This window comes from Sutcliffiella horikoshii, from assembly GCF_002157855.1.
GTDB classification, from domain to species: domain Bacteria; phylum Bacillota; class Bacilli; order Bacillales; family Bacillaceae_I; genus Sutcliffiella_A; species Sutcliffiella_A horikoshii_C.
Window position 1 is genome coordinate 4,143,791 of the sequence record NZ_CP020880.1, and the last position, 57,671, is coordinate 4,201,461.

Below are 57,671 nucleotides of genomic sequence, written 5' to 3' on the forward strand. Positions count from 1 at the left end.
GTAAAAGATACAACAGCAAGCACGACATTATAAGACTTGAACGAAGCTTGACTCCCCCCCCTTAAAATATAGAGAAGCGGATGGCCCTGGGTCGTCCGCTTCTTCGTTTTTTCTTTTTTTCCTTTTCATGTTACACTCTATATAAGCAATCTCTCAAAAAGGCGTACGACCAATTAGGAGGGAATTATATGACAAACAAAACAACCAGCATTCAAATCCAGCATGAGAAAAAGCACTTACACCTCACACCTGCTAACCTTTACATGTATCAAGGATTTCAAGTCATAGAAGCTTATCATCAAGAGCACGCAGAATGTTATTATTTATTTTTCTACAAAGCATCTTACCTCACCGGAAAATCCACATCTAAAATCAAACGTAAATCTCAGCTAAGTAACATTCTTCAAAAAGGTATCCGCTTCTCACCAGAACATCCGCTATTAGCCTATCTACTCAACCATAATCGAATTCACACATTTCCTAGCCTGACTCCGCTGTGGGAAAGAATACAGAAAAAATACTCGCCGCTCGAAGCTTCCAACATTCTTACCATATTCGATAACTATATGAAAAAAGAGAAAATCACTAAAGTGATGAAAGAGTTTGCTCTACAATACCGCAGGGAAGGTCAGCTCCTGCACACCTACCAACTTCTACGACTAATAACAGATATTTATCCTGCCAACAAATGGGCACAGGAAATGTCTAAAAATCTTCAATATCAGACCTATCAATCACTCTATACTTCCCATGCATCCACCTTGCTTTCCAAGGATCCGCTATATGTCGAGAAATACTGCTACGAGCATTTAGAGCATGACGATTCCAAGGACCTCCTGCTGCAACTTATGCAAAAAGAGGGCCGGAAAATGGAGCAATTCTCCTTATACACACATTTACTCATCACCAGTAAAAACGATGAACACACCTGCTATAAGCAAATGATTGCCAACTTACCGCATGATTTCACAACCGATGAGAAGGTGGATCTCCTCAGCTATATTTTAAGGAAACGAGCCACTCATCATGAAGGGTTATATCATGATTTGCTCGGTTTATTGAAAAAATCTAACCGATATGAAGACCTTTTAATTCTACTTACAAAAAATAAAGCCCTCATTACCGAAAAAGACCTTCCTTACGTGCAGGAAGCTTTACTGCAGGTAAAATGGATAGAGAATTCCGATTGGCTGAGTGAGCTTACCTTCCACTTTGATGAAGACGTAACAACTAAACAAGTTCAGATACTTTTTCAAACCTTTGTGCCAAATTTGCTACAAATAAAAGGACTGGACTATACAGAGCAGTGGATCGCGCCTTATTGCGCAAGGTATCCAGGCATCCCCATCTTGATGAAGATTAAGAAGATGGCTGCCCTGAAGGATGACCCGGATCAAATGTATGCACTCGGGGAACTTTATTATGAGTTTAAACAGTTGTCCGAAGCCGTGGAGTGCTTTAACTGGGAGCTGGAGCTAGATCCTTCCAATACTGGTTCTATAAAGTGGTTGTCGAAGCTTTATCTAGAGATGGGAATGGTGGAGGAATCTAAATCGTATCAGTATATGTTGAGGGATGGAAGCTGAATAATAATAGTGGGTCTGCCAGCTGATACTGGCAGACCCATTATTTTTTGGAAGGAGGTTCTTCCAATCCGTTAGGCAATGTTATCGTAATGGTTGTTCCTTTCCCTTTTTCGCTTTCTACAAAGACATTTCCACCGTGTGCCAAGACCAGCTGGTGGGCGATGGCCATGCCAAGTCCGGTACCGTTTGATTTATCGGTTGTGCTGCCGCCTCTGTAGTAACGGTCAAACAATTTACTCTGTGTTTCATCATCCATCCCCACTCCGTTATCCTTTATGGTGATGAAGGTGTGGTCAAGGTTTCGTGAGGCACTCAGCGTAATGTCCGTTCCTTTTGGGTTGTGCTTTTGTGCATTTGCAAGCAGGTTGGTGAGAATGCGGGTGAACCATTTGGAATCAACCGCCACACGAATTTCCTGTTCCACGTTTTCCATGAATATTGTCGAATTTGTGTTGTTCAGTGACTTGATGACGTCCTGCATGAGTGGAACAATGTCTTGTATGCTTTTTTCAATCGGTAGTGCATTGTTTTTCAAACGATAAGTAAGGTTTAAATCCTCAATCAAGTCGCTCATATAGGAGGCTTTTTCTGTCATGGTGCCACCCATTGCCTGTATCTCTTCTTCGGTCCATTTGTATGACCCTGTTTCCAGTATTTTTGCGTAGCCATAGATGGAGCTTAAGGGAGTTTTCAGGTCATGGCTTAAGCCTGTGATCCACTCTTCCCTTGTCTGATCGACTCGCTTTTGGTATTGTTCGTTCTTTTCCAGTGTGGTGGCAAGCTTACGGATGGAAAAAAGGATGTCGCGGAAAATCCGGAAGCGTTTGTGAAGCTTACCGTTCTTTTTCCTGAATGGGATGTTCCCCTTTTTATTCCTCGGTACAGATAAGTCACCCTTTGACATTCTTTTGATCCAATTCATCATGTAAAGCAAAGGCACCCCAATTGTCCTGCCGTACCAGATGGAAAGGACGATAATGATGACGAGAAGCACTACAATTACTAGTAGAAAGCTTTTGACCAAAGAAGCGCCTACCAGACCGTCCAGTACGTCATCTGGGGAATAATAGGCATTTTCCATCCCAACAACATAGATCTTGCCCCCTTCTAGTAAGGTGGATATGTCGTATTTGTAGTTCCACGGCCTTTCCTTTATGGAAAGGAAGTCCCTAGCTGTAAGTGTGAGATCTTCGGGGGCATTCCATTGCTCGGTTTTTTCCCCATTGGAATTATATACTTGTACCCATGCCGCTTGGTTCTCAAGGAACTTTCTACCTTCCTCTGTAATAGCTGATAAATCGCCTAGTTTTTGCAGCTCAGCAAGTATTCCTTCGCTCAGGTTCTTCTCCCCATATAATACGACAAGGTCACTCTCATCCTTATGTATCCTCCAGTAAGAGGTCCTGTAACCGGGAACGTCAAAATCGGCAAGCTCTTGAAAGGTGTATGCCTCCTTTAAATCTGCAGGAGCATTTACTTCTTTGACTACCACTCCATCTTTATCTATCAATTGCAGCCAGCCGTCATTTTGATGGACAGCTGTTTTCACTGTCTCACTAATATGAATATCCTCTTCCGACTTCACATCCATTTCAAGCTCGAGAAAATATGGGTCCGTCCTTGTAAAACTTGCTTTCATTTCCGACTCTGTTAAGTGGGAGGCGAAGAATAATAATGCTGCGGTCAAAGCGATAATTATGATTACCAAGAGGACAAATAATTGTTTAACAAAATGAAAAGCCAGCTTTTTGCTAACATTCATCTTTGAACACCTGCAGCAGGTACGAGTTTGTACCCTATCCCTCTAACGGTTTTAATATATTCTGGTTTGCTTGGGTTTTCTTCAATCTTTTCTCTAAGCTTGCGGATATGGACCATGACGGTGTTTTCATCCACCAGGATATTGTCTCCCCAAACGTGGTAATAGAGCTGTTCTTTCGTGAAAATTCGATTTGGATTTTTACAAAAGAACACTAGCAGGTGATAAAGCTGACCACTTAATACCACGCTCTCTCCCAGCACTGTAAGTTCTGCTGATTGGAGGTTCAGCTTAAATCTGCCAAATTCGAGGATATCTTCCTCTTTGGTTGAAGTGCTTTTCAAATATCGATTTAATTGCACCTTAACTCTTGCTACTACTTCTAACGGGTTAAATGGCTTAGTGATATAGTCGTCTCCACCGTGTGCAAAGCCCGTCAATTTATCAAGATCTGACGTTTTGGCTGATAGGAAAAAGATTGGGGCTTCTGTCGTTTTCCTGATTGCCTGGCAAATCTCATAACCTGTCATATCAGGGAGCATGATATCTAGCAATATAAGGTCATATGCGTGATGCTTCAGCTTATGTAAGGCCATTTCCCCTGTACCGCATGTATCTACGTGTTGAAAGCCCTCTTTTGTTAACACTAATTTCATCATATCTATAATGGATTGTTCATCGTCGACCATTAATATCCTTGCGTGTTCCATTTGTGAACTCCTTTTTTAAGGTAATGTTAAGGTTCCCTTAACTTTCTAATAAACTACCATTATTATACTAAACTATGAAGGGAGCGAGATGAAATGTGGGCAATTTGTTTGAATGAATTTAAAGGGCATTTTAAGAGTTTCAAGTCGATTGTTGTGATTGCGATTATTTTTGGTGTTACGTATTTAACTGCTGATTTGATGAGCAACCTGATGGCAAGCTTTCCAGAAGAAGCGGCAGAGTTGGGAACGGATGGATATGCTACAGGGATTGTTATCTTAATCTTTGTGCTTGGTTTTTTCTTTATTACCGGTCTTTCTCATGACATCGTCAACAGGGAAGTCAGCGAGAGAACGATGCGGTTTTTAGTGACAAAGACTACTAGATTGAATGTATTGATGGGCAAATACTTAGGAGTTTGGTTCTTTTGGCTTTTCTGTATGGTTGTCTGTTTTCTGTTAATCACCATTAAATCAAAGGACTTTTTGTGGCTCGGTTTAGTAGATACCATGCTGTTTCTTTCTGTAGCTTTGGCGTTAAATCTTGTGTTTTCCATTGTCATACCAAAGCCCGGCGTTACGATGTTTGTGGGGATTACTTTTGCTTTAGTGTTTCCTGCTTTAAGCTTTTGGGCAATATTTTCAGGGAAGCTGTACATTACGTGGTTTAAATTCCTCACTCCATATTACTATTCTTCTTTGGCAGACTATTACATCTTGATAAATGGACTCTATGCGTTCTTACTGCTATTACTTGCTTATTGGTTGTTTAAGAGGAGGGACTTTTGATGAGTGTGATTGAGGCTGGCGGTTTAACAAAAGCTTTTGGAGGAAAAACGGTTGTAGATAAGGTAGACCTTACCGTTGCAAAAGGAGAGATATACGGGTTTCTCGGGCGAAATGGGGCAGGAAAATCGACTTTTATCAATATGATCACTGGAATCATCCTTCCCACTTCCGGTACGTTTAAGTTGTTGGGGGAATCTGATCTTCAGAAGGTGCAGAACCGAATTGGAGTCCTTCCCGATTATTCACAGTTCTACGATAGCATGTCTGCTATGGATCATATTAAATTTTTCGGCAAAATAAATGGGTGCAAATTGTCTACCACGGAAGCAAATGCTGTCTTGGATCGGGTTGGTTTGTTAGAGCATGCCAAAAAGAAAGTGGGAAAGTTTTCGTTTGGGATGAAAAAGAAGTTAGGGATTGCGCAGGCGATCGCTCATAATCCAGAGCTGATTTTCCTTGATGAACCGACATCAGGTATTGATGCTGAATCCGGGTTGAGCATTCAGCAGCTGATTAGAGACTTGCAGTCAGAAGGTAAGACCATTTTCATGACCTCTCATAACTTGAACGAAGTGGAGAAAATTTGTACACGGATTGCGATTATGAAAGACGGTACCATCATTAACGAAGGAACACTGGAAGAATTGCGTGCACATTATTCGTCTTCCATCGAGGTGAAGATAAAACATTCTGCCCTAAAGAACCCAGATAGTGTTGGCCAGATGTTAAAGCGCTTTGCCACACAGATTTCTGCCCAAGAGCAATATACGTCGTTTACGGTAGATTCAGAAGCTAAGATTGCGGCTGTAGTTAGAGCACTTACGAAAGAAAATATCGATGTTTACCGTATCAATGTGGAAGAGCCTTCCCTTGAAGAAATTTTCTTGGAGGAATCCAGTACCAAGATGAAAGGAGCCAGCTGAGATGCTGACTCCTTTTCTCTATCCTATTCTTTTTATAAACAATACCTTCAGATAGTTCCCTTCCTTAAACTCCTTGATGGTCGCGAAGTCGCTTGGCAAGGAGAACTCCTCTACGATTTTGTATTTTACTTTGTTTTCTTTAAAAGCCTGGTCGATAAAGCCTTTGAAATTGTCCATGCCGAATGTAGCGGCGTTGGTGGAGGCGACAATCAGGCCATCCTTTTCGGTAATGGCAATGGCATCAGATACTAAGCTTGTGTAGTCTTTTTCTGCTCGGAATGTCACCTTTTTGGAACGAGCAAAGCTTGGTGGATCCATGATGACTATATCGAATTTCAGGTTTTTCTTTTTCGCGTATTTGAAATAATGGAATACCTCTTCTACGAGAATCGATTGTGTTTTTTCGTCGATATTATTTACGTTGAATTGCTCGGTTGTTTTGGGCAGGCTGCGTTTAGCCAAGTCTACGCTGGTCGTTTTGACGGCACCGCCTAATGCTGCATAAACAGAGAATGCTCCTGTATAGGAAAAAGTATTAAGGACGGTTTTCCCTTTGGCGTATTTGTCCCGGATGGTTTTTCTTACTTCCCGTTGATCAAGGAATACTCCAACCATTGCGCCATCGTTTAAATGCACGGCAAAGTTGACGCCGTTTTCTTTGATGATAACGGGGGATGGTGCGCGTTCTCCTTTTACAAAATCATCGTCCTCGACATACTGACCGTCCGTGTTGAATCGTTTCTTTTCGTAAATTCCTTTGTAGTTGATAACCCCTTCGATGGCTTCAAGGATTTCCTTACTGAAGGAGTAGATTCCTTTGCTGTACCAGTTAATCACTAGATAGCCGTCAAAGTATTCAATCGTAAAGCCGCCGATTCCGTCGCCTTCTCCGTTAAAAAGGCGGAAAGCAGTGGTGTCTTCTGCTTTCATAAGGTCGGAACGTTTGTTTACAGCTTTTTGAAGCGCACGTTTGAAGAAAGGAATGTCCATTTCTTCGTTGGAATCTTTGCTGACAATCCAGCCGTATCCTTTATTTTGGTTACCGTAGTAGCCTTTGCCGAGGAAGTTGTTCTGTTCGTCTACCAGCTTTACGAGTGTGCCCTCTTCTTTTAGGTCATTGCCGTTAATGAGGGATTGTTTAGAGATAAGTGGGTAGCCATTTTTGTATGGTTTGGAGAATTTATTTTTCACTTTAAGTGTTAGTAGCTGTCGCATGCTTTCATCCAATCTTTTTGGGTTTTTATTGTGGTTGTATTATATCGCAAATGAGGAGAAAAGCCGAATTTGGATGAAATAAAGTTGGAATAGATATTAAGGACTAGACTAGGGGATTGGGGAAGTTTTTTTGTGCAATATGTCATTTATCTAACTTCAGATCAAATTATCTCTTATTTGTTCATTTTTCTCCAAATTAATGATGCGATTAGGAGTATAATACCAACCGAAGCCCCAATAATTTGGTCTAATAGAAGTTCACCCGTTCTGAAATAACGAATAGTAAAAGTTCCGCCAAAAATAGCGATTATGGTAATTGCTAATTGAATAAGATATGAGTTAATTTTCATCACCGGATACCTCCAAATCGATTTTGTTGTATATCTTTTATACGTTTTAGAAGGAGGAAGGTTTCAATATTAGATTTGTTTCTGAGATTTCAATATCGTCGACTATGAGGACCTCTTTTCTTCTTTTTCTTCGTCACTGATGTCTTCATACGGGCGATGAAAACCCCTCTTCACTTTTTTCCTCGTCACTGATGTCTTCATTTGGGCGATGAGAACCTCTCTTCTCCTTTTTCCTCGTCACTGGGGTCTTCATACGGACGATGAGAACCTCTCTTTTCCTTTTTCTTCGTCACTGGGGTCTTCATATTGGCGTTCAAGAATTCGACAAAAAAGCAGGTCTAATTATGCGGATTAGACCTGCTTTTTAATGTTATTTATATAGTTCCGCTCACAACGGGACTTGGTTAGTTGAATCGGTTAGCGTGAATTTTGGTTAGAGCGGGTAGGGTCAGGCACCTGCATTTGTTTGCTGTGGTGCTTTGGATTTTTGCTTTAGGTGCCAGACCCTATTTTTTTTCACTTTTGTTGCTGTAACCAAGTTTTGGTTTAGTGCGTTGGCAACATTTCATTCTCTTCGCATGCTTTGACCATGAATTCGTATTGGAGCAGGCGTGCTTCGAATAGTTTCAGTGGGTCGTAGTAGCGTTCTGGGCTTGCTTTCATTTGTTCTAGTTTTTTGTTGGCGTTGTGGATGGCGTGTTCTGTGTCTTCCACGGTTTTGTTCAGTTCTGTGAATGGTGCTTCGTAGAACATGTTGATGTCGGCTTTTAGGGCCTTTTCAAACAGGTCGAATTCTAGGAAGAACTTATCCACGACGGATTGCGCCACATCTGTGAAGCGTTCGTTTTCGATATATTTTTTATACTGAGTGAAGAGCAGTTGATTGCTCTGCTGCAAGGAACCGAACAGGCGGCCTGCACCTTTTAGCAAGTATTGAGTGGTGCTCGGGCGGTTTAGGATGTTTTCCTTTTCCACTTCCACTCTGCTTAGGATTCTGTTAATGTCTCGACGCCAGTCTTCCATGACCTTAAAGTCACAGTTCAGGTGCATCTTCTCTTCTTTGTATAGATTGTTAAATGTGCCACTCATTTCCTGCAAAAATTCTTGGCTGTCAATCAGTTCACGGTTGGATGTATCGAGCCATAATTGAAGTTCCTGACGCAAACGAGGCAACAGGTCGGAATGCATATATGTGCGAATCGTTTCATTCATGCGTTCATTCAATTCAAGATGCAGTGTTTTAAAGTTGCTGTCTTCCTTCACATAGCTAGAGCATTCTCTAAGCAGACGAGGAATGGTTTTCGCTGCTTCTCTTTTCATTTCGATCGTCACAGCACGGTAATTTTCTGTGATGCTGCGAATCTTTTCGGATTCCGCATCATGCAGGTGATTGATAAAACCACTTAGCCTGCTTAGGATATCCTCATTGAACTCCACCGTGTTGGTCAGGTTATCTTCCATCGCAATTCGGCTGTCCAGCAATTCTGTTAAGGTAGAACGAATCAGTTGCAACAACTTGGTTGCGCGGCGTTCTTCCACTGCTTTTGCACGCAGTTTGAAATTGGCCTCCATGAAAGTTGCCAACCCTTGGTGTTGCTTGCTTGCCGAACGAAGGGAGGAGTAAGGGAATACTCTTGCATCCGGGAAGAATTCGTTAATACGATGCTTTGCTTCTTCCACAATTTGTGCTGCTTCTGCTTCGTGGAAGGCAGTATCCATTTTATTAATAACAAAGTGTACCGGCACTTCCGGCGCGCGCTCTTTAATTTTCACCAATACTTTCAGTTCATCTTCTGTAAAAGGTGTTTGCGCGTCTAAAATGTATAATAGTCCGTCTGATAACGGGATATATTTCATCGTTTCGTTGTTTTCAATCGCGTCTACGCTGAATTCCGGTGTGCTGATTAAAGAGTATTCCTCATCTTCTAGGAACTGAGATGGCCATTTAAGGTCAATTATGGACCCTGCTTTGTGCTCACTAATGTCCCCTAAAGCAGAAGTGCCTGTAGTGGAAATCTCATTCATCTCTGCAATATCACCGTTGGAAGAAACAAATACCGGAACCGTTTCATCCCCAAGAAGCTTTTCGCCAATAATGGAATTGATGAAGGAAGTCTTCCCATTTTGAACGGTACCTGTAACAACTAGGTTTTTTCTGTTTAAATTGCTAAGATGCGAGAATAGCCATTTCTTTTGATGCGCCACTTCAAGGTGGTTATCTTTTGCCCAATTGATCAGCGTCTTGAACAACTCGACCGTATAACTCAATTGGATGCTGTCATGCTCATAATGGAAAATTCTGTTTTCTGCATCCGCCAATACATGTGCAGGTAATGCTGTTGGGAATACTTCATTCCAAGACATTACCGCTGCAGAAGCAAACAGGGATTTAGATCTGTTGGATACTTTCAGCCAGTTTCCAAGTAGATCCGGTACAATGCCTTGCAGTTCTTTGATTAAGTATTCTCCCTCAATAAGAGATAAATAGGTATGTTGATGCAGTTCCTCTACTTTTGTCCAAGAGGCCTCCGAATCTCTGTCCAAAGCCATGAATAAATGATTTGCCGTCTTCACCCATTCTAAATACATTGGATGGTTTTCGTAACTGTTCCATAACGCTGCTGTGATTTCTTCAAATTTCCGTTGATTAATCTCAAGTAACTTTAACAGGACTTCTTGAAAATAATCAGGAGTGAATTCTCTTGTATACCCAACTTCTATATAATTTTTTAAGCAATCATACCATGCTTCCGAACCGGTTCTCATTGCCTCATTTACAGCCAACTCCACCGCATGTTGACTGTCTTCTTGCTCTTCATAAAAGGTGCGGGCAGTTTGTGTGACATGCGGATAATCTGGATCGATCGCAATTGCTTTCTTAATATTTTTATAGGCATTTTCCAGTTTTTCACGCTGAATATATAAAGTGAATAGCTGAAGGGCCACTTCTATTTTAAGTGTTTTATTATCTGTATTAATTTTGGCGTAGATATCTTCCGCTTCTACTAACATTCCTAAATCATAGTATGCATCTGCAATATTTTTCTTCGCCCAAGGTTCCAATTCATTGTGAACATTCTCCCACTTGTATATAGCACTCTCGTAATCTTTGCTATGAAAATATACTTCTCCTTGCGCATACCGAATAAACGAGAGATCTGACACCTCGTTGTTCTGCTCTGCCAGGAAGGCTTCTCCAAGCACTTGAACAGGATGCTTTGTCTCCACATCCAGCATAAAAGTTTCAAAATACGTTTTGCTAATAAATTTGTTTTCCTGTGTCATTTTACCCTCCACCAATCATTTCACATTATTTTCGTAATTAAAATGATCTAGTAACTTCGTCTCTTGATACAAAAATAGTTATTCTGCTATATAGTTCGAATGTCTTTTGGATTTTAGGACCATTCTATTCTATACCCTTTTTACCGCAGCTATAACTAATTTGCTAACAAATATTGACCTCATACTACCATATTTCCCGGGAATAGAAGAAGAGCCTAAAATGGTTAGGCCCTTCCTACTTTTACAACCTCTTTTTTGATATAAGCCCACATAATTAAGGCCGCTAATTTCATAGCGGCCTTCCATGTCATTCATTTATTCATATGTGAAAGAAAATCTCCCAATATTTTATCGACATCTTCCACATCCAACTCTTCCTCTTCTTCCGTTGACGCCTGCTCTTGGAGAGCTGTGTCCCAGTCAAAAGAGTCTAAGTCATCATCGTTTAATACGTTAGCATTCACCTTTTCATCTGTCTCTTCATCAGAATTGTATGGCTTATCCTCTTGAAGGTACAAAGCTTGGTCAATATCCGTAGAATTGCTGTTCATCGCCGCGAGAATGCTTGTTGCACGCACAGGGTCTGAAAGCAACTGATAGACGATATTGCCGAGCAATGCCTCCGAATGCTGATGCTTCAACCAATCCCTTTGTGTTTTAGATAAAGATTTAGGAAGTGGAATAGAAATTGTCTCTTTTTCGCGTGCATGTGAACTTGTCACACCTTGAAGAACAAATTCTGCTATTTTACTAGAGAAATTCCTTCTTTCTGTCTCTTTTAGACGTTGTAAATGCTTAATTAGATGGTCAGGCGTATCAGAAGGGATACGGAACGAAATAGCTTGTCCCCTCTGAATCCCCTGACTCGAACTGGAATTCTTCATCCAATCACCTTATTTACGCTTTCACAGGTTTTTGTTGTTCTTTGGACTCTTTATCCTTGCCTGTTTTCTTTACATAGTCAGCAATCAATTTGTAGTAGGCATTTGCCATCATCCAGATGCTTTCTTTTTCATCTTCAAAGAAGTCGATATTGTAGCCGTCTAGATTGTTGTTAAGTGTTTTTAGGTATTCTTTAAGGACAGTTGAACCACCGCCAACGAAATAGCAAATCTCCGTTTGGGAATTCTTCTGCCAAATATTTCTCAACAGGCGGTATTGTTTTTTCGCTAAGTCTAAAAGAATGCGGTCCGTGATATCATGCACGCTCGTTCTACTACCACGTACCATGATGTGGTTGCGGTCATTCTTTTTCGTAATGATCTCTACCACATCTCTTCTGCTATCAAGCTCGATGCCGTGTTTAGAACGAATTTCCTCACGAATTTGCTCAAGTGCTTCAGATACTCCAAGGTTAAAGCCTTGTGCTTTGTCATCATCCACATTACGGTTTTTGATGACAGCGATATCTGTGGAAAGACCGCCGATATCTTGGATAAGGATGCGCTTGTCGATCAAGTCTTTATTGATGATGTTGCCGTTGTTATCTAATACAAGGTTAATGTAAGCTGCGAAGCCCTCTGGATAAACCTTGATTTCATCAAATTTAATATTAACTTTGATGCCTTGGTATTTAGGTGTAATTAAGAATTCCACCTGATGAACAGAACCTAGAAGTTTGGAACGGTAACCCGCATCCTTGCCTTCTTTCACTTCTCTTAGTGGAAGACCTGTTCCTAATGTGTAGTTTGCATCTACTACATTTTTATTTCGAGGGAATGTTTTTTCATTTTGCGCACTTACTGCATCCAAAGCTAAAGTAGCAAATAACATTACTAAAGTTTGGTCTTCTTCAGATTTGCTGCTACCTGGATCTAATTCTGTTGCATTATTGCTCTTTGTTGCAAGATTTCCAATTCGGTAGATAGCATTATTGTCCATCAGGGCAGGGGAGTGAACGCGTACATGGATACCATCAAGTGGATCCTTGCTGTCCAACTCTTCAATTCCTATTACTGGGCGATCTTCAATATCTCTAGCAATAACATTTGGAATGTTTAATTCTGAATCCAATTTCCCAAAAATAGCTTTAATAGAATCATTACCTACGTCGACTGCTGCAATTCTTGAATAACTCATTTTCATCTTCCTTTCTTTTCCTCCATACATTATTTGTTTCCTATAGAAGAAAATAAAACTAGTAAGTATATAGTAAGCGTACAGAAAGTTTCTCTACTATTCAATCATTCTCATGAAAAGTAATGAAAGTGTAAAAAACGTTTACGTTAATGTGTACAAATGTATACACGTATACATTTACGTTTACTTGTATTCTTTTATTGTACACATCCCTTTATACCAACATGTTTACGTGTTTGTATACAAGTTTACTTATTTGTCTACGTTTGTATACATTACGTATACTTGTGTACGGAATATGTAAACTTCCACAATATCCTAATTCCATTTTTATTTATAACTGTAATCAACCTTTAAAGTTTTCGTTTTACTCCGGGATACACATGGTAAAAAACAAGCTTGGGATTCTTTTTGCTTAGTTGATAAGAAAGAATCATTATGTTCCGCCTCCCCTTCCAAGATGGAAAGTTCACAAGTTCCACAATGGCCAACTTTACAGGAATGTGGAACAGGGTATCCTGCTTCTAATAAAACATCCAATGTAGATTTTTCGGCAGGAACAGTCAAAAAACTGCCATTTGTGAGCTCTAAAATGAATGAACGAGGTTTAAACATGGTAGGAGTTGAAAAATATTCGTAATGAATGCTTGCATTAGGATATCCAATAATTGCAGCAGCACGTGAAAAAGAGGAAGTAAACCCTGCTGGACCACATAAATATACATGGGTACCAATATACTGATCTAATAGAATGGTAGTGTTTATACGATTTTCTTGTTTTGTGAAATAAAATTGTGTGTGCTGTGGGTATTCTTTTTTTAAATAGGAATGGAAAGCACAGTCATCTATAGTTTTTGTAGAATAATGAAGTTCAAATGAAGCACCCTGTTCCTTACATTCACGCATCATAGATAGGAAGGGAGTAATACCAATCCCAGCTGCAATGAAAACATGATGTCGGGCCTGAAAACTAAGAGGAAAATAGTTTTTCGGAAAACTAATTTGTAAGATATCTCCTATTTGAGCTTTATTATGTAAATAAGATGAACCTCCAGAGGATTTTTCATGGAGTTTGACTGCAATTTGGTAATTACCTCTTCTATCCGGATCGCCGACTAATGAATATCTTCGTTCCAGCTCCCCTCCCCTACCGTTCAAAAATAAAATTATGTGAGAACCTGGGCTAAAGGCCGGTAATGCGCTTTTATTTGTTTGAACGAGAGTAAAACGCTTAATCGTTGCTGTCTCTTGTACAATTTCATTTATCTCTACCTGTAACCTATTATCTAGTTTCACCTCATCTTCCCTCCATTCCTATTTAACCTCTGCAACATACCCTAAGTAAGCATCTTTTATTGAAGAATAATGATCAGATAACTCCAGCTTCAAGCTGCACGCAGGACAATTCAAAATCCCCCTTTTAATACTCTCACCGCACACACTTGAAATGACATGGCATCTACAACAAAAAATTCTCTTTTCTTCCTTTCCTACAATAATGTATTGAGCTTCCTCAGGGGAATAGCCAAGCTTTGTAGCCATTGATAGGACTTTTCTTAGCTTTTTCCTTTCTGCTGCAACATAAAGAAAAGTCCCTATCTTCTGCATCTCAAGCTTTCTGTCCACCTCAGAAGAACACTCTAAAATCAGGTGTATTTCTTCAAAAGACATCTGCTCGTTTGTTAAGATTTGCTTAATTGGATTCAGGGTATTTAAACCTTCCTCATCTCCACAAAGAACGTAGTGCTTTTTTCCTGGTTGGAAGATCGGTCCGTTCTTTATATCGTTCACAGAACACCATCCTCTTTCTTTTCGATATACGCCAAAACTTTATCCTTGTATAATGAAATCCCTTTATACTCTGCAATATGAGACGGTAATTCCACTAAAATTTGATAGAATTGTCTCTTCCATTCAGGGATTTCAATTAGTTCTTCTAGAGGTAACAGGTGTGTATGTATGGTAAACAAGATGGCATTTGTACGTGGCAAACGAAAGAGCTTTTGAACCTCTACCCGCAAATGTACAAACTCTCCTGCATTATCCACGGTTACTTTCTTTCTGTCTTTTCCCCATACATCAAAGGTTTCTAAGGAAGTATCCATTCTATTCCCAGCCATAAGGGACCAATTTTTCCTTCCCCATGGATTTCCCGCTTCCAGCCTTAATAGAAATTGCAAAATTCGCTCGTCCAACCCCTCTTCCTTAAATCCCGGAATCGGAAAGTGAATATTTTTAAAGCTCATGCCATGGTTAAAGGCCAGTGACCAATTAGCAGGAAAACAGAGCTGGCCTGCATCCAGATAAAGATCACCATCTCGCTGCAACATCAAGATTAAATCTTCCTGCACATGCCTACCGATGAAGTCCAGAGGCTCGAATGGCAAAGTGGTTTCGTCCCACATCTTAAATTCACACTCTTCTTGAAGCAGGTGATTGATGAAAACGTGATTTTGTCCTTCTTTCTTAAAGGAAAAGCTTTTTGGGAAATAGGTTGAGAGATCTGTCATCACAAGCTCCAAAACTTCCCACTGTGCCTTGTTTGTATAAGGAAATGATTGAAAACTACGAGAATGATGTTCCGTTAATAAGGCTCTTTTTAGTTGTATTTCTTTTAGATAGCCCTCTGTAATGTCGATGCTACTTGGAGGTGTCAGAAGGGTCGAGTTATTCGTATAACGGTAGGTGTCCCCTTTAAAAGGATAGGGAAACCTCTTCATTTCTTCGGTCAGCTTCATATCTTTCACCTCTTTTTTCAGAATATTTCATACTTTTATTCTAAGGAAAAAGACCTGGTTCATCAAGACGAAGGGCCTGGCCCGTTATATTAACTGTGGCCAGGCCCTTTTTAGAGTGATTTTATAAAGTTGGATACTTCGATGTTAAATCGTTCCGTCTCTTCGAGGAATGGACAATGACAGCTTTCTTCAAACAGAACCAGTTCACTGTTAGCTATGGCTTCCTTCAAGTGTTCCCCCGCTGCAACTGGGATGAGCTTTTCTACTTTTCCAAAGCAGAGTAAAGTTGGTTTAGATAAAGAGGGGAAAGTTGAACGGTAATCCACCACCGATTGGTCAAATAGAATGGCGCTTGCCACACCTGTCATAGGTTTCATGGTTTCCTCAAGCATCCACTCCATCTCTTCAGGTGCAACGTCCTCTTTAAACATAAGTGGAATAAATCCTCTCAAGAAGTCCACCCTGTTATCTTGCACCTCTCTCATAAAGTGGGTCAATGTAGGCAAATCAAAGGCACCGATGGGAAAATCTGGCCACTTGAAATCGGAAGCAAGTTCATCCACTATAACCGTGCCTTTAACGTTCGCCTCACCAACTTGCTGAAGGTATTCCCAAATTACGAACGCCCCCATCGACCAGCCAACCAGCACAACATCCTTTAGGTCCAGCTTCGTGATGAATGCTTGTAAATCTTTTGCATACGTGGAAATGGTGTGGCCTTCCGTAACTAGTGCAGAGTCACCATGTCCCCTTAAATCAATGGTGATGGCACGATGTTCCTTGCTGAAAAATGGCAGCTGATCCTTGAAGAATTTTCTGCTCATCCAAACACCATGAATAAAGATGACTGGTGTCCCCTCTCCATGGTCGTCATAATAAAGCTCAACACTAGTTTCTAATTCGATTTTAGGCAAAAAAATCCCCCCTAATAAGTGATATACATAAGTATATTTTCATAGTGGGGGAATTATCTCCATTTGATATATGTCTGTTTTCTTATTCTTGCCAGAATAACTGATCTAACGTTTTGGATAATGCTTTGCATATTGAAAGGCAAAGGCTGAGGCTTGGGTTGTATTTGCCGAGTTCGATGAGACCGATTGTTTGCCTGGACACCCCTACAATCTTGGCCAGTTCGTCCTGAGACAAGTCCTTTTCCACTCTCGCCATTTTCATTTTTAAGTTTTTCATATTGATCACCGCTCTATTTCGTCTTCATCTAATTCTTTTTCAGCCGCCTTTTTGCTACGATTCATCGCAGCAAGGAACGTGCTTCCTGATAGCAATACTAAAAACGGTATATAAATCATTAGAGAAACAAAGAACACCATGAAAAAGTAGGAGTATGCCTGTGCAGTCGTGTCCGCATAATTGAAGGCGCTATTTAAGCCGAAGAAAATTGCTATAATGACACCGAAAGCTCCACCCCATATAAGAGTCTTCCACTTCATCGGCACCTTGCTTTTCCGGTCATGCATTTCTACCTCATCTGACAAGACCCCTAAGCTTGAACCCCTTGCCGTATAGTAAACACCTTGGAGGAAAAGTATTGCTAACTCTGTGTTGATGGAGCTAACACCAAAGCCGTACTGGTAAAACTTAAATCCTATGGAAATAAGACAAACTGCCATCACTAGATAATAGATTTCACGATAAATCTTGTTCTGAGCCATTACAATCCGCTCATCTTCCACCTTTGTTGATCCGCCGAAAAAACTCATTTCCCTGCACCCCTTTGTAAAATATGGATTATACTTATTATTATACATTTTATATTACTTTATGCAATATATACGTGTCATTTAGACAAATATATTTTATTGCTTATGTAATGAGGAGTTTGTTCCAGTTGCGTTTAGAGGACCTTTTCCACTCAAAAACTTATCGGGCGATTTTACGGGTGTTTCGGGCGATAATAAGATTTTACGGGCGAATTTTAAAGTTAACGGGCGATTCTGGACTGCAATCGGGCGATAATTTCAATTTACTGGCGATTTTCACGAGTAATCGGGCGAAACCTAATATCCGACAAATTTCGCAAACAAAAAAAAGCCGAGATAAGAGCATCTCGACTTCCTACTTTAAGCACCTACAGCTTACATCTTCACAATAATCTTCCCTCTTACATGCCTTCCTTGCAGCTTCTTCAGCCCTTCCACCAACTCTTCACGCGGAAGAACCTCTGATACAAGGGATTCTAGTCGACCATCTTTCACCATACCCATAAGCTCTTCTGCCATGAAAGCCAGGTTCCCTACTGCGCGATCTTCGTCACTAGCGTGTGCAGCTCCTAGCGCCACCTCATGGATCGATGGAGACAAGGAGAATGGTTTGACCCCGGAAAGGTCTGGACCGCCTGCAATGTACGCCAGATGGCCTGAGAACGCAAGACGATCTAAATCTTCTGTTGCCACATCACGGCCGACTGTGTTTAGAATCAAATCAGCTCCTCGTCCGTTTGTTTCTTCCATAATGCGGTCTGTCACATTTTCTTCTTTGTAATCAATAGCGACATCCGCTCCGAGATTCTTTACCCAATCGTGGTTGGATTTAGATGCAGTTGTAAATACTTTCAGCCCCTGCATTTTTGCCAATTGAATCGCAAAACCTCCAACCCCACCGGCACCTGCATGAATAAGAATATTCTTCTTATGGGTAGCATTCAATTTTTGAACGACTGCTTCATATGCAGTCATTCCGGCACACAAAATGGCTGCAGCATCTTCAAAAGAAACTTCATTAGGTATATGTCCTGCTGCGCGGGCATCCACGACCGCAAGTTCTGCAAACGCACCCTTTTTGCCAAGGTTTGTGTGAACGGCTACGCGGTCGCCAGCTACAAAACCTGACACACCTTCCCCAACTGAAACCACCTCACCTGCAAGGTCCACACCGACAATATGCGGATAGCTCCATGCCGGGTTACCATTTGTAGCCACTTTATAGTCAACAGGGTTCAGTGCCACTGCTTTCACTCTTACTAGCAGCTCGCCGTTTTCTTCTTTCGGGTCTGCAATCTCTCCCCATTCCATATAATCAAGACTGCCTGCTTCTTTTAACAACCATGCTTTCATAACGCTTCCCCTCCTAAATTAATAAGCACCTTCTGAGTAAGTAAGTTCGTATGAATGCGAATAAATTTCTACCAAGTTACCGAATGGGTCTTCACAGTAGACCATGCGATATGGCTTTTCTCCAGGGTAATATTCGCGGATTGGCATGCGCTGTTTGCCGCCATGCTCCACAATCTTCTCTACAAGCCCTTCTACATCTGGGTCTTGAACGCAGTAATGGAAAATGCCTGTCTTCCAGTATTCAAAGTTGTTTTCCGGCTTTTCATTTTCCGGAAATTCAAATAGTTCGATCCCAATTTTATCTCCCGTTGCAAGATGTGCGATGCGGAATTTGCCCCACCCTTTTCCGAAAACATCAGTACACATCACACCAATTGCGGAGTCATCCTCCACTACTTCAGCGGGTTCCATGATGACATACCAGCCCATCACTTCTGTATAAAACTTAACTGCCTGTTCCAAGTTTGGAACAGATAATCCTATATGTGAAAAAGTTCTTGGATATCTCATTGTTCTTCCTCCTAAAATAAAATAATTTGCTAATAATGTAATGGTAAAATATAATGCATTAATAAAAAAGTACGCACTTTTAGGTAACTGAGCAAAAGATGAAGGGATTGTTTATGTGGAACCTACCGAATTTCCTGTCAACCGTGCGCTGAATGTTATAGGTGGTAAATGGCGACCGCAAGTATATTGTGCCCTTGAAACCGGTCCTAAACGCTTCTCTGAGCTGGAAAGAGAAATTCCGGAAATTAACCGGAAAGTATTAACTGATCAGCTTCGAGAGCTTGAGCAATTAGGCATGGTCAAAAGAACCGAATTTCCAGGGAAAGTGTTGCATGTAGAATATGAACTAACAGAAGAAGCACTCACTCTCCAGCCTACCATGAAGTCGTTGTGTAAATGGGGAACTGGGGAATGTGAGGAAGAACAGTAAAAGCAGCCCAAATTAGACAATTCGGGCTGCTTTTTTCCTGTTTAGGACTAATTTAAATTTCTTCCCTCTCCCAATGACGATGCCCCGAAACTGCATCGACAAAGCCAGACACAAACTGGTCCACTTCATCAGTGAGCACCACACCAAGAGCTCCTGAAACCTCCAGTTTCTCCAGCCACTGCTTGCCGTCATGGGTAGCGCCAATCGGTTTAAAATGATCGTAAGCTTCCTCTACAAAATAGGTGGTCTCTCGGTCAAACTTCCTGTCGACCTCTTTGCCACCAACTACGTAAAGCGCATCAAACAAGACTGAATCACATGTAAGGAACGTATGGTCCACGTCTAGCTCGACGCCGCCACTACCCTTCACTTTTCCTAGCTTGGCACTAATTAGTTCCGGCTGCATGCCTTGCCCTTTCAGGGATTCAAGAATGGATGCTACTTCTTTACCTTGGAAGTCTTTTGAAATGATAACCCCCACTTTACGTGTGGCAGGTTTCTTCACTGTATTTTCCTGGCTGAGTGCAGGGGATGATTTTGTAACAGAAGAACCTGACCCGCTAGGCTTATCAGCACCAATAGCTTCCGCTACAGCTTCCGCAAGCTCCATGTTCACATTGGCAAACATGTTGATCACCTGTTGCCTTACGTCTTCACTTTTTACTTTTCCAAGCTCAAAGCTGAATGCCTGTTTGATATGGTCTTTTTCGGGCTTGCTCATGCTGTTCCAAAATAAAGTCGCTTGGGAAAAATGATCCTTGAAGCTTTCACTTCTCGTTCTCACTTTTCTACCTTCGACCTTTTCCTGATAATGGACATAGCCGCCTTCTGCTTCACTTGCCGGTCTTGGGGTATTGGAAGCTAAAGAGTTCTTATGATAGCTTACCGGTCCCTTATTAATCGTTTGACGGCCGTAGCCATCACGCTGATTGTTATGGAACGGGCATACCGGCCTGTTGATCGGAAGCTCGTGGAAATTAGGGCCGCCTAATCGAATAAGCTGGGTATCCGTGTAAGAAAATAAGCGCCCCTGCAATAATGGATCGTTGGAAAAATCAATGCCGGGTACGACATGCCCCGGGTGGAATGCCACCTGTTCCGTTTCGGCAAACACATTGTCAACATTGCGATTCAGTGTTAATTTTCCAATAATCTTTACAGGCACATCTTCTTCCGGCCAAAGTTTCGTTGGATCAAGAATATCAAAGTCGAACTTAAACTCATCCTCTTCTGCAAGAAGCTGGACACCAAATTCGTATTCCGGGTAGTCGCCATTTTCAATTGACTCCCAAAGATCGCGACGATGAAAATCTGGATCTTTTCCGTTGATTTTTTGGGCTTCGTCCCATACAAGGGAATGCGTGCCAAGCACCGGCTTCCAGTGGAATTTAACAAAGTGGGCTTTTCCTTCTTCATTTACAAAACGGAATGTATGAACGCCAAAGCCCTCCATCATGCGCAAGCTACGAGGAATCGCGCGGTCTGACATCGCCCACATGACCATATGTGCAGACTCCTGGTTATTTGCGATAAAATCCCAAAAAGTATCATGCGCAGAAGCAGCTTGCGGCATTTCATTATGCGGTTCAGGTTTTAGTGCATGTACAAGGTCTGGGAACTTTATCGCATCCTGTATGAAAAACACCGGAATATTGTTACCAACAAGATCGTAGTTCCCCTCTTCTGTGTAAAATTTCGTTGCAAAACCGCGTGCATCACGAACAGTTTCTGCAGAACCCCTAGACCCAGCAACCGTTGAAAATCGCACAAATACTGGCGTTTTGACGGAAGTGTCCTGCAAGAATTTCGCTTTTGTATATTTTTCCATGGATTCATATAGTTCAAACTCGCCATGGGCCGCAAATCCCCTTGCATGGACAATCCTTTCCGGGATGCGCTCATGGTCAAAATGTGTCATCTTTTCTCTGAAATGGAAGTCCTCCATCAAGGTAGGTCCGCGTTCGCCCGCTTTTAAGGAGAATTCATCCTCTGAAACCTTGACTCCTTGGTTGGTTGTCAAGGTCTTCCCTTCATCCTCTACACGGTACTGATCTAATTGGTCATGTTTGCTTTGCTCGTTCACTTTTTTACTCAATTCGCCGCTCCACTCCTTAAATTAGATTATGTAAAAAAAAGGACATGCCTTTTTTACGTACCCTGTTAAAAAGAGGAACAAACCACTAATCAGTCAAGCTATTTCACAGCACCGGCTGTCAGTCCATCCATAAATTGCTTAGATGCGACAAAGAATAAGATGATCATTGGAAGGGAGGATAAGGTCAATCCAGCAAAAAGTGTCCCCCAGTCCGCGGAATATTCCCCAAACAGGGAAAGCATGCCGACTGGAAGCGTTTTTTTCATTTCATCGGTAATGAAAATTAAAGGGAAGAAGAAATCATTCCAAGAGGAGATGAAATTGATGATCATCACAGTCCCTAAAGCAGGCCTGATTAAAGGAATCAAGACACTCCAAAGGATTCTAAGATCACTCGCCCCATCCATTCTGGCTGCTTCCTCCAGCTCTACCGGCATCGTCCGGAAGAATCCGGTCAATATGAGAATGGATAATGGAATCCCTCCTGCTGTATACATAAAAATAAGAGACCAAAGCGAATTCAACAATCCAAGGTCTTTCATTAAAATAAATAATGGCACAATCCCAAGTTTGATAGGAATCATCATCCCCATCAGGAAAAAGAAGAATAAGATATTATTCCACCAAAACGTATATCTAGCAATATAGAATGCTGCCAAAGATGTGGTAACCAATATGAGAAGCACAGAAACGACACTGACAAACACACTATTGAAAAAGTATGTACCAAATGGCACTTCCTCTAACAACCTCCTATACGTATCCAAGCTGAAGCTCTTTGGAAAAGAAAGAGGGTTCATAAAAATCTCGGCACTCGGCTTAAAGGATGACAATACCATTAATACAATGGGATACAAGCTGATTGTGGCGAATGCAAAGGCAATGATATAGTAAATTGGTCTCGTCCATAATGTCTGTTTCACCTTTCCCCACCTACATTTCCACTTGTTTTTTCTGCATGTATTTAAGTAATAGAGCTGTACATGTTGCGATAAACAAAAATAGTACGACAGCCAGTGCTGAACCAAGTCCGACTGCTGTTGAGTCTCCAGCAGCTGAACCGCCAAATGCTAAACGATAAAAGAATACTGCCAATAAGTCTGTGGAGTAATAAGGCTCTCCTTGTGACCCTTGCATAGCATAGACAAGTTCAAATGCCTCAAAGGATTGAATAAATGTTAAAACGGTCATAATCATGATCGAAGGTACCATCAACGGCAGAATGATTTTGGTAATCACATTCGCTCCGTTTGCCCCGTCCAATTTGGCAGCTTCCACGAGCTCTTTAGGGATGGATTGTAGTCCTGCCAGAAATATCAACATCGCAAATCCGATACCAAACCAGCAGTTCACCAAAATGATGGCCATAAGTGCCGTTTTAGGGTCCCCAAGCCATGCTTTCTGTAGCGATTCCATGCCAAACTCCCCTAAGATAACGTTAAGGGCACCAAAGTTTGGATTTAATATGAGCTTCCAAAGGAAACCTACTACGATAACAGACAATAAGCGAGGTAGGAAATAAGCAATCTTTAAGAATTCCGACCCTTTGATCCTTTTGTAAATGATAAATGCCAATACGAAAGCTATTCCGTTTTGAACAACCATCTGCACGGCAAAATAAACTACGTTATTTTTGGCTGCATTCCAGAACATGTTACTGAATGGTTGCAGGGTGAAGAGGTCGATGAAGTTTGCCAGCCCTACAAATGCCCCTCTTGTGATGCCATTCCAGTCGTAAAAGCTGTATGATAAGGCCGCTACTAGTGGATATACGATGAAGATGCTGAAGATAAGCAGGGCGGGAATAGGGAAAAGATGGATCGCCCATCTTTTCCAGTTTCTCGTTTTCTTTTGTTTCACAATGGGTGTATTGGTTTCGATTTGCATATTCTCCCGCCACCTTACTTGTTATTGTGCTGTTTTGCTTGAACACCGCTGTTGATTTCCGCAAATGGCTTCGCTTTCCGCGGGGCGACCTTGAGCCTCCTCACTTCTTTGCGGGGTCTCAACATTGCCGCTACTCCCCCGCAGGAGTCTACGCCTTTTGCTCCAATCAACAGCTTTAAAACTATCACTACTTATTGAAACGGCTCAAACCAAGCCTCTGTGTTTTCTTGCAATGTTTTCACGACCCCGTCTACGTCTTGTTCACCGATATACATTCCTTGAAGTTCGGTTTCAATGGTTACTTTAGAAGATGGGTTCCCACCTGCAAAGTAAACAAGCATCATGTATGGTGTAGAATATTCGCTTACTGCTTTGCTAAGTTCGTTCACTAATTCATTGTCGGATTGAACGCCTGGGATAGCGCTGATCATTTTAAAGTTTGTTGTGAAAAGTTCACCAAACTCTTCTGTTGTTAAGAATTCGAGGAATTTTTTTGCTTCTTCCTTGTGCTCGGAGTTTGCGTTAATTCCGAATGAACCATCCACCCATGTTGTAAGGGTAGGCTCTCCACCAACTGCTGATGGCATTGGGAAGAAACCAAGTTCTAAGTCTGGATTCATTTCACGCAACACTTCGATTTCCCAGCTGCCTAGAGGAAACATAGCTGCTTGACCTGTGAAGAAAAGTGTACGGATATCTTCCATGCCAAGTCCTTCTGAGTTGTTAGGGAAATATTCTTTAAGATCCTCCATTACTTGAATGGATTTTACAAACTCAGGGCTTGTAAAATCCGTTTCCCCTTTCGAGATTTTTTCTACAAATTCGTTACCACCCAAGTGTGCAGGGCCAAAAATTCCGTGTGCAAGGGATAACAACCAGCCTTCTTTTGTTCCGAACGCAAGTGGTGTAACACCTTCAGATTTTAACTTTTCATTAATGGCAATAAACTCATCCCACGTTTTTGGCTCTTCAAGCCCATGTTCTTTAAAAATAGCTTTATTGTAAAATACTTGTGTTGTACTTAAGTTCAAAGGAACACCATATTGTTTGCCATCTTCTCCTCTTGATGCCTGTAATGTTTCATCAGGAAAAGTATCTAATCCGTTTAAGCCATCAATTGGTTCTACATAGCCTGCTTTTGCCAATTCAAGACCTGGTGCATATGGACGCAGATGAATGATGTCTGGACCTTCTCCTGCTTGCAGGGAAGTGTTTAGGATTGTGTTGTACTCCGTATTTTTGGACGGTTTGAATTCCACTTCGATGTCTGGGTGTTTTTCGTTGAATGCCTCAATTACTTTTTGGTAGTTTGCTGAATCCTCTGTTCTCCAACTTCCGATAGTCAGTGTAACGCTGTCTTCGTCATTGTTGTCGCTGTTTGATCCTCCAGATTCGTTGGAGCAAGCTGTAGAAACGATTAGCATTAGCGCCATCAAACTCAATAACCAAATTCTCCCTATACCTTTCACCGAAAATCCCCCTTGTTATAAAAAGAATATTTATGAATTCTCCCCTTGGATGGAGGAGTAAATCATCGAGTGCAATGTTTTCCTGATGGTTCGTATGTTGGTAGACCTGCCGTAATGAACGGCATTGGTAAGAAATGCAACAATTAGTTCATTCTGTGGGTCGACCCACACACTGGTGCCGGTAAACCCTGTATGGCCGAATGAACCTTTTGGCCAATTTTGTCCGCATGACAACGGGTCCCCTTCCCGGTTCCATACTTCAAATCCAAGTCCTCGGTTGGATTGCTTATGGAGGGTTGCCAGTCGCATCAGGTCTGGTGGGATGACATCCTGTTCCTCTGGATATAAAAAGTGCTCAGCGAACTTGGCAATATCTTTGGCAGTGGAAAATAACCCGGCACTGCCGCTCACCCCTCCCAGGTGTAAAGCTTTTTCATCATGAACTTCTCCTTGTATGTAGCGAGTTCCAAATTTTTCCGTCGAAGCAGAAAACGCTTTCATATTTGAGGTGGGGTTATAGCCAGTATTTTGTAATCCCCAGGGTGTAAAAATATGTTCCTTCGTAAAGGTATCCAGTGGCTGACCAGTAATTTTTTCAATGATTTTCCCTAATAGAATCATCCCCAAATCACTATAAGCAACGGATATCCCCGGATCCTGCCGAAGCTCCGTCTGATAAATTCCCTCCATCACATCCCTTTGCCCATCCCTTGCCACATACGGAAGATCTGGCGGCAATCCGGAGCGGTGAGTGAGCAGGTCCTCCACCTTCACTTTTTTATGTCTGAAATCAGGCAAATAATGCTGCACTTGCTTTTCAAGGTGCAAATCTCCTTTGCTCACCAACAAAAGACTTGCAGGAAGAGTCGCCACCACTTTGGTCAAGGAGGCAACATCAAATAAAGTATTTTCCTTTACTGGATAGTTCTTCTCATCCGCCCCTATAAAGCTACCAACGGCTTTGCAACACTGTATTTGCTTTTTCTTGGTTACATAAAGGACCGCTCCCGGCAGCTCCTTGTTTTCTATTAAGCTATTAATATAATTTTCATACATGACGCTTGGACGCCTCCACTGCTTTACGCGTTTTATCCAATGCTTTGATATTCCGTTCTTGATCTAGTTTCATTACACCGAAAAACAATATATCGATGACATTCAACTGTGCAATCCTGGAGCTCGTTGCACCACTTCTTACATTCCGCTCTAAGCTTGTGGTGTTCAATTTCACATCTGCAATTGCAGATGTAGGATTCTCTCCTGACCTAGTCAGTGTAATGACTGAAGCCCCGTTTTCTTTTGCTACTTTGAGCGATTCAATGATATCCTTCGTATGACCGCTATAGGAAATGCCAAATGCAACATCTGTTTCCGATAAATTGGCAGCAATGGTTACCTGGGTGTCTTTATCATAAGCAGCTTCACACCATCGGTTTATCCTGGTTAGCTTCTGTTTAAAGTCCATGGCAATAAGGCCGGATGCTCCAATCCCATATACTGCAACAATTCTTGCTTTTGAAATTAGCTCAATGGCTTTCTCTAACTCCGCTTCATCCAACACTCCCACCGTGTTATGGATTGCCTGAATATTGTTTTGAGAAACAGAGTGAATCATCGAAGACACCGAGTCATCTATTGGAATATCCTCATAACCTTCTAGATTCTTTTCCGCTTTCGCCTTTGCCAAGTCATAGGCAATTTTTAATTTTAGTTCCTTAAACCCCTTGCATCTAAGCGATCGGGATAGTCGGATGATGGTCGCTTCGCTGACCTGAGTATTTTCTGCAAGCTTTTGAATGGATATGTTTATTACGTCTGCAGGTTTTTCCAAAATGAATTCTGCTACTTTTCGCTCTGATGGCTTGAAAGTATGTAAACTTTCCTGGATAAAAATTAATTCTTTATTCATATTGGTTCCCTCTATTTTCAGATATTTCTTACTTTTCATTTTATTAAATAAAGTTTCATAAATCAATTACTATTTTGTAGTTTTGTTTCACAGGACTTTGGGTCTATGAATGCTTATTGCAAGTGAAAGGTCGGCAACACAAAATAAAAAAGCACTACACCGGAAATGAATCCGCCATAGTGCTTATTTAACCTTACATTCCATTTATGACACCATGCACCATACCTAGCAATGCAAAAATGATGAGATGGTCTCCTACAGCAATATAGAATGCTTTTTTTGTTACTAGACCAAACAATGTATTTTTTAAATAGACTAGAGTAATGATTATTCCTATTAATGAACCTACTATCAGACCGCTCAGAATGCCTTCTGCTCCTGCTGCCTGCACGAAAGATGCTACTATAGAAGAGCTGACAAATGCAATCATTATAGAGACAACATATTTAAGCGGGCCTTCCGTCTGTTTAAATGGCGTGTCTTTCTTTTTTCCGAGCATGATCGTGTAATAGATTCCTCCATAAACTGCATACAGAATAGCACCTATTAGTATTGCAACAACATTCAATTCAGACCAATCCATCATTTTATCTATTCTCCTCTTTTTGGCTTTTACTTTTATTTCGGCTCAATGGCTAATGCAATAGCCTTCACGCTAACGTCTACTCCTAAGCTACCTTTTTTAGGTTTTATGGTTATAAGCTCCATTGGGTTATCCAAGTATTTATATCCGCTTTTAGGAAGCCAAAAACTGTATAGCTCCGAGTAGCACTCTATTAGCTTATTCCTTTCAACATAATCCACAGGCTCATCAAACTCATAGACTACATGCTTTCCCCCTTTGAACTGATAGGTCTCTAGAGTATCGCCCATCAACCCTTCCACAGCTAGGTGACAATCATATCGGCTCATTTGTGCCGGAGTTATAAATGGATTACTTTTAGGCACCCCAAATATGAACGTGTTGTCCGTAATAATATCTCGAGCCTTTGCCCAATGGTACACAGTCTCCCAAACATCCGGTATCCCTTGTGTGTATGGACCGACATTTTGCTTCTTCACAGTTGTGCACACTGGAAATTCCATGACCTTCACTTTTTCAAGATCGAGCCACTGGTATTTATTATATCCGTTGTTGTTTTGCTGTTCTTGCTCCATATTGCGATGCTGTTTAGATTTCTTGCTATTATCAGCATATTCTCGTGGAAATCTCTCTAGATAGGCACCTTCTCTCCAATTAGTGGGACTGCTTTGGAAATATGTATGAAAGGAAGTGGTGAAGTAAGAAAGAGAAGTAAAGCCACACATGAACGCAATTTGCGTAATGGGTATGCTATGTTCATATATTAATAGATGAGCAGCTTTTTCCATTCTAAGGCGTTTCACATAATTAGCTGGAGTTTCACCTACCTGGGCTTTAAAAATGCGTTGAAAATGAAAGGGAGAGTAAGTAGAAATGGAGGCTAGCTTTTCAAGGCTAAGTGGGCTCTCTAGGTTATTTTCTATATATTCCTCGACTTTATTTATCAGTTTTTCTTGTTCGGAAGTATGCATTGTTTTTCTCCTCATTTGGATGTTCTTTCTTTTATTATAACTAATAAATAAAAGAACCGGATGTATATCCGATTCCTTCTCCAATCTTTTTATATGGACATATCTCCTACAGCGAAAGAGCATCTTAATACTTCAGAGAGTTTATGTAAGGTAGATACCTGCACATCCAAGGTCCCAGCTTCTATTGCAGCAATGGTGTCTGCCGGCAGTCCTGTTAGCATGGCAAGTTGATCAATTTCTATTTCTTGTCTTGTTCTTGCATTCTTTAGTTGATTTCCGATATGTTTCACCATAATCCCCCTCCTGTTAACACGATTGAAAACGCTTACAACATATTATATAAAAATATTTAGAATTTTTCAATATTAAAATAACAGGACACCGATGAACTTGCATCGAAAGCATCCTGTTATCCAATCTAGTCTTAATATCCAGTCCCTTTTCCGCCTGTAACAATCGCAATTCCGGAGCTAGCACCGATTCTTGTAGCACCTGCCTGCACAAGCTTTCTTGCCGTATCCAGGTCACGTACACATGCAGACGCCTTAACACCAATGTCAGGGCCGACTGCTTCGCGCATAAGCTTAATGTCCTCTGCTGTTGCACAGCCTGGTCCGAAGCCTGTAGAAGTTTTGACGAAATCCGCTCCGGCCATTTTTGCTAGAATGCATGCTTTTTTCTTTTCTTCTGTTTCCAAAAGACCTGTTTCGATGATGACTTTAACTGGTGCATGACCTTTAGCAGCAAGCACGACCGCTTCGATGTCTTTTTTGACGGTTTCAAAGTCGCCGGATTTAAGGGCACCGATGTTCATGACCATGTCAATCTCCGTTGCTCCACTTGCAATCGCATCACGTGTTTCAGAAACTTTTACAAAACTGTTGGTAGCACCAAGCGGGAAGCCGACTACCGTTGTAATACCCACATTGGAACCCTTCAGTTCTTGAGCAGCCGTGGACACCCAGAAAGGATTCACACATACTGTTGCAAAGTTATATTCTTTCGCCTCTTCACAAAGCTTGACGACCTGCTCTTTTGTGCTTTCCGGCTTTAGTAGCGTATGGTCGATCATTCTTGCAATAGAAGGTCCTGTGATCAGGTTGGATGAGGCATTTGTAAAAGAATTCCCGTTTGTTGAAGTAGTATTGGAAGCTGCAGGTTTTCCTTCTGCAAGCTGTTGTTTATTTGTCAGTTGTTCCATGATTTGATTCGTAATTTGTTCCACCAATGCTTCCATTTGCATTGTGTTCACCTCGCATTAATTTAATCGGTCGACAATTCCGGCAATGACGGCATCAAAAGAACCTTTTGGATCTCCTAATATATCTCTTGCCGCTCCACCCTCTTCTAGTATGAGCACATAGTCGCCGGCTCCTGCGTGAAAGCGGTCGAAGGCTATCATGGCATCGCCGCACTCCTTGCCGCTCGCGTCCACTGGAATAACGACCATGAGCTTTTTGTTTTGATGACTTGGTGTTTTAATCGTCGAAACGACATTTCCAACGACTTTTGCTAGTTTCATAGAGTGGTAGGAAGGATTTTTTCGATATCGGAATGTGGTCTTGGGATCACATGCACGGATAGGAATTCGCCAACACGTTGCGCTGCATCTGCCCCTGCTTCTGTTGCCGCTTTTACAGCTCCTACATCACCGCGTACCATGACAGTGATTAATCCGCCGCCCACTTGAACTTTTCCTACTAACGATACGTTTGCTGCCTTCATCATAGCGTCTGCTGCTTCGATTGCCCCTACTAAACCTTTTGTTTCAATCATCCCTAATGCGTTGCTCATTTATATTTCCTCCATTCGTTTTACGTTGTAATAGTCAATGATTCCAAGTATTCCCGCGTCTGATGCGACAAGGTCTTTGTTCAATGGCAGAGAGGATTCCCTGCTTTTTGCAAGATAAACAAGGTCCCCTTCTCCTGATTGACCGATTGTGTCAATAGCAACAAGTGGTTTTCCTTTATCCTGCAACTGATCATCTACTGGTTGGACGATTAATAGCTTCAACCCCTTCAAGCTCTCGTCTTTATGGGTACAGATCATGTTTCCAATCACTTTTGCTACGAACATAGACTTAAACCTGCTTTCAGCGTTTAATAAAACGACTTTCGATTTCCATTACTTTGGTGACACGACGGTCATGGCGGCCGCCAGCGAAATCAGTTTCCAGCCATTTTTTCACCAATTGCTTGGCAAGGCCTTCCCCGATGAATTGGCCACCGATGGATAAAACGTTCGCGTTATTGTGCTCGCGGCTGTTAATGACAGAGGACAAGTCCCAACATACAGCTCCTCGGACACCCGGTATCTTATTCAATACCATTCCGCTCCCAACGCCTACTCCATCAATCATGATGCCAACGTAATCTGGATTAGTCGCGACGCATTCCCCAACAAGGAATGCAATATCCGGGTAATCCACTGATTCTTTCGCTTTGCAGCCAAAATCAAGGTATTCGTATCCTAGCTCCGTCAAGTAGCCTTTCAAAGCCTCTTTTAGCTCGTATCCACCATGGTCGCTACCGATTGCAACTTTTTTCATTTTCTACGCTCCTTTGGCAAATACAGCGATTATTTTCTGAAAAGAATCCACCTGCAAACTCGCACCGCCGACAAGTACTCCATCGATGTCCGTCATAGAAGCGAATTCTTGTGCATTGTTTTCATTTACAGATCCGCCATATAAAATGCTGACCTTCTCTGCGTTCTGTACGTCCAAGTATTCAAGCACAGAGCGGATATATCCGTGAATACGCTGAGCTTCCGCCGCTGTTGCTGATTCCCCGGTTCCGATTGCCCAAACCGGCTCGTATGCGAATACGACCTGCGACACATCCATTCCATCCATGGCGCCGAGTATTTGCTTGGTCAGCACCTTTTCTGTTTGGTCCTGTTGCTTTTGTTCCAATGTTTCCCCAATGCAGATGACAGGGGTCAGGCCCCTTTTTAAGGCTTGTTTTGCTTTTTGATTCACGGTTGCATCATCTTCTTGTGCATATTGCCTTCTTTCAGAGTGTCCGATGATGCAGTGGGAGCAACCGATCTCCTTTAACAGGCTTGCTGCCGTTTCCCCTGTGTAGGCGCCTTTATCTTCTTGGTGAACATTTTGGGCACCAATTTGTATCTCTTTCTTTTGTCCTTGTACGTAAAGCTTGGCGGGATACAGGAGTGGGGCTGGCGGACAAACCACCACTTCAACTCCGTTTCCTTCTTTAAGCTGTTGTAAAAATTCCAGTGTTTCCTGGATGTTCTTGTTCATTTTCCAATTGGCGATGACGTATTGTTTCCTGCCGGTACCTGGTGGCAAGTTGTTCAAGGAACTCGCGGATTGCTCTATTGCCTCTTGTACAAGTTGTTTGATATAGGCTTTTATGGATTGATCCATCCTACTCTACCTTATTTCGCTGCCGGTAGAATTCCGTTTACTTCGGAGTTTGGACGTGGGATGACGTGTACAGATACTAAGTTTCCAACTCTTCCTGCTGCATCCGCGCCAGCTTCTGTTGCCGCTTTTACAGCTCCTACATCACCGCGTACCATTACTGCTACAAGTCCGCCACCTACGAATTCTTTTCCTACAAGTGTTACGTTCGCTGCTTTAACCATTGCGTCTGCCGCTTCAATTGCCCCGATTAGACCTTTTGTTTCAATCATTCCTAATGCTTCTTGACTCATTTGAATTCCTCCTAATGGTTGTTTAATAGTTTTGGATTTTGTTTGCTTTTTTGCTTTTTTAGGTGGTTCTACAGGCTGTCCCTCTTGAGGTAGTTCATTCAGTTCTGCCATTTTTCATCCCCCTCCTAAATAATTCTGAAGCCGTCTACCAGCACACAACGTCTTTGGCGGGTGAAGGTTTTGGCTGAAGTCAGCCCTTCTCCCGTCGGACCTGCGATGGTAAGGGTGGTAAACCCTTCGCTCTGATAGCCAAGACCTGCAACAGACGGACCGTTTTTCACAAAAATGGTCGCTTGGATTTCTTTTGCCATCTTTGTCAGGTTGGTGACATTCTGAGAATGCATGATGGCAGTGTGGCGGTTGCCTTTTTCAGCTTTGACTGCCAGGCTGATTGCTTTATCCACATCTGACACTCTAACTATTGGCAGGATTGGCATCAGCATTTCTGTGTGCACCAGTGGGTGATCTTCCTTTGTTTCAGCAATGATGAGTTTGGCGTTTGCATCAGCTCTGATGCCTGCCGCTTCGAGCAGGACCGATGCGTCCTTTCCGATAAAATCGCGGTTCGGATAGTATTTCTCGCCTTTTTTAACTAAAATCTTCCCCAGAAGCTTTTCCAGCTGGTAACCTTTCAACTCGACGGCTCCATTTTTGGCCATCTCGCTTTTTAAGCTGTTTGCTACTTTTTCGACCACGAACACTTCTTTTTCCGCGGTACAAAGTACATTGTTATCAAAGCTTGCGCCGGTTACGATGTCTTTGGCAGCCTTGGAGATAATGGCTGTTTCATCCACGACCACCGGTGGGTTTCCAGGGCCAGCGGCGATTACTTTTTTTCCGGCACTCATTGCCGCCTGTACCACGATGCCGCCGCCAGTGACGACTAAAGCTCTTACTTTCGGGTGCTTCATCACTTCGTTAGAAGTTTCTATGTTTGGACTGGCAACGGAAGTGAGGGTGTTGGCTGGTCCTCCTGCAGCTACAATCGCCTCGTTCAATAGCTGCATCGTTTTAATAGATACTTGTTTAGCACTTGGGTGTGGGTTAAAAACAACCGCATTTCCTGCCGCAACTAGAGAAATAGAGTTATTGATGATAGTTGCTGCCGGGTTCGTGGATGGGGTGATGGCTCCATACACGCCAACCGGTGAGTATTCCACAAGGGTCAGACCCCCGTCCCCGGAATAGGTGGTGGCAACAATGTCCTCCACTCCAGGTGTTTTATCAGCAGCCAAGAGGTTCTTCGCCACCTTGTCTTCCACCCGACCAAGTCCTGTTTCTTTTACTGCGAGTTCTGCCAGTGATTTTGCTTGCTCACGGCTTACTTCCCGCATTTTTTCTATCATGTTCTTTCTTGTTTCAAGTGAAGTTGCCCTCAGCTTGTCCCATGCCTCTGTTGCAGCATCTGCTGCTTCGTCAACGGTTGCAAACACACCATTTCCTAGCGGTATCTCGCTGTTTCCCTGTTCTAAAGCAGATGTGGGGTGCTTACTTTCATTTCCAAGCTGGGCAAGGACTTGCGCAACCATTTCCTTTATATCGCTTTCCTTAATTTGCACAATCAATTACCTCCTTTTGAAAAGGTGAGGGTGCCGTTTAGCTCGATTTGGTCAACGATTCCCACGATGGCGGCGTCGACCGGTACCCCGTTCGTAATTTCTGTCTGTCTCGCAGAACTTCCGCTAACGATTAATACCACTTCACCCACGCCAGAGCCAACGGTGTCGATGGCAACAATGGGCTTGCCGTCTTCTTCGATGTTTTTCATGTCTAGCGGGGTGACGATTAGCAGCTTTTTCCCTTTGAGTTTTTCCGCTTTGGTGGTGGCGACGATGGATCCTGTCACTTTTGCAATAATCATGAGTTCGTTGCCTCCTTTCTAGGAGCATGATGTTTTTGGTTTGGTTAATGTTAACCGTTCCTTTTCGCTGCAGGCACTCGCTTTCCGCGGGGCGACCTTGAGCCTCCTCACTTCGTTGCGGGGTCTCAACATTGTCGCTACTCCCCCGCAGGACAAGGAAGGCTTCGGCAGCGAAACATCGCACGAAGAAAATGCGTAGCATTTTCGAGGAGTCGAGTGCCTTCCGCTCCAATCCACTAGGCTCTTCATACCTATGTTTCTTTTTGTATCTCAATCTTCATTTCTCTGGCCATGTCTTTGGCGACGGGGGTGATTTTGCTTTCTTTTGGAACGGTGATGGTTTTTACGTTTTCTCTTGCTGCATGTTCAATGTGTTTTGCCATGATAAGTGGTTGTTTATCTTTATACTGTTGATGCTGTTCTTTGGCTGTCCGTAAAAGTTGCTTTAACGGGACCCACTTCACTTGGTCTTTTTGGGTGGTGCGCAAGTAACTTTGCAATTTTTCCTGAACAGAATGTGGTGCAAGGATCTGTTGGTATACCCCAAGCTCGACTTCGTTGTGGGCAATGACGATTGGCTTGCCTAACAACTGAAATTGGATCGCTGTGTAAGACGTTCGATCATCATCCACCATCAATGCAAGCTTTGATACTAATTGAAAAGAGGCAACCGGCAAGATAAGCAGGTCTGTGAAATTCCAAAGCTTCTCTAATTGTCGGTAGTCTGCTTGGTCCAAAGACAAAACATCCTGCTCCCCTTTAAGCAGTTCCTCCCACTCCTTTGAAGCTACTAATTGCACTTGGAAGGACTGCTTGATTTCCGTAACCGCTTTCAAAATAAGTTCTGGATTACTGGAGAAATAATTTAAAAGAACGGTGATGGTCGGTTTTTCCTGACTGTTTCCCTGCTCGGACATGTAAGTTTCGACCGCCTGCCTGACAAGCTCCTTAACCTTTTCCTTTACATCCACAGCCACAACCTCCCTCCGTATCTGGAGAACACTTTATGGCAGTGATTTCGCCATGCTGGCCATTCTTTATGTTGGCCGCATTCGCCTCATCGAGATCGATATGCATTTCCAGCCTGTATGTTGGAGAGATTCGAATAAGAACATTGGTGTAAGTGACGCCTCTGGGACCATCGACTTTTATATCCACCATGTCTCCGTCTTTCACGCGAAAATTTTCTCCGTCATCTGGATGCATGTGGATATGACGGGAGGCACAAATCAATCCTTCGTCCAACTTCAGTTGACCTCTTGGACCCATGAGAATGATAGATTCTGACCCCTCTAACTCTCCAGACTGACGAATCGGCGGCGTAACGCCTAATGTAAACCCGTCAAAAAGAGAGATTTCCACTTGCGTTTTGCCTCGTGCCGGGCCCAAAACCCGTACATTAGGGATCCTCCCTTTTGGACCGATTAGTGTGACCGTTTCTTTTGCGGCAAACTGGTCAGGCTGAGAAAGGTCCTTTAGCTTTTTCAGCTCATAGCCCCGCCCGAACAGCCGCTCCACATGCTCGGGAGACAAGTGGACATGCCTGTTGGATACAGCAATCGGGACCTGTTTTTTGGCTGTTTGCATCGTGTTTTGAACCACCTCTTGCACCAGTGCCTTTATGGTTGCTCGATCCATAATTTTAACCCTCCCCCATTTCCAACAAAGCTTTTGCCGTATATTGATCGGTGATGAGGACATTGGCATACTTACCGTTCAGTGCCCCCATGATTCCTTCTACCTTTTTGTTTCCGCCTGCAACGAGAATGCTATATTCCTTTTCTGCAAGGTGTGTAAGCTCAACGCCTATTGTTCGTTCATTTAATGATTGATTGCTTATGTGTCCGTTTATATCGATGAACCGTGAGCAAATATCTGCGACTGTTTCGTTTTTCTTTAACGTCTCCACATCGCTGTCTAAAAAGTAACCTGCTCTCATCAAAGTGGATTGTTCTCCAGCTTCCCCTACTGTATAGACAGCGATATTGGCCTTTTTACCAAGCTCTAGAACCTTGTTAATATGGCGGTCAGCCACAATTGCCTGCTTTACGACTGGATGATCGACAACTGCCGGGACAGGGAGGAAATGTGGTGTAGTATGGAAAGCCGTTGCCAGTCCATTAATAATGTCAGCGGCATGCGTATTTAACTCCGAATAACTGACGCCACCATTCAATTGCACGATTTTCACATCATGCACACTTTTAGGATTGAGCTGCTGAGACAATTGATAGAGTGTCGTACCCCAAGTAATACCGATCGTATCGCCCGTTTTAACGATGCCATATAAATACTCGGCTGCTGCCTCCCCAACTTTTTGCTTAATATGACTATCTTCATACGCAGGGACGGAGGCAACCACACAATCTTTCAACCTAAATCTTTCTATTAGTTGAGAAGCCAGCCCATTCACATCTTCTGTTGGATCACAAATCTTGATATGTACAACTCCGTCCTGTTTGGCTTGATCTAAAAGCCGCGATACAGTAGGGCGTGAGACGCCAAGCGTTTTGGCAATCTCCTGTTGGCTATAATTAAAGAGGTAATACATTTTAGCCACTTCTACTAAACGGGCTATCTTTTCATTTTGCATACTCGTTTCACCCGATTTTCAAATTATGTTCATTGAAGTTATACAAAATTGCTTAGAATCATGAAGAATCTTGTAGAATGATAGAGTTATTCTAGGAAATCCGGCACTGTAGTGAACACTTGTAAACTCACCTTTGAACATATGTTAATTTAATTATAAACCTAGTAAAAATTCTGTCAATATATTTTATTTTAAATAGTCAGATATGTAAGCGTTTAATATTTTAAGTAACAAAAAACACGCCCTCTATAAAAAGAGAGCGTGTCTTGAAAATTTTATCGTTTTCCAGAATCAAATGGTTCTCCTACCGCTTTTGGAGCTTGAGAGGATTTAGAGAACACGATTAACGCAATTAACGTTACAACGTATGGGAATACCTTCAAGAATACTGGCGGAATGACAGCTAAAGAAGGAATTACCTGTGAAACGTTCGCAACCGTAGTAGCAAAACCAAAGAACAGAGTTGCCGCCAGAATTCCAAGCGGTTTCCACTGCCCGAAGATTAAGGAAGCAAGTGCCAAGAAACCAAGTCCAGCTACTGTTCCGTTAAATTCTCCTCCAGTTGTTACGATGAAGACCGCACCACCCAGACCTGAGAACGCTCCGGAGATCATAACGCCGATATAACGCATTTTACTTACGCTGATTCCTGCTGCTTCTGCTGCATGTGGATGCTCACCACATGAACGAAGGCGCAGTCCGAAAGGTGTTTTATAGAGCATGAATGCACTTACTAGCAAAATAGCTAGAACAAGCCATGTTGTTGCATACGTTCTAGTGAATAGCAAACTACCTATCACTGGAATATCCGATAAGAAAGGAACATTAAAAGGTTTTAATGTGCTGATTTGGATGTTTCCGCTACCTGTAATATTACGTGCCAAGAACACCGTGATAGCTGCAGCAATCATATTGATGGCTGTACCACTGATGATCTGGTTGGCATGAAGGTTAATACTTGCAAACGCATGAAGAAGGGAGAACAATAATCCCATCAAAGTAGCAAGTGCCAGACCGATCCAGATTGCTTTTTGTTGGCCAGGCATCATTTCCTGCATGTTCAAAATGACAAGCGCTCCAGTAAATGCCCCAATGACCATTAATCCTTCTAAACCAATGTTAACAACTCCACTTCGCTCACTGAATAAAGCTCCTAGCGCTGTGATCAAAAGAGGGATAGTGAAGATGATTGCGTACGGTGCTATTTGTTGAATCACTGTCCACATACCTTATACCTCCTCCTTCTTTTGAGCATTGTTTTGAGTTGCTACCGGTTGTCTATTTTTCTTTTTATTAATAAAGAAACGAATCATGCGATCTATTAAGATGCTTGTTGCTGCGAAATAGATAATGATTGCAATGATAGAATCTGCTATTTCAGGTGGAATCTCTGTCATCGCGTTCATAAATCCGCGACCGGAATAAAGAAGACCGAAGAAAATAGCTGCTAACAATACCCCGATACCTGTGTTTGCACCTAAAAGTGCTACCGCAATTCCATCAAAACCTTGGGTAGGTAAAATACCGATTTGGATACTTGTCGCATTTCCTGCATAGAATGCCACTCCCCCAAGACCAGCCAAACCACCGGCAATAACCATGGAAGTAACGATACTTCTGTTTACTGCAATACCGGCATATTCCGCTGAATCACGGTTAAATCCAACCGCCTTCAACTCATAACCAAGCGTAGTTTTATTGATGATAAAAGAGAAGATGATCACTGCAATCGCAGCAATAAATAAACCAAGGTTAATATAAGAGCCATCAAACATTTCTGTTAAAATTGGTGTTCGTAACGATGCGGATTCTGGTAGTTTTTTAGATTCTGTTTCCAAAAACTCGCCCTTAAAGTAGGCAGGAACCGCATAATATACCGTCCAGTAGGCAATCCAGTTCATCATGATCGTTGATACTACTTCATGTACGTTGAACTTTGCCTTCAAAAGACCAGGGATAAAAGCCCAAAGTGCTCCCCCGATAAAACCTGCCACGACCATCATTACTAACAGTACTGGTCTGGACAAATCAAAAGTCAGTCCGACCGCAACAGCACAAAAACCACCAAAGAGCATTTGTCCTGCCGCTCCGATATTAAACAAGCCGGTACGGAAAGCAAATGCTACCGATAGACCAGTGAAAATAAGCGGTGTCGCTGTTGCAAGCGTGTTTCCGATTCTCGAAAGATTCTTTAATCCGCCTTCAAATAAATATTTATATCCTTCCACAGGATTGTTTCCTGTGACTGCCATCAATATCGCACCTGCAATCAAACCGAAAAGGACAGCAAGCAACGAGATTATGCCATTTCTCATTCTTCTTCCCCCTTCATCACGCCTGCCATCATCAGACCAAGTTCGTTCTCGTTTGTTTCCTTTGCATTCACGATTCCAACTAGTTGGCCATTATTCACAACAGCGATGCGATCTGAAACATTCAATACCTCATCTAGTTCCAAGGACACTAGCAAAACAGCTTTCCCTTTGTCTCGTTGTTCCACAAGTCTTTTGTGGATGTATTCGATCGAACCAACATCAAGTCCACGCGTCGGCTGAACAGCAATAAGCAGAGTCGGATCTAATTCGATCTCCCGCCCGATTACCGCCTTTTGCTGGTTACCGCCTGAAAGGGACCTGGCAATGGACTTACCGCCTTCACCAGAACGGACATCAAAGTTTTTAATAATATTATCTGCATGTTTTTTAATCGCAGCAAAATTAAGGACGCCACGTTTGGAGTATGGCTCTTTATGGTACAATTCTAAAACCATATTTTCTTCAATTGTATAATCTAAAACTAGTCCATGCTTGTGACGGTCTTCCGGAATATGAGCGATCCCGCTTGCGATTCTAGAACGAACCGGCATTTTGGTGATGTCTTTTCCTTCAAAAAGAATGGTTCCGGAGTCCGCTTGCTTCAAGCCAGTAATGCTTTCCACTATTTCTGCCTGACCATTACCGTCTACCCCTGCTATTCCTAGAATTTCGCCTTTTTTCAGTTCTAAAGACAGGTTTTTAAGGGCTACCACATCTTTGCCCTTCTTTACTGAAACATTGTCCATTTTTAATACAACGTCGCTTGGAGTAGCTTCTGTTTTGTCGACTTTAAAGTTGACTTCACGTCCAACCATCATTTCAGCCATTTGTTCTTTGGACGTTTCCGCCACATTTACCGTGCCAATTGTCTTTCCTCTTCTGATAACTGTACACCTGTCCGCCATCGCCTTAATTTCTTTCAGTTTGTGCGTGATAATAATAATGGATTTACCTTCTGCGATAAGGTTCTTCATAATCTTACCCAGTTCCTCAATTTCCTGAGGAGTAAGAACCGCAGTAGGCTCGTCCAAAATAAGTACGTCAGCCTGACGATAAAGCATCTTCAGAATTTCAACACGCTGTTGCATGCCAACGGAAATGTCTTCAATTTTGGCATGTGGATCCACATTCAAGCCATATTTTTTAGACAAATCTTCAATTCTTTTGCTGGCTGTTTTCTTATCAAGCACATACATTTTATGCAATTCGGAACCAAGCATAATGTTCTCTGTTACCGTAAAATTACTGACCAGCTTGAAGTGTTGGTGGACCATCCCGATACCGAGTTTTGTCGCGACATTAGGGTTGGCAATTTTCATTTCCTTGCCATTTATTTTTATAGATCCTCTATCCGGTTGATACATACCGAACAAAATAGCCATCAGCGTTGATTTCCCGGCACCATTTTCTCCAAGAAGGGCGTGAATTTCCCCTTGCTTCAGACGAAGTGTAATATCATCATTGGCAACTATTCCAGTAAATTCTTTCCGGATATTGAGCATCTCCACTACATAGTCCATAGAGTGATTCTCCCTTTTTTGTTTTTGGTTTTTTCACAAAGGTTACCGTTTATAAGTTGTCCCGTTTCTTTTCGTAGCAGCCACTTGCTTTCCTCGGGGAGGGCCGAGAGCCTCCTCGGCTTTGCCTGCGGGGTCTCTCGTTTCCCTCTATCTCCCGCAGGAGTCAAGTGGCTTCCACTCCAATCCACTAATTCCAAAAACTCCATAAACTCCAATAACTTTGCCAAAACAGTTTATTTATCCCAAGAGGACAGACAACTAACCTCTTACATTTGCATTAAAAAAGGCGGGTCACCCCGCCTTTTCTTTATCAATCTGAATCTAGCAAACGAATTTGCTCTAGATGATTACGCTAGGTAATGCACGTATTACTTGATCAAATCGCCTTGCTCAGCAGATACTTCTACTTCACCGGATTTGATTAGTTCAAAGATCTCATCAACTTTAGTAGTTGTTTCATCACTTAAGTTTGGATTTTCTTCAGGAAGTCCAATACCATCGTTTTTCGCATCAAATGTAAGAGTTTCGCCACCTGGGAACTCTCCATCGATTTCTGCTTTGATCATATCAGCTGCAGCTGTGTCGATTTTCTTCATTGCAGAAGTTAAGACTACAGAATCACCGCTATCCATTTTTCCTTCTTCGTATTGGTCAACGTCTACACCGACCATCCATACATCGTCTCCGCCTTCAACCCGAGTTTTCGCTTCGTTGATTGCCCCAACGCCAACTCCACCCGCTGCTGCGAAGATTACATTTACACCACGGTCAAACATTGCTCCAGCAATTTGCTGACCTGCAGCTACATCGTCAAATGTACCTTGGTACACGACGTTTTCTTCTTTAATGCTTACATTTGTATCTAAGTTTTCGTTAGCATACGCAATACCTTGTTGGAAGCCCCAGTTGAACTTTTGAACTGGAGGAATTTCCATACCACCGATGAATCCAGCTTCGCCTTCTTTTAACTCAAGAGCCGTAGCAACACCAGCTAAGAATCCAGCTTCGTGCTCTGCGAAGAAGATAGATACTGTATTTTCACCCACTACTGGGTTGAAATCGCCATTATGTGGAGATCCGTCGATTAGGACGAACTTTGCATCTTCATATTGACTTTGTGCTTGGAAAACCGCTGTTTCAAATTTAAATCCAGGAGTAACAATAAATTTAAATTCTGCATCATATAAGTTTGTAATTTCTTGCATGTAGTCAGCTTCTGTAGTACCTGCCGGCTTTAAGTATTTCTCTTTAATGCCGAAGTCTTCTTTTGCTTGAAGAATCCCATTCCAAGTTCCTTCGTTAAAAGATTTGTCATCGATTGTCCCAGCATCTGTAACCATTCCGACCATTAAGTCAGAACCGCTGCCATCGCCAGAAGCAGTGTCAGAACTACCATTGTTGTCCGTACCGCAACCTACTAAAAAGATCATCGTGGTTAAAACAGTGATGATCGTTGCAATTAAACCCTTTTTCATGCCTTAACTCCCCCAAAATTATAAATTTATAGTAAATTGAAAACCCTTACTATCATTACTATATTCGTAAACTTCCAATATTTCAATATATGTTTTTCAAAGATGAACATATTTTCATGAATAAAAATACCTAGATAAGAAAATTGTCGAAAATTTGCAGATAAATACTAGGTTTCTAGCATTTTCAATGGTAGAAATTACATAAAAGGGGTCTGGCCCGCTCCCCTTTAAAGCGCTAAAGACGCATAAAACCTCCACGCATTTATCTGGTTGCCCGTGCATTTGTAAGCGGTCCTTTGTTTATTGTATGATAGGGTACATAGACAGAAACTTTCCTCTCCTCTTCCTATATAAGAGTGAGTTCATTTTTCATATAAGGACGTGTACTAGAATGAGAATAAATAAATTTATAAGTGACTCAGGTGTTGCTTCAAGGCGCGGAGCCGATAAGCTGATTGAGGAAGGCAAAGTGAAGATCAATGGCAAGGTTGCCAAAATCGGCGGTCAAGTAAACCCCGGAGATGAGGTATTGGTGAACGGTCAAATCATCCGAATTGCCAGAGACAATGTCTATATCGCTTTGAACAAGCCTATTGGCATCACCAGCACCACGGAAAAGAAAGTAAAAGGAAATATCATTGACCTAGTAAATCATCCTCTGCGACTTTCTCATATTGGGCGTCTTGATAAGGAATCAGAAGGCCTGATTTTATTAACAAACGACGGAGATATCATCAATGAAATTTTACGCCCTGAAAACAAACATGAAAAAGAATATATCGTCTCTGTTGATAAGCCGATTACTCCGGACTTTGTGAAGCAGATGTCTGAGGGTGTCAAGATACTAGGAACCAAAACGCTTCCATGTGAAGTGGAGCAACTATCTAAATTTGATTTTAAGATTATTTTGACGCAAGGGTTAAACCGTCAGATTCGACGCATGTGTGCGGAACTTGGGTATGAGGTATTAAGGCTGCAGCGCACCCGGATCATGAATATCGAGCTTGGTAACTTGCCGATGGGACAGTGGCGCGACCTTAGCAAAAAGGAAAAACGCCAGTTGTTTGCTGAGTTGAATTATGAGCCGAAAGAATGGTAATAAAAATGCTTGTCTCACTGACCATAAATTGGTTGTGGGACAAGCATTTTTTATATTGTTTTTTCAGGTAATTCCTGTATAATTGTCCCGAATCATGAATTAATATTCGTCTTAATATATTTGACTTTTGATATACAGGGAGGTTGCTATGACTAACGCCATTATTCAGTTTAAAGATGTGCGCAAGCAGTTTGATAATGATCCTGCTGTGCTTAACGATGTTAGTTTTGAGATAGAACGCGGGAAGTTTTATACCCTGCTCGGCCCATCCGGTTGCGGGAAAACGACGATCCTTCGTCTGATTGCCGGCTTTACGGAGGCAACTGCGGGGGATATTTATTTTAACGGGAAGAAAATTAATAATGTTCCTGCCAATAAACGCCAGGTGAACACGGTCTTTCAAGACTATGCTCTTTTTCCTCACTTAAATGTATTTGAAAATGTCGCTTTTGGGCTGAAAATCAAAAAGATGAAAAAGGCTGATATTGAAAAGAAAGTAACAGAAGCGCTTAGTTTCGTTAACCTTAAAGGCTTTGAATCTCGTGAAATCAGGGAGATGTCCGGCGGTCAGCGCCAGCGTGTCGCAATTGCGCGTGCGATCGTTAATGAACCGGAAGTTATTTTGCTAGATGAACCATTATCCGCACTAGATCTAAAACTGCGTACGGAAATGCAGTATGAATTAAGAGAACTTCAACAGCGCCTTGGCATTACGTTTATTTTCGTTACCCATGATCAGGAAGAAGCCCTTGCGATGTCAGATGAGATTTTCGTCCTTAATGAAGGGCAAATTATTCAAAGCGGGTCGCCAACAGATATTTATGATGAGCCGATCAACCGATTTGTTGCAGACTTTATTGGTGAATCCAATATAGTAGAAGGGCGAATGATCAAGGATTTCCTTGTGGAATTTGCCGGCAAGCAATTTGAATGTGTGGACAAGGGTTTGAAGGACGACGAAAAAGTGGACATTGTCATCCGACCTGAGGATTTGGCAATCACCACACCAGCAGAAGGAAAGCTTCAAGTTCGAGTAGATTCTCAACTGTTCCGTGGTGTTCATTATGAGATAAGCAGCTATGACCAAGAAGGTAACGAGTGGCTTGTTCATTCTACGAAGAAGGCTTCTGTCGGCGATCAAATTGGACTTTATTTTGACCCAGAAGCTATTCATGTTATGCGACTTGGCGAGTCAGAAGAGGATTTTGACAGACGCTTAGAGGGGTATTCCCATATAACCGGAGCGAGCCATGGAAAATAGAGTAACGAAAAATCTTTACTTTATCCCGTATGCTCTTTGGATTGCGCTATTCGTCATAGCGCCGATATTACTGGTTCTCTATTATTCTTTTTTTAATATAGAGGGCGCCTTGTCACTAGAAAACTATCAAAAATTCTTTACTCCCGTCTATTTAAAAATGACATTGAGTTCGTTTTGGTATGCCTTTCTGATCACGGCCATTACCCTGTTGATAGCCTATCCGACGGCATTATTATTAACAAAAACCCGTCACAAATATTTGTGGCTGTTGTTGCTTATTGTTCCTTCTTGGATCAACCTGCTTTTAAAAGCTTATGCCTTCCTAGGTATCTTTGGTACTTATGGAATGGCCAACAGCTTTTTAGAAGTAATTGGGATCGGTTCCCAGCAGATATTATTCACAGACTTCAGTTTTGTGTTTGTTTCGGTCTATATTTTCATTCCATTTATGATCCTGCCGATTTTCAACGCTTTAAATGAACTGAATCCGACACTAACTGATGCTGCAAATGACTTAGGTGCATCCCGCCTAACAACGTTTTGGAGGGTCACATTGCCTCTTACATTGGACGGAGTAAAGGTCGGATGTCAGATTGTTTTTATCCCGGCATTATCCTTGTTTATGCTTACAAGATTGATTGCCGGTAACAGGGTGATTACCCTTGGAACAGCGATAGAACAACATTTCCTTGTCACTCAAGACTGGGGAATGGGTTCGACCATTGCCGTATTTTTAATTATCATCATGTTCCTTTTCATGAAATTGACTGGCAGCAGAAAGCGAGGAATCTAACATGGGTAATAGAAAAACATCTCCATTATCGACGTTATTTCTCGTCTTGATTTTTACGATTCTTTACCTTCCTATCTTCTTCCTTGTGTTTTACTCGTTTAACAGCGGAGGAACAATGTATGATTTTGAAGGCTTTACATTGGATTGGTATAAAGAGCTTTTTGCTGATACGCGACTACTAATCATTGTATTGAACACGCTATTGATCGCTTTACTTTCGGCCCTGATCTCCACCGTTATCGGAGTGATGGGAGCAATCGCTATTTATTCTTTTAAAAATAGGAAAACCAAAAACACGTTATTATCTTTAAATAACGTATTAATTGTCAGTCCTGACGTTATTATCGGCGCTTCCTTCCTTATTCTCTTTACGATGGCCGGAATCAAGCTTGGCATGTTCTCTGTTCTGTTATCCCATATTGCCTTTTGTGTACCCATCGTTGTGTTAATGGTACTGCCAAAGCTATTGGAAATGAGTCCAACCTTGATTGATGCGGCCCATGATTTAGGAGCTAGCCGCTGGGATGTAATGAGAAAGGTTGTGCTGCCATATATCACACCGGGAATATTTGCCGGATTTTTTATGGCGCTGACCTATTCCCTAGATGATTTCGCCGTTACATTCTTTGTGACAGGAAACGGTTTTACCACCCTTTCTGTTGAAATTTACTCTCTTGCGCGCCGGGGAATTGCATTAAACATTAACGCACTATCTACATTACTATTCCTGTTCACCATCGTTCTTGTGATTGTGTACTACTTCATCACAGTTCGTAATAAGCCTACTGGAATGGGGGTCAGACGATGAAGAAGCTTGTACAGTTTACAGTCGCGGTCGTTTTGGCTTCAGCTGTCCTTTGGTATGCCATCACTGAATTGAATTCCGCTCAAGGGTATTCTGGCGGAAATACATTGACCATTTACAACTGGGGCGACTATATCAACATGGATGTGGTCGAGCAGTTTGAAGAGGAAACCGGTGTGAAGGTCATCTATGAAACGTTTGACTCGAACGAAGCGATGAAAACAAAAATAGAACAAGGCGGAACCACTTATGATATTGCGATTCCCTCAGAATACATGATTGATAAAATGATTCAAGAAGATCTGCTGATTCCGCTGGATCATGCTAAGCTACCGAATCTTGGAAACATTGACGAGCGTTTCATGGATCTCCCTTTTGATCCGAAAAATAAATACTCTGTGCCTTACTTCTGGGGAACGGTAGGGATTGTCTACAACCCTTCTATGTTAGATGGAAAAGAGATCACCAGCTGGAACGACCTTTGGGATGAGGATTTAAAAAATGAAATTCTCCTGATAGACGGTGCCCGTGAAGTGATGGGAATGGCACTAAACAGTTTAGGCTATTCTCTAAATGATACGGATAAAGCGCATCTGCTTGAAGCAAAAAGAAAGCTCGACACACTTACTCCGAATATCAAAGCGATTGTCGGCGATGAGAACCGCATGCTAATTGAAAATGAAGAAGCTGCCATCGGACTTGTTTGGTCTGGAGTTGCTGCTGAATTGATGTGGGAAAACGAAGACCTTGAATATGTCGTTCCCGTAGAAGGATCAAACTTGTGGTTTGATAACATGGTCATTCCGAAAACGGCCAAGAATGTAGAAGCCGCACATCAGTTTATCAACTTTATGTTAGAAGCGGAAGTAGCAGCCGAAAATACGGATTATGTGAGTTACTCTACACCAAATAAGGCCGCAATGCCGCTTTTAGATGAAGAGCTGACAGGTGACGAACGATTCTATCCGCCACCAGAGCTGACTGAGAAGCTTGAGGTGTATGAGAACCTCGGAAAAAGAAATCTTGCTTATTATAATGAGCTGTTTTTAGAGTTTAAGATGCACGGTAAGTAACATTGATTGGATGCCACTTTCCTCCTGGAAAGTGGCATTTTTCTTGATTATTTCCTCTTTCGATTAGATTGCCTCTCCTTTTTCGGCTACAATAAAAGGAACTATTTACAAATGGAAATGAGATGGGTATTTTGTTCAAAATTTTTATTATAGAAGACGATAAAACTTTATTTTCAGAGATGGAGGAGCGATTGACTCAATGGACCTATGATGTTCACGGAGTGACTGATTTCAATGCGATACTTCAAGATTTCACAAAAATTAAGCCTGACCTTGTGATTATAGATATTCAGCTGCCAAAGTATGATGGTTTTCACTGGTGCCGGATGATCCGTAACCATTCCAAGGTGCCAATCATCTTCCTTTCATCAAGGGACCACCCGATGGATATGGTTATGTCTATGCAACTTGGTGCCGATGATTTTGTGCAAAAGCCCTTCCATTTTGATGTGCTCATCGCCAAAATACAGGCAACGCTCAGACGGGTATATCAATACAGTGCCGAGCCGATTAACTTAAAAACGTGGGCCGGGGCAACGATTGATTTTGAAAAAAACACCGTATCCAATCAAAAGGGAACGATTGAGTTGACGAAGAATGAACTATTTATCCTTCGTTCACTGATTGAAAATAAAAACAAGATTGTCAGTCGCGATGAATTGATTAATCGGTTGTGGGATGATAAACGCTTTGTAAGTGATAATACGTTAACTGTTAATGTAAATCGACTTCGCAAGCATCTGGAGCAAATAGGACTTGGTAAATATATTGAAACGAAGGTCGGCCAGGGGTATATCGCTCTTGAAGGAGATTCCATTCATGATTAAGACCTATTTGAAAGAAAAGAGAAGTTGGATCGTGTTTTTTATATCCGTTCAGCTTTTACTTATCTTTATTGCCTATTTAGATGCGTCCGTCAGCTTGACTGCCATCTTTTACTTCAACTTCCTTTCTACCCTCTTGCTAATAATTTTCCTTTTTTTTCGCTATCAAAAAGAGGCAGCATATTACAAGGAGTTAAAGGAGTTAAATCCTGCAATGGACCTTTCAGAAATGACAGAAGCTAAGAGTCCTTTTGAAGAAATTGTTCAGAAATCATTAACAGATTTCATCTATCACCAGAAGCAACAACTTTCCCGGCAAACTTTAGAGCTCGATCAGGAAAAGCAAGATTTGTTGGCCTGGATACATGAAGTGAAAACTCCATTGACCGCGATGAAGCTGATGGTTGATAGACTTGAAGACCTTAAATTGAAAAAGCAAATAACCTTCGAGTGGCTTCGGATCCACTTGCTGTTAGATCAGCAGCTTCACTCTCGAAGAATTTCATCCATGGAAAATGATTTATTCGTGGAAAAAGCAGATTTGGAAACCATTATTTTTGATGAAATTAAAACACTGCAATCTTGGTGCATTCAAAAGGGGATTGGTTTTGAAGTAGATCTGAAGGAGCAATTTGTATGGAGTGACAGCAAGTGGCTTTCTTTTGTCATCAGGCAATTTCTTACGAATGCGGTCAAGTATAGTGAATCAGGCGACATAGAAATAAAAAGCTTTACTGAAGACGGCATGATAAAGCTATCCATTACAGATTATGGGGTGGGGATAAGCAACCGTGATTTGCCAAGGATTTTTGAAAAAGGATTCACATCCACTTCTAACCATCATAACCAGGCAGCAACAGGAATGGGCTTATATTTAGCCACACAGGCAGCAAATGCACTTTCCATCACCATTACTGTTGAATCCGCGTTATCTAAAGGGTCTACTTTTACCCTTACCTTCTCAAAAACTAACCAGTTCACCAACGTTTGGAGCATGTGACAAAACTGTCACACGCTTCTTCATTTTGTTAGGTGAATCGAAGGAAATGGAAATATCTCCGTTTTATAATGGTGATAGAAAAGGAGAGTGAAAGCATGACCATCTTGCATGCCTCAAATATACAAAAAAGCTACGGTAATCGATTTAACAGGCAAGAAGTACTAAAAGGAATCGATATAATATTAGAAGAAGGCGAGTTCGTGAGTATCATGGGGGCTTCCGGCTCTGGGAAAACCACCCTACTCAACGTCCTATCATCCATAGATAAAGTCTCAGAAGGTAACATTCGAATCAACAACAAAGAGATTACCACCCTTAAGGAAAAACAGCTGGCAGAGTTCCGGAAGCACCATCTTGGATTCATCTTTCAGGAATATAACCTGCTTGATACTTTAACTGTAAAAGAGAATATCCTATTGCCGCTGTCCGTAGCTAAAGTATCCAAAAAGATAGCCGACGAGAAGTTTCAGGCAGTAGCGGACGAGCTTGGAATTTTTGATATAAAGGACAAATATCCAAATCAAATCTCCGGCGGACAAAAGCAGCGAACCTCTGCAGCGAGAGCCTTCATCCATGAGCCAAGCATCATTTTTGCAGACGAACCAACAGGTGCACTAGATTCCAAAGCCGCTTCTGACTTGTTAAACAAGCTCAGCGACCTGAACAAAAAACGAAAAGCAACCATCATTATGGTGACACACGATCCTGTCGCAGCAAGCTATTGCAGCAGAATCATCTTTATCAAAGACGGGCAAGTCTACACGCAACTGAATAAAGGAGATGAAACACGACAGGACTTTTTCAAGGACATCATGCGCACTCAAGGTGTGCTTAGCGGGGTGCAATATGAGCACTAATCAATTGATCCTCCGTAACCTGAAAAAGAATATTAAAAATTATCTACTATATGTCTTTGCATTGGTGTTCACTGTCGCTCTTTATTTTTCCTTTGTCACCTTGCAATTCGACCCTTCCATGGATGCAGCGGAAGGTACAGTAAAAGGAGCAGGTGCGATAAAAGCTGCCTCTGTATTATTGATTGCCATTGTCTCTGTCTTTTTGCTGTATGCCAACACTATCTTCATCAAGCGTCGCAGCAAGGAAATTGGGCTATTCCAACTGATCGGGATGACAAAAGGAAAGATTTTTCGCATCTTGACCATGGAAAATTTTATCCTTTATTTCTCTTCCACCTTACTTGGCGTTTTAGCCGGCTTTTCATTCTCTAAGCTTATTTTACTGATTTTGTTTAAAGTTACAGGTGTTGATTCAGCAGCTGAATTGCGCTTTTCCCCTGAAGCGCTAAATCAAACGCTACTGGTGTTTGGGTGTATCTTTGTGCTGATCATGGCAATGAATTATCTTTTTATCAAAAAGCAGACCATTCTCTCCTTGTTTCGCGTCCTTTCTTCCTCAGAGGAAATGGTTAAAAAAATCTCCGTTTGGGAGATCCTTATTGGCATAGCTGGATTGGTCCTTATTAGCTCTGGTTACTATATATCTTCGAGAATGTTCGACGGAAATTTGTCCTCTGTTAACATCCTCTTTCTGACCATGATTTATATCCTCGGCTCCGTTATTATCGGAACTTATTTATTTTATAAAGGCTCTGTTCGATTTATCTTTCATTTAATCCGTAAGAAAAAAGGTGGCTATTTATCAATCAATGAGGTCTTGTCCCTTTCTTCCATCATGTTCCGGATGAAGTCGAACGCCTTCTTGTTGACGGTCATTACTACCGTTTCAGCGTTAGCAATCGGGCTATTGTCTTTAAGCTATATCTCTTATTATTCTGCGGAAAAATCTGCCGAGCGAAATGTACCTAATGATTTCTCCATCTACCATTCAGAGGATGCCGCCACGTTTAAAAAAGCACTGGAAGACGAAGAAATCTCCTATACCGTAAAGGAGATAGAAGTGTATCAAGCTAATGTGAATATGGAAGAGGTTTTAAATTCAGATACGGAAGGACTCAATGTCGATCCAGGTTCTCTCCAAACAGCTGTGATTGGAGAAAGTTCCGTGGATGGCCTTGAACTATCAGAAGGAGAGGCGATACTTAGCGGATACAGTAGTGCGCTTTCTTCCTTAATCACCTTTAAAGACTCAGGTAGGATTGAGCTGATAGGTAAGACGGAGCGGATTCCTCTGGATTATTTAGAATTAAGGGATGATTTCATATTATCTTCTCCCTATACATTTAGCGGATTTCCAGTAGTAGTGGTGGATGAATCTGTCATGGAAAAGCTATCAAATGACCTAGATCAAGAAATTCAGAGATCTTCTTTCCTATATACGGGAATTGATATCCCTGACGAGCAGGATTTAGACCACGCCAACACCATTTTCACAGAGCTTGACTTAGCGAACACTTGGCCAAATGAGTCTCAGTTACTTACAAGCAACAGCATGAAAAACAACATGGGATTTGTCATGTTTATTGTTGGATTCCTCGGTCTGACATTCTTAATCACATCCGGTTGCATTCTTTACTTTAAACAGGTGGATGAAAGTGAAGAAGAACGGCCAAACTATACCATTTTACGGAAGCTCGGCTTCACACAATGGGATTTACTCAGAGGGATACAAGCTAAACAGCTTTTCAATTTTGGGATACCACTTATTGTCGGCTTGCTTCACAGCTATTTTGCCGTTCAGTCAGGCTGGTTCTTCTTTGGAACCGAAGTATGGACGCCGATGATTATCGTCATGATCATCTATACGGGGCTTTATTCGATATTCGGATTACTCTCTGTTATCTACTATAAAAGAGTGATTAAAGATGCACTTTAAGCAGGAAAGGGATTCGTCCCTTTCCTATTTTTTATGCCTCTTCCAGCCTTCCTAATCGTTGAAGCATTAGCGTAGAGAAAATATAACAATTTCATTGATATTATTTCTCAATTACTTATTGACTTCCCTTATTAATAGTCTTATAGTAATAGTTGTAGCGACACTGATAATCATTATCATTATTGTAAACATAATTTAAACTGGGGGTTACATAATGGTTCGCCTATACACAAAAGACCTGAACATTGGCTATGGTGAACGCTTAATCATAAAAGACTTATCTATTGAAATACCAGACAAACAGATTACAACGATTATTGGCTCTAACGGCTGCGGAAAATCCACGCTATTAAAAGCCATCACTAGAATCATCTCCCACCAATCTGGAGCTATCCTGCTAGATGGACAAGAAATTGCCAAAGAAAACACGAAATCACTGGCAAAAAAAATGGCGATTCTGCCTCAAACGCCTGAAAGTGTAAGCGGATTAACTGTCGGAGAGCTGGTATCCTATGGTCGTTTCCCCTATCAAAAAGGTTTTGGAAGATTGACCAAAAAGGATTATGAGGTCATAGACTGGGCACTTGAGGTGACAGGGACAACGGAATTTAAATACCGCTCGGTTGACGCGCTATCGGGTGGTCAACGCCAACGCGTTTGGATTGCGATGGCCTTGGCTCAGGAAACGGAAATCATTTTCCTAGATGAACCTACCACCTACTTGGACATGGCTCACCAGTTGGAAGTGTTGGAGCTTCTGCAAAAGCTAAATAGAGAACAGGAACGCACCATTATCATGGTCCTGCACGATTTAAACCAGGCAGCCAGATTTGCCGATTACCTTATTGCTTTAAAAGATGGAAACATCATCAAATCAGGAAATTGCGAAGAAGTAATTACACCTGAAGTTTTAAGAGGAGTATTTCAAATCGACGCCCAAATTGGCCGCGATCCACGAACAAACAAGCCTATGTGCTTAACCTACAACTTACTTAAAGGAGACAACCAAGATGAAAAAATTAATGATTCCATTCGTATTCATGCTATTGCTGGTCGTTAGTGCCTGCGGAAACACAAATAATAATGCAAGTAATAATACAAGTAATAATAATGCTGATAGTTCTAATGAAGGTAATGCTTCCTCCTCTGAAACTATCACTTATGAAGCAGAAACAGGTCCAATTGAAGTACCAGCAGATCCTCAAAGAGTTGTAGTAATAAACTCCTTTGTTGCTGGAAATGTCATGGCCCTTGGAACAAATATTGTTGGAACGGATTCTTGGGCAATGGCAAATCCGCGTTACCAAGAGTACCTTGAAAATGCCGAAGAAATCACCGATCAAGATTTAGAGAAAATTATTGAACTAGATCCAGATCTAATTATCGCTGCCTCCAATACGAACAACCTGGAGCAGTTAGGCGAAATTGCGCCAACTGTCGCATACACTTACGGGAAAGTGGACTATCTTACACAACATATTGAAATTGGTAAACTATTGAACAAAGAAGAAGAAGCTCAAAAATGGGTGGATGACTTCAAAGCACGTGCTAAAGAAGCTGGAGAAGAGATCCGTGCTAAAATCGGTGAAGATGCGACTGTATCTGTTATCGAAAACTTTGATAAAGAGCTTTACGTTTTTGGGGACAACTGGGGCCGCGGCACAGAAATCCTTTATCAAGAAATGAAGCTGAAGATGCCTGAGAGAGTAAAAGAAGAAGCTTTAGAAGCTGGATACTATACACTTTCTTTTGAAGTATTGCCTGAGTTTGCAGGTGATTATGTTGTGTTCAGTAAGGATTCTAACGGAGATACTTCATTCCAGGAAACAGATACGTACAAGAATATTCCTGCTGTGAAGAATGGTCAGGTTTTTGAAGCGGATGCAAAAGAATTCTATTTTAACGATCCGATTTCCCTTGATTTCCAGTTGGAGTTCTTTAAAGATAGCTTTTTAGGAAACTAAGACTTTGTTGGAGGGATACTTCTTTTATTAGAAGGTCCCTCTTATTCTATAAAAGAAAAGATGAGGCAAATGAAGATTGCGTTGGAACGAAGCATTCCTTTTACAATTAAATTTATTGGGGCAATCATCGTCTTTGGGGCGGTGTTTTTTGCTGCTATGGTGCTCGGTGCTGCTGATACTGCCGTTCGAGATGTATGGTTGGCTTTAACTTCACCAGGAACGAGTGGCGATAAAATCTTGATCATTAGAGAAATACGGCTACCACGTGAGGTTGCTGCGATTTTTGTTGGGGCTGGGTTATCGGTTGCTGGTGCCATTATGCAAGGAATGACAAGAAATCCTCTTGCAGATCCAGGACTTCTAGGGTTGACGGCTGGAGCGAACGCTGCTCTTGCTATCACACTGGCATTCTTACCTTCTATTAACTACTACGGCGTTACCATTGCGTGTTTTATTGGGGCTGCTGTAGGGGCAATTATGGTGTTTGGTTTAGGTGCGATGAAAAAAGGCGGATTTTCACCTCTGCGGATTGTCCTTGCAGGCGCAGCAGTCTCTGCCTTTCTTTTTGCCATAGCAGAAGGAGTCGCGCTGACCTTTAAGCTCTCGCGCGATGTTTCCATGTGGACAGCAGGTGGAATTATTGGCACAACTTGGGGCCAGTTGCAATTGATTATTCCGTTAATCACGGTTGGCTTACTTGTGGCTCTATTCCTTTCTAGACAACTGACCATACTTAGTCTCAGCGAGGAAGTTGCGGTTGGCTTGGGGCAAAAGATTGCCTTGGTAAAAGGGATATTGTTTTTTGTCATTATTTTGTTGACCGGTGCCTCTGTCGCACTTGTCGGAAATATGGCGTTTATCGGACTGATGGTTCCTCATATCGTGCGTGCCATTGTAGGAACAGATTATCGTTTCATTTTGCCGATGTCCGCAATTTTAGGAGCTACCTTCATGCTTTTTGCTGACACACTGGGACGTACCATCAACGCGCCTTTTGAAACGCCTGTCGCTGCAATTGTAGCAATGGTCGGCCTCCCCTTCTTCCTTGTTATTGTCCGTAAAGGAGGGAAAGCATTCTCATGATTCATCCATCTATTTTAAGAAAGCAACGTATTATTGTGGTTCTCTTGGGTTTACTTATCTTGGCTACTATTGTTATTGGAATTGGCATTGGACCGGCTTCTCTGTCGTTCGAACGGCTACTACCGACCATTTTAGGTCAAGGGAGTTTTAAAGAGGAGTTTGTTTTGTTTTCTATCAGGCTTCCGCGTATTATAATCACCATACTTGCCGGCATGGCGCTTGCACTATCCGGTGCGATTCTTCAAGGGATCACTCGTAATGATCTCGCTGATCCTGGGATTATCGGAATAAATGCAGGTGCAGGTGTGGCTATATCCATTTTCTTTTTGTATGTTCCAATTAACGTTGGTTCATTTGTCTATATGTTACCGGCAGTTGCATTCTTCGGAGCGCTTATCACGGCCATGTTAATTTATTTGTTCTCGTATCAGCGGAATGGAGGGCTTCAGCCTGTTCGGCTCGTGTTGGTCGGAGTTGGTTTTTCGATGGCGCTATCTGGTATGATGATTATCTTAATTTCTTCTGCAGAGCGTGTAAAAGTAGATTTCATCGCCAAATGGCTGGCAGGTGGAATTTGGGGTGCTGATTGGCCATTCATACTGGCATTGTTGCCGTGGCTGCTTGTATTGGTTCCTTTTACTTTGTATAAAGCCAACCGGTTGAATCTGCTTGGAATGAGTGAGCCTGTGGCGATCGGGGTTGGGGTATCTCTTGAAAAAGAACGATTGGTTCTGCTGTTGACAGCTGTAGGATTGGCGGCTTCAGCGGTTTCGGTGACAGGTGGTATTGCCTTCGTTGGTTTAATGGCTCCGCATATAGCAAAATCCTTGGTGGGACCTAGAAACCAATTGTTCCTGCCTGTAGCGATCTTGATTGGCGGCTGGCTGCTATTGTTTGCAGACACGGTCGGACGCAACTTGATTGATAGCGGAATTCCAGCGGGCACCATGGTCGCGTTGATTGGGGCACCTTACTTTATGTATTTATTGTTGAGGAAGTAAGAATAGGAATTTATATGGGGGTCTCTGTTACCGTATTTAGTTTTGCGGAGGGGTTTCAGGCCTTGAGACGCCCTCTCTGTTACCGTTTTTGCTTTTGCGGAGGGGTTTCGGGCCTTGAGACGCCCCCTCTGTTACCGTTTTTGCCTTTGCGGAGGGGTTACAGGCCCTGAGACACCCTCTCTGTTACCGTTTTTGCTTTTGCATAGCGATTTAGTCGTTGAGATTCAGAAAAGGGGTCTAACCTTAGTGTTCCACGTGAAACGTAAAAAGGTGCAACCCGTTTAAAGGTCACACCTTCATCCATTTTATTGCATATCCTTCTGCCATCTTGCATAGCCGCCTAGCATATTACGGACATCCTTCACCCCTTTTGCCTGCAGCAAACTTATCGCAATCGCTGACCGAACACCAGACCCACATTGAATAATAAGAGGACGATCTTCCGGCACCTCTTCCAACCTATCAAGCAAGGTGCCTAGCATGATGTGTTTTGCACCTTCAATATGTCCACTTTTCCACTCTGAATCATGCCTTACATCAATGACTTGTGCACCTTCCTCAAGCAACTCCTTCGCCTCTTTCGGTGTAATATCATGATAGGACTCAAGATCTGATGTCATGCGAATCGCAAGATCCACATCCATGTAATAGAAGAGATTATCGATCCCTATAGATTGAAGCGTTTTCTGAATTTCCTCAAGCTTATCAGGGTCCGTCAACAAATAAAGTGGCTGTTCATAGTTGATGATCCAACCAGCCCAGCTAGTAAATGCCTGATTAAATGGAATGTTAATGGTTCCTTCTATATGCTCTTTTGAAAAGAGGGCCGCTTCCCGTGTATCAATGACCTGTGCCCCTTCTTTTATTTTCTTCGTTAAAATAGTTATGTCATCCAGTCGCTCTGGCTTTCGTAGCTCTAAGGTGAAGTTTGGCCCAACTTTATTCACTTGCTTCATAATGCCAAAATACTTCGGAGGTTCCGGCTGTCCTTCCAACAGCTCAGATGCAAAGCTCTCCATATCATCGTGCTGAAATGCCCAGTTTACTCTTCTTTCATAGCCAATAGTGGAAGAAGGAATGGCACCCAGTGATTTTCCACAAGCACTTCCCGCCCCATGACCTGGCCAAACTTGAACATAATCCGGGAGACCCTCCAATTTTGATAAAGAGGCATACATGTCTTTTGCCCCCTTATCAGCTGTACCTTTCTTTTGAGCAGATTTTTCTAAAAGATCCGGCCGGCCTACGTCCCCTACAAACACGAAATCACCTGTAAAAATACCCATCGGATGTTCTGTCTTCGCTCCCCCATCTGTTACTAAAAAAGAAAGACTTTCCGGTGTATGACCTGGCGTGTGCAACACCTGAAACAAAATATTCCCAAGTTTTATTTCATCCCCATCTTTCACTAATTGATGAGGTAGCTCACTTATATTTTCATATTTCCAATCCTTATCTCCTTCATCTGAGAGGTACATTTTCGCACCTAAGCGTTTCGCTAATTCCCTTGATCCTGCCACAAAATCAGCATGAATATGGGTTTCCAACGCTCCCACAATACGGAGCCCCTCTTTTGTTGCAGCTTCTATATACGGCAGAATGTCTCTCGCCGGATCAATGATGAATGCTTCTTTGGAAGCCTGACAGCCAACCATGTAAGATGCTTGCGCCAAACCTTCGTCATAAAAAAACTTCAGTAACATTCTTTATCCTCCTTTTTAAGCCGTTTTGCTTTTTATTCCCTTTTCAGGTTCTCCTTAACCAGACTAATTATTTTGTTGAAACTATCTTTATGCCTGTTTCGTATAAAGGGTAGGAGCGTGAGAATAATGTATATGACCATCAAAGAACCAAGCGAAAAAATCGCAAATCAAGCTGTAAAAGTATGGCGGATTTCCAACACGATTGGGCACGGTATCGCCATCATTGTATTAGGCATCCTGCTATATTGTAGCGAGCACTACCAATGGTATGGTTGGATCCAGGTTACTCTGTATATAATCTTTGGCATTATCGTTTTATCAGCTATTTACTCTATTTTTATTGAACCTGTTTTTCTTCAAAAGACTTGGCGTTATGAGATTGATGAAGACTTTGTCCAAATGAAAAACGGTAAGTGGAATGAAAGTCATACATTGGTCCCGATGGAAAAAGTGGAGTTTGTCCGA

60 protein-coding genes (2 of these 60 running past the window's edge) are annotated in these 57,671 nt (G+C 42.0%); 19 read left to right on the forward strand and 41 right to left on the reverse strand.

From position 1 onward, the window contains the following. Positions 1-33 carry the 3' end of a YflT domain-containing protein gene (locus B4U37_RS20935; protein ID WP_088019883.1) on the forward strand. 312 nt of this gene lie to the left of the window's left edge, so the window shows 33 of its 345 coding nt (coding positions 313-345); its start codon lies off the left edge, out of view; the stop codon is at positions 31-33. A 155-nt stretch (positions 34-188) separates the two neighbouring features. After that, positions 189-1,586: a hypothetical protein gene (locus B4U37_RS20940; RefSeq protein WP_088019885.1), complete on the forward strand. Its 1,398-nt coding sequence runs from the start codon at positions 189-191 to the stop codon at positions 1,584-1,586. A 40-nt stretch (positions 1,587-1,626) separates the two neighbouring features. On the opposite strand, the gene B4U37_RS20945 is transcribed toward B4U37_RS20940, so the two are convergent. Both B4U37_RS20945 and B4U37_RS20950 read right to left on the reverse strand, forming a co-directional pair. Then, positions 1,627-3,348 carry a sensor histidine kinase gene (locus tag B4U37_RS20945; protein WP_088019887.1) on the reverse strand — a complete coding sequence of 574 codons (1,722 nt, stop codon included), beginning with the start codon at positions 3,346-3,348 and terminating at the stop codon, positions 1,627-1,629. Next, a complete protein-coding gene (locus B4U37_RS20950; protein ID WP_088019889.1) occupies positions 3,345-4,055 on the reverse strand; it encodes a response regulator transcription factor in 711 nt (236 codons plus the stop codon). Before B4U37_RS20950 ends, B4U37_RS20945 begins: the two co-directional genes overlap by 4 nt. A gap of 93 nt (positions 4,056-4,148) precedes the next feature. On the opposite strand from B4U37_RS20950, the gene B4U37_RS20955 reads away from it, so the two are divergent. Then, positions 4,149-4,841 carry an ABC-2 transporter permease gene (locus tag B4U37_RS20955; protein WP_088019891.1) on the forward strand — a complete coding sequence of 231 codons (693 nt, stop codon included), beginning with the start codon at positions 4,149-4,151 and terminating at the stop codon, positions 4,839-4,841. Further along, positions 4,841-5,764, forward strand: coding sequence for an ABC transporter ATP-binding protein (locus tag B4U37_RS20960; protein WP_198317058.1), 924 nt, complete (start codon positions 4,841-4,843; stop codon positions 5,762-5,764). Before B4U37_RS20955 ends, B4U37_RS20960 begins: the two co-directional genes overlap by 1 nt. An 18-nt stretch (positions 5,765-5,782) precedes the next feature. On the opposite strand, the gene B4U37_RS20965 is transcribed toward B4U37_RS20960, so the two are convergent. The 13 genes from B4U37_RS20965 to B4U37_RS21020 all read right to left on the reverse strand — a co-directional run bounded on the left by B4U37_RS20965 (position 5,783) and on the right by B4U37_RS21020 (position 19,015). Further along, positions 5,783-6,979, reverse strand: coding sequence for a class I SAM-dependent rRNA methyltransferase (locus tag B4U37_RS20965; RefSeq protein WP_088019894.1), 1,197 nt, complete (start codon positions 6,977-6,979; stop codon positions 5,783-5,785). A 173-nt stretch (positions 6,980-7,152) separates the two neighbouring features. Beyond that, entirely contained in the window at positions 7,153-7,332 is a 180-nt protein-coding gene (locus tag B4U37_RS22140; RefSeq protein ID WP_148965235.1) for a hypothetical protein, read from the reverse strand. A gap of 543 nt (positions 7,333-7,875) precedes the next feature. Continuing rightward, positions 7,876-10,614, reverse strand: a complete 2,739-nt coding sequence (locus tag B4U37_RS20970; protein WP_088019896.1) for a GTP-binding protein — start codon at positions 10,612-10,614, stop codon at positions 7,876-7,878. 311 nt (positions 10,615-10,925) lie between these two features. Next, positions 10,926-11,498, reverse strand: a complete 573-nt coding sequence (locus B4U37_RS20975; protein ID WP_088019897.1) for a hypothetical protein — start codon at positions 11,496-11,498, stop codon at positions 10,926-10,928. Positions 11,499-11,511: 13 nt separating this feature from the next. Then, positions 11,512-12,693 carry a ParM/StbA family protein gene (locus B4U37_RS20980; protein ID WP_010197651.1) on the reverse strand — a complete coding sequence of 394 codons (1,182 nt, stop codon included), beginning with the start codon at positions 12,691-12,693 and terminating at the stop codon, positions 11,512-11,514. A 330-nt stretch (positions 12,694-13,023) separates the two neighbouring features. Continuing rightward, complete coding sequence (locus B4U37_RS20985; RefSeq protein WP_088019899.1) at positions 13,024-13,989, reverse strand: PDR/VanB family oxidoreductase; 966 nt, start codon at positions 13,987-13,989, stop codon at positions 13,024-13,026. Positions 13,990-14,007: 18 nt separating this feature from the next. Beyond that, positions 14,008-14,484: a dimethylamine monooxygenase subunit DmmA family protein gene (locus B4U37_RS20990; RefSeq protein ID WP_088019900.1), complete on the reverse strand. Its 477-nt coding sequence runs from the start codon at positions 14,482-14,484 to the stop codon at positions 14,008-14,010. Continuing rightward, positions 14,481-15,431 carry a heme-dependent oxidative N-demethylase family protein gene (locus B4U37_RS20995; RefSeq protein WP_088019902.1) on the reverse strand — a complete coding sequence of 317 codons (951 nt, stop codon included), beginning with the start codon at positions 15,429-15,431 and terminating at the stop codon, positions 14,481-14,483. The genes B4U37_RS20990 and B4U37_RS20995 overlap by 4 nt, the downstream gene beginning before the upstream one ends. A gap of 110 nt (positions 15,432-15,541) precedes the next feature. Continuing rightward, positions 15,542-16,345 carry an alpha/beta fold hydrolase gene (locus tag B4U37_RS21000; protein ID WP_088019904.1) on the reverse strand — a complete coding sequence of 268 codons (804 nt, stop codon included), beginning with the start codon at positions 16,343-16,345 and terminating at the stop codon, positions 15,542-15,544. Positions 16,346-16,427: 82 nt separating this feature from the next. Beyond that, entirely contained in the window at positions 16,428-16,622 is a 195-nt protein-coding gene (locus tag B4U37_RS21005) for a helix-turn-helix transcriptional regulator (RefSeq protein WP_010197665.1), read from the reverse strand. A gap of 5 nt (positions 16,623-16,627) precedes the next feature. Beyond that, entirely contained in the window at positions 16,628-17,152 is a 525-nt protein-coding gene (locus B4U37_RS21010) for a DUF6773 family protein (RefSeq protein ID WP_088019906.1), read from the reverse strand. 375 nt (positions 17,153-17,527) lie between these two features. Next, the gene (locus B4U37_RS21015; protein WP_088019908.1) at positions 17,528-18,505 is read right to left on the reverse strand and encodes a zinc-binding dehydrogenase; all 978 of its coding nucleotides are present in this window, start codon (positions 18,503-18,505) and stop codon (positions 17,528-17,530) included. A gap of 18 nt (positions 18,506-18,523) precedes the next feature. Next, entirely contained in the window at positions 18,524-19,015 is a 492-nt protein-coding gene (locus B4U37_RS21020; RefSeq protein WP_063559163.1) for a lactoylglutathione lyase family protein, read from the reverse strand. A gap of 115 nt (positions 19,016-19,130) precedes the next feature. On the opposite strand from B4U37_RS21020, the gene B4U37_RS21025 reads away from it, so the two are divergent. Beyond that, the gene (locus tag B4U37_RS21025) at positions 19,131-19,445 is read left to right on the forward strand and encodes a winged helix-turn-helix transcriptional regulator (protein WP_088019910.1); all 315 of its coding nucleotides are present in this window, start codon (positions 19,131-19,133) and stop codon (positions 19,443-19,445) included. Between the two features lie 52 nt (positions 19,446-19,497). On the opposite strand, the gene B4U37_RS21030 is transcribed toward B4U37_RS21025, so the two are convergent. The 25 genes from B4U37_RS21030 to B4U37_RS21155 all read right to left on the reverse strand — a co-directional run bounded on the left by B4U37_RS21030 (position 19,498) and on the right by B4U37_RS21155 (position 41,807). After that, positions 19,498-21,540: a catalase gene (locus B4U37_RS21030; RefSeq protein WP_088019911.1), complete on the reverse strand. Its 2,043-nt coding sequence runs from the start codon at positions 21,538-21,540 to the stop codon at positions 19,498-19,500. Between the two features lie 98 nt (positions 21,541-21,638). Beyond that, positions 21,639-22,463 carry a carbohydrate ABC transporter permease gene (locus B4U37_RS21035; protein WP_088019912.1) on the reverse strand — a complete coding sequence of 275 codons (825 nt, stop codon included), beginning with the start codon at positions 22,461-22,463 and terminating at the stop codon, positions 21,639-21,641. A 10-nt stretch (positions 22,464-22,473) separates the two neighbouring features. Further along, complete coding sequence (locus B4U37_RS21040) at positions 22,474-23,427, reverse strand: carbohydrate ABC transporter permease (RefSeq protein WP_088019914.1); 954 nt, start codon at positions 23,425-23,427, stop codon at positions 22,474-22,476. 191 nt (positions 23,428-23,618) lie between these two features. Beyond that, positions 23,619-24,896 (reverse strand): ABC transporter substrate-binding protein, encoded by a 1,278-nt coding sequence (locus tag B4U37_RS21045; RefSeq protein ID WP_088019915.1) that lies wholly within the window; start codon positions 24,894-24,896, stop codon positions 23,619-23,621. A 30-nt stretch (positions 24,897-24,926) separates the two neighbouring features. Continuing rightward, positions 24,927-25,952 (reverse strand): serine hydrolase domain-containing protein, encoded by a 1,026-nt coding sequence (locus B4U37_RS21050; protein ID WP_088019917.1) that lies wholly within the window; start codon positions 25,950-25,952, stop codon positions 24,927-24,929. Further along, the gene (locus tag B4U37_RS21055) at positions 25,945-26,805 is read right to left on the reverse strand and encodes a MurR/RpiR family transcriptional regulator (RefSeq protein ID WP_010197683.1); all 861 of its coding nucleotides are present in this window, start codon (positions 26,803-26,805) and stop codon (positions 25,945-25,947) included. The genes B4U37_RS21050 and B4U37_RS21055 overlap by 8 nt, the downstream gene beginning before the upstream one ends. Before the next feature lie 193 nt (positions 26,806-26,998). Next, positions 26,999-27,391, reverse strand: coding sequence for a DUF1761 domain-containing protein (locus tag B4U37_RS21060; protein ID WP_088019918.1), 393 nt, complete (start codon positions 27,389-27,391; stop codon positions 26,999-27,001). Positions 27,392-27,423: 32 nt separating this feature from the next. Then, on the reverse strand, positions 27,424-28,359 hold the full coding sequence (locus B4U37_RS21065; RefSeq protein WP_088019920.1) for an AraC family transcriptional regulator: 936 nt from the start codon (positions 28,357-28,359) through the stop codon (positions 27,424-27,426). Between the two features lie 89 nt (positions 28,360-28,448). After that, complete coding sequence (locus tag B4U37_RS21070) at positions 28,449-28,652, reverse strand: helix-turn-helix domain-containing protein (protein WP_010197686.1); 204 nt, start codon at positions 28,650-28,652, stop codon at positions 28,449-28,451. Between the two features lie 131 nt (positions 28,653-28,783). Then, on the reverse strand, positions 28,784-29,431 hold the full coding sequence (deoC, locus tag B4U37_RS21075; RefSeq protein WP_088020389.1) for a deoxyribose-phosphate aldolase: 648 nt from the start codon (positions 29,429-29,431) through the stop codon (positions 28,784-28,786). 186 nt (positions 29,432-29,617) lie between these two features. After that, entirely contained in the window at positions 29,618-29,881 is a 264-nt protein-coding gene (locus tag B4U37_RS21080; protein ID WP_029326561.1) for a EutN/CcmL family microcompartment protein, read from the reverse strand. Further along, positions 29,878-30,153 carry an ethanolamine utilization microcompartment protein EutM gene (eutM, locus tag B4U37_RS21085; RefSeq protein WP_088019922.1) on the reverse strand — a complete coding sequence of 92 codons (276 nt, stop codon included), beginning with the start codon at positions 30,151-30,153 and terminating at the stop codon, positions 29,878-29,880. The genes B4U37_RS21080 and eutM overlap by 4 nt, the downstream gene beginning before the upstream one ends. Beyond that, positions 30,154-30,438, reverse strand: coding sequence for a EutN/CcmL family microcompartment protein (locus B4U37_RS21090; RefSeq protein ID WP_088019924.1), 285 nt, complete (start codon positions 30,436-30,438; stop codon positions 30,154-30,156). 16 nt (positions 30,439-30,454) lie between these two features. After that, complete coding sequence (locus tag B4U37_RS21095; protein WP_010197694.1) at positions 30,455-30,910, reverse strand: RpiB/LacA/LacB family sugar-phosphate isomerase; 456 nt, start codon at positions 30,908-30,910, stop codon at positions 30,455-30,457. 3 nt (positions 30,911-30,913) lie between these two features. Next, positions 30,914-31,753, reverse strand: a complete 840-nt coding sequence (tpiA, locus tag B4U37_RS21100) for a triose-phosphate isomerase (protein WP_088019926.1) — start codon at positions 31,751-31,753, stop codon at positions 30,914-30,916. Positions 31,754-31,764: 11 nt separating this feature from the next. After that, positions 31,765-32,043, reverse strand: a complete 279-nt coding sequence (locus B4U37_RS21105) for a BMC domain-containing protein (protein WP_029326563.1) — start codon at positions 32,041-32,043, stop codon at positions 31,765-31,767. 125 nt (positions 32,044-32,168) lie between these two features. After that, positions 32,169-33,602 (reverse strand): aldehyde dehydrogenase family protein, encoded by a 1,434-nt coding sequence (locus B4U37_RS21110; RefSeq protein ID WP_088019928.1) that lies wholly within the window; start codon positions 33,600-33,602, stop codon positions 32,169-32,171. 2 nt (positions 33,603-33,604) lie between these two features. Beyond that, the gene (locus B4U37_RS21115; protein ID WP_088019930.1) at positions 33,605-33,904 is read right to left on the reverse strand and encodes a EutN/CcmL family microcompartment protein; all 300 of its coding nucleotides are present in this window, start codon (positions 33,902-33,904) and stop codon (positions 33,605-33,607) included. A 251-nt stretch (positions 33,905-34,155) separates the two neighbouring features. Beyond that, positions 34,156-34,875, reverse strand: coding sequence for a hypothetical protein (locus tag B4U37_RS21120; protein WP_088019932.1), 720 nt, complete (start codon positions 34,873-34,875; stop codon positions 34,156-34,158). Then, positions 34,853-35,542 carry a phosphate propanoyltransferase gene (locus tag B4U37_RS21125; RefSeq protein ID WP_198317059.1) on the reverse strand — a complete coding sequence of 230 codons (690 nt, stop codon included), beginning with the start codon at positions 35,540-35,542 and terminating at the stop codon, positions 34,853-34,855. The genes B4U37_RS21120 and B4U37_RS21125 overlap by 23 nt, the downstream gene beginning before the upstream one ends. Before the next feature lie 4 nt (positions 35,543-35,546). Then, positions 35,547-36,497, reverse strand: coding sequence for a DNA-binding transcriptional repressor DeoR (locus B4U37_RS21130; RefSeq protein ID WP_088019934.1), 951 nt, complete (start codon positions 36,495-36,497; stop codon positions 35,547-35,549). A 275-nt stretch (positions 36,498-36,772) separates the two neighbouring features. After that, complete coding sequence (locus B4U37_RS21135) at positions 36,773-37,723, reverse strand: ABC transporter permease (protein ID WP_010197704.1); 951 nt, start codon at positions 37,721-37,723, stop codon at positions 36,773-36,775. A 3-nt stretch (positions 37,724-37,726) separates the two neighbouring features. Beyond that, positions 37,727-38,812 carry an ABC transporter permease gene (locus tag B4U37_RS21140; RefSeq protein WP_088019935.1) on the reverse strand — a complete coding sequence of 362 codons (1,086 nt, stop codon included), beginning with the start codon at positions 38,810-38,812 and terminating at the stop codon, positions 37,727-37,729. Further along, the gene (locus B4U37_RS21145; RefSeq protein ID WP_088019937.1) at positions 38,809-40,332 is read right to left on the reverse strand and encodes an ABC transporter ATP-binding protein; all 1,524 of its coding nucleotides are present in this window, start codon (positions 40,330-40,332) and stop codon (positions 38,809-38,811) included. The genes B4U37_RS21140 and B4U37_RS21145 overlap by 4 nt, the downstream gene beginning before the upstream one ends. Positions 40,333-40,700: 368 nt before the next feature. Next, on the reverse strand, positions 40,701-41,807 hold the full coding sequence (locus B4U37_RS21155; RefSeq protein ID WP_088019940.1) for a BMP family lipoprotein: 1,107 nt from the start codon (positions 41,805-41,807) through the stop codon (positions 40,701-40,703). A 391-nt stretch (positions 41,808-42,198) separates the two neighbouring features. On the opposite strand from B4U37_RS21155, the gene rluF reads away from it, so the two are divergent. The 13 genes from rluF (at position 42,199) to B4U37_RS21220 (ending at position 55,503) form a co-directional block, all read left to right on the forward strand. Then, positions 42,199-42,906 carry a 23S rRNA pseudouridine(2604) synthase RluF gene (gene rluF, locus B4U37_RS21160; protein WP_088019941.1) on the forward strand — a complete coding sequence of 236 codons (708 nt, stop codon included), beginning with the start codon at positions 42,199-42,201 and terminating at the stop codon, positions 42,904-42,906. Between the two features lie 148 nt (positions 42,907-43,054). Further along, entirely contained in the window at positions 43,055-44,167 is a 1,113-nt protein-coding gene (locus tag B4U37_RS21165; RefSeq protein WP_088019942.1) for an ABC transporter ATP-binding protein, read from the forward strand. After that, a complete protein-coding gene (locus B4U37_RS21170; protein ID WP_088019944.1) occupies positions 44,157-44,960 on the forward strand; it encodes an ABC transporter permease in 804 nt (267 codons plus the stop codon). The genes B4U37_RS21165 and B4U37_RS21170 overlap by 11 nt, the downstream gene beginning before the upstream one ends. A gap of 1 nt (position 44,961) precedes the next feature. Beyond that, positions 44,962-45,768 (forward strand): ABC transporter permease, encoded by an 807-nt coding sequence (locus tag B4U37_RS21175; RefSeq protein ID WP_088019946.1) that lies wholly within the window; start codon positions 44,962-44,964, stop codon positions 45,766-45,768. Continuing rightward, positions 45,765-46,838: an ABC transporter substrate-binding protein gene (locus tag B4U37_RS21180; RefSeq protein WP_088019947.1), complete on the forward strand. Its 1,074-nt coding sequence runs from the start codon at positions 45,765-45,767 to the stop codon at positions 46,836-46,838. Before B4U37_RS21175 ends, B4U37_RS21180 begins: the two co-directional genes overlap by 4 nt. Positions 46,839-46,969: 131 nt before the next feature. Continuing rightward, positions 46,970-47,665: a response regulator transcription factor gene (locus tag B4U37_RS21185; RefSeq protein WP_088020391.1), complete on the forward strand. Its 696-nt coding sequence runs from the start codon at positions 46,970-46,972 to the stop codon at positions 47,663-47,665. Then, a complete protein-coding gene (locus B4U37_RS21190; protein WP_088019949.1) occupies positions 47,658-48,662 on the forward strand; it encodes a sensor histidine kinase in 1,005 nt (334 codons plus the stop codon). Before B4U37_RS21185 ends, B4U37_RS21190 begins: the two co-directional genes overlap by 8 nt. A 95-nt stretch (positions 48,663-48,757) precedes the next feature. After that, the gene (locus B4U37_RS21195; RefSeq protein WP_088019951.1) at positions 48,758-49,519 is read left to right on the forward strand and encodes an ABC transporter ATP-binding protein; all 762 of its coding nucleotides are present in this window, start codon (positions 48,758-48,760) and stop codon (positions 49,517-49,519) included. Next, complete coding sequence (locus B4U37_RS21200) at positions 49,509-51,455, forward strand: ABC transporter permease (protein WP_088019953.1); 1,947 nt, start codon at positions 49,509-49,511, stop codon at positions 51,453-51,455. The genes B4U37_RS21195 and B4U37_RS21200 overlap by 11 nt, the downstream gene beginning before the upstream one ends. A gap of 214 nt (positions 51,456-51,669) precedes the next feature. Further along, the gene (locus B4U37_RS21205) at positions 51,670-52,515 is read left to right on the forward strand and encodes an ABC transporter ATP-binding protein (RefSeq protein ID WP_088019955.1); all 846 of its coding nucleotides are present in this window, start codon (positions 51,670-51,672) and stop codon (positions 52,513-52,515) included. After that, positions 52,466-53,419, forward strand: a complete 954-nt coding sequence (locus tag B4U37_RS21210; RefSeq protein ID WP_088019958.1) for an iron-hydroxamate ABC transporter substrate-binding protein — start codon at positions 52,466-52,468, stop codon at positions 53,417-53,419. The genes B4U37_RS21205 and B4U37_RS21210 overlap by 50 nt, the downstream gene beginning before the upstream one ends. Before the next feature lie 69 nt (positions 53,420-53,488). Then, a complete protein-coding gene (locus tag B4U37_RS21215) occupies positions 53,489-54,502 on the forward strand; it encodes a FecCD family ABC transporter permease (RefSeq protein ID WP_088019960.1) in 1,014 nt (337 codons plus the stop codon). Further along, positions 54,499-55,503 (forward strand): FecCD family ABC transporter permease, encoded by a 1,005-nt coding sequence (locus B4U37_RS21220; protein ID WP_088019962.1) that lies wholly within the window; start codon positions 54,499-54,501, stop codon positions 55,501-55,503. The genes B4U37_RS21215 and B4U37_RS21220 overlap by 4 nt, the downstream gene beginning before the upstream one ends. Before the next feature lie 305 nt (positions 55,504-55,808). Here the strand turns inward: B4U37_RS21220 and B4U37_RS21225 are convergent, their stop codons facing one another. After that, complete coding sequence (locus B4U37_RS21225) at positions 55,809-57,206, reverse strand: MBL fold metallo-hydrolase (RefSeq protein ID WP_088019964.1); 1,398 nt, start codon at positions 57,204-57,206, stop codon at positions 55,809-55,811. Between the two features lie 126 nt (positions 57,207-57,332). On the opposite strand from B4U37_RS21225, the gene B4U37_RS21230 reads away from it, so the two are divergent. Next, positions 57,333-57,671: the 5' portion of a PH domain-containing protein gene (locus B4U37_RS21230; RefSeq protein ID WP_088019966.1), read on the forward strand. The gene runs 177 nt beyond the window's last position; the window shows 339 of its 516 coding nt (coding positions 1-339); the start codon lies at positions 57,333-57,335; its stop codon lies off the right edge, out of view.

Coding starts and splice junctions, on each gene's coding strand:
- B4U37_RS20940 (WP_088019885.1), top strand. CDS start 189: ATGACAAACAAAACAACCAGCATTCAAATCCAGCATGAGAAAAAGCAC.
- B4U37_RS20945 (WP_088019887.1), bottom strand. CDS start 3,348: ATGAATGTTAGCAAAAAGCTGGCTTTTCATTTTGTTAAACAATTATTT.
- B4U37_RS20950 (WP_088019889.1), bottom strand. CDS start 4,055: ATGGAACACGCAAGGATATTAATGGTCGACGATGAACAATCCATTATA.
- B4U37_RS20955 (WP_088019891.1), top strand. CDS start 4,149: ATGTGGGCAATTTGTTTGAATGAATTTAAAGGGCATTTTAAGAGTTTC.
- B4U37_RS20960 (WP_198317058.1), top strand. CDS start 4,841: ATGAGTGTGATTGAGGCTGGCGGTTTAACAAAAGCTTTTGGAGGAAAA.
- B4U37_RS20965 (WP_088019894.1), bottom strand. CDS start 6,979: ATGCGACAGCTACTAACACTTAAAGTGAAAAATAAATTCTCCAAACCA.
- B4U37_RS20970 (WP_088019896.1), bottom strand. CDS start 10,614: ATGACACAGGAAAACAAATTTATTAGCAAAACGTATTTTGAAACTTTT.
- B4U37_RS20975 (WP_088019897.1), bottom strand. CDS start 11,498: ATGAAGAATTCCAGTTCGAGTCAGGGGATTCAGAGGGGACAAGCTATT.
- B4U37_RS20980 (WP_010197651.1), bottom strand. CDS start 12,693: ATGAGTTATTCAAGAATTGCAGCAGTCGACGTAGGTAATGATTCTATT.
- B4U37_RS20995 (WP_088019902.1), bottom strand. CDS start 15,431: ATGAAGCTGACCGAAGAAATGAAGAGGTTTCCCTATCCTTTTAAAGGG.
- B4U37_RS21005 (WP_010197665.1), bottom strand. CDS start 16,622: ATGAAAAACTTAAAAATGAAAATGGCGAGAGTGGAAAAGGACTTGTCT.
- B4U37_RS21010 (WP_088019906.1), bottom strand. CDS start 17,152: ATGAGTTTTTTCGGCGGATCAACAAAGGTGGAAGATGAGCGGATTGTA.
- B4U37_RS21015 (WP_088019908.1), bottom strand. CDS start 18,505: ATGAAAGCATGGTTGTTAAAAGAAGCAGGCAGTCTTGATTATATGGAA.
- B4U37_RS21020 (WP_063559163.1), bottom strand. CDS start 19,015: ATGAGATATCCAAGAACTTTTTCACATATAGGATTATCTGTTCCAAAC.
- B4U37_RS21040 (WP_088019914.1), bottom strand. CDS start 23,427: ATGCAAATCGAAACCAATACACCCATTGTGAAACAAAAGAAAACGAGA.
- B4U37_RS21050 (WP_088019917.1), bottom strand. CDS start 25,952: ATGTATGAAAATTATATTAATAGCTTAATAGAAAACAAGGAGCTGCCG.
- B4U37_RS21055 (WP_010197683.1), bottom strand. CDS start 26,805: ATGAATAAAGAATTAATTTTTATCCAGGAAAGTTTACATACTTTCAAG.
- B4U37_RS21060 (WP_088019918.1), bottom strand. CDS start 27,391: ATGATGGATTGGTCTGAATTGAATGTTGTTGCAATACTAATAGGTGCT.
- B4U37_RS21065 (WP_088019920.1), bottom strand. CDS start 28,359: ATGCATACTTCCGAACAAGAAAAACTGATAAATAAAGTCGAGGAATAT.
- B4U37_RS21070 (WP_010197686.1), bottom strand. CDS start 28,652: ATGGTGAAACATATCGGAAATCAACTAAAGAATGCAAGAACAAGACAA.
- deoC (WP_088020389.1), bottom strand. CDS start 29,431: ATGATCGACCATACGCTACTAAAGCCGGAAAGCACAAAAGAGCAGGTC.
- B4U37_RS21080 (WP_029326561.1), bottom strand. CDS start 29,881: ATGAAACTAGCAAAAGTCGTTGGAAATGTCGTTTCGACGATTAAAACA.
- eutM (WP_088019922.1), bottom strand. CDS start 30,153: ATGAGCAACGCATTAGGGATGATTGAAACAAAAGGTTTAGTAGGGGCA.
- B4U37_RS21090 (WP_088019924.1), bottom strand. CDS start 30,438: ATGTTCGTAGCAAAAGTGATTGGAAACATGATCTGTACCCATAAAGAC.
- B4U37_RS21095 (WP_010197694.1), bottom strand. CDS start 30,910: ATGAAAAAAGTTGCAATCGGTAGCGACCATGGTGGATACGAGCTAAAA.
- tpiA (WP_088019926.1), bottom strand. CDS start 31,753: ATGGATCAATCCATAAAAGCCTATATCAAACAACTTGTACAAGAGGCA.
- B4U37_RS21105 (WP_029326563.1), bottom strand. CDS start 32,043: ATGAGTCAAGAAGCATTAGGAATGATTGAAACAAAAGGTCTAATCGGG.
- B4U37_RS21115 (WP_088019930.1), bottom strand. CDS start 33,904: ATGATTATTGCAAAAGTGACAGGATCCATCGTCGCCACCACCAAAGCG.
- B4U37_RS21125 (WP_198317059.1), bottom strand. CDS start 35,542: ATGGATCGAGCAACCATAAAGGCACTGGTGCAAGAGGTGGTTCAAAAC.
- B4U37_RS21130 (WP_088019934.1), bottom strand. CDS start 36,497: ATGCAAAATGAAAAGATAGCCCGTTTAGTAGAAGTGGCTAAAATGTAT.
- B4U37_RS21135 (WP_010197704.1), bottom strand. CDS start 37,723: ATGTGGACAGTGATTCAACAAATAGCACCGTACGCAATCATCTTCACT.
- B4U37_RS21140 (WP_088019935.1), bottom strand. CDS start 38,812: ATGAGAAATGGCATAATCTCGTTGCTTGCTGTCCTTTTCGGTTTGATT.
- B4U37_RS21145 (WP_088019937.1), bottom strand. CDS start 40,332: ATGGACTATGTAGTGGAGATGCTCAATATCCGGAAAGAATTTACTGGA.
- B4U37_RS21155 (WP_088019940.1), bottom strand. CDS start 41,807: ATGAAAAAGGGTTTAATTGCAACGATCATCACTGTTTTAACCACGATG.
- rluF (WP_088019941.1), top strand. CDS start 42,199: ATGAGAATAAATAAATTTATAAGTGACTCAGGTGTTGCTTCAAGGCGC.
- B4U37_RS21165 (WP_088019942.1), top strand. CDS start 43,055: ATGACTAACGCCATTATTCAGTTTAAAGATGTGCGCAAGCAGTTTGAT.
- B4U37_RS21170 (WP_088019944.1), top strand. CDS start 44,157: ATGGAAAATAGAGTAACGAAAAATCTTTACTTTATCCCGTATGCTCTT.
- B4U37_RS21175 (WP_088019946.1), top strand. CDS start 44,962: ATGGGTAATAGAAAAACATCTCCATTATCGACGTTATTTCTCGTCTTG.
- B4U37_RS21180 (WP_088019947.1), top strand. CDS start 45,765: ATGAAGAAGCTTGTACAGTTTACAGTCGCGGTCGTTTTGGCTTCAGCT.
- B4U37_RS21190 (WP_088019949.1), top strand. CDS start 47,658: ATGATTAAGACCTATTTGAAAGAAAAGAGAAGTTGGATCGTGTTTTTT.
- B4U37_RS21195 (WP_088019951.1), top strand. CDS start 48,758: ATGACCATCTTGCATGCCTCAAATATACAAAAAAGCTACGGTAATCGA.
- B4U37_RS21200 (WP_088019953.1), top strand. CDS start 49,509: ATGAGCACTAATCAATTGATCCTCCGTAACCTGAAAAAGAATATTAAA.
- B4U37_RS21205 (WP_088019955.1), top strand. CDS start 51,670: ATGGTTCGCCTATACACAAAAGACCTGAACATTGGCTATGGTGAACGC.
- B4U37_RS21210 (WP_088019958.1), top strand. CDS start 52,466: ATGAAAAAATTAATGATTCCATTCGTATTCATGCTATTGCTGGTCGTT.
- B4U37_RS21215 (WP_088019960.1), top strand. CDS start 53,489: ATGAAGATTGCGTTGGAACGAAGCATTCCTTTTACAATTAAATTTATT.
- B4U37_RS21220 (WP_088019962.1), top strand. CDS start 54,499: ATGATTCATCCATCTATTTTAAGAAAGCAACGTATTATTGTGGTTCTC.
- B4U37_RS21225 (WP_088019964.1), bottom strand. CDS start 57,206: ATGTTACTGAAGTTTTTTTATGACGAAGGTTTGGCGCAAGCATCTTAC.